The sequence below is a fragment of the Thalassotalea hakodatensis genome (genome assembly GCF_030295995.1).
Taxonomy (GTDB): Bacteria; Pseudomonadota; Gammaproteobacteria; order Enterobacterales; family Alteromonadaceae; genus Thalassotalea_C; species Thalassotalea_C hakodatensis.
The window spans coordinates 3,114,262-3,171,932 of sequence record NZ_AP027365.1; the positions used below are offsets into that span (position 1 = coordinate 3,114,262).

Genomic DNA, 57,671 nt, shown 5'->3' on the forward strand with positions numbered 1-57,671 from the left:
ACGACGTGGAGAAGCTAAGCTGTATATGATCAAATCTACTTGGCCAAGTTCTTCTTTGATAACATCAATCGCTTTCGCTTTCAGCTCATGGGAAAAGGCATCGCCATTAATATTTTTTGACCACAATCCTGCTGCATCAGCAGCTTTTTGAAACGCTGAAGTATTATACCAACCCGCTGAGGCTGTTTTTCTATCTGTAGGTGCTTTCTCAAAGAAAATACCTAAGGTTTTTGCGCCACAGCCGAAAGCAGCCGTGATACGAGATGCCAATCCATAACCGGTGGATGCCCCAATCACTAACACATTTTTAGGTTTGTTTTCCGGTTGAGGTTGGCTTTTTACATATGCTATTTGTTCATTAACATGAGCTTCACACCCTGCTGGGTGTGCATTTGTACAGATGAAGCCACGGATTTTAGGTTTGATGACCATATAAACGCCTTTCGTGTTGTTCTTACTAAATTGCCGCATAGTGTACCCTTGTTATTAAAATAAGAGGTACGAGCAGTTGAAAAAAACGCTTGCAACGCAAGCGTCATGATTAAAATTATGATTTAACGATTTTCATAATAGGCTTTCATTGTTAAATCGTTATATTGGCGCGCATTGGCTAAAAACTCACTATACGACGCCCATACCTTTGCAAATGTTTCATCAGCATTGGCTTTTTCTTCGATCACTTCTTTGGTGTAACTTTTTAACGCTAACATAACATCAGCAGGAAATTGTTTTACTTGCACATTATGTTTATTAATGAGTGTTTGTAACGCATTATTATTACGGGCGTTGTATTCATCAAGCATGTTTTGATTGACGGCACGTGCGGCGACTTCAACAATTTTCTGTAGGTCCTCTGGTAATGAGTTTAGCGCCTTTTCATTGACTAAAAACTCTAAATTTGTGCCCGTTTCATGCCATACAGATGAATAGTAATACTCCGCCGCTTGGTGAAAACCAAACGCTAAATCGTTATATGGGCCAACCCATTCTGACGCATCAATCGCACCACTTTGTAAAGAAGAAAATATTTCGCCACCCGTCAAATTAACAGGAATAGCACCTGCGCGTTTTAAAACTTCGCCACCTAGACCAGGGATACGCATTTTTAAGCCTTTAAGATCTTCAACGCTGTTGATTTCTTTTTTAAACCAACCCGCAAATTGCGCCCCTGAATTTCCACCCGCCATAGGTACTACACCGAATGGTTTGTATAATGCTTGCCACATTTCAAGGCCACCACCAAAGTGTAGCCAAGCATTAAACTCTGTGGCGGTCATACCAAAGGGGATAGCACTAAAAATAGGTGCCGCTGACATTTTACCTTTCCAATAATATGCACCACTGTGCCCCATTTCGGCTGTACCTTGAGAAACCGCATCAAAGACTTCAAAACCAGGTACAAGCTCTCCAGCACCATACACTTTTACCGTCAATCGACCTGCACTCATTTCATTGACATACTTAGCAAATGTTTCAGGGCCTAATCCTAAACCGGGAAAGTTTTTCGGCCAAGAAGTTACCAATTTCCATTGATATTGCTTTTGCGGTTGTGCATTCGCATTGGTATCTTGCTTTTGTTCGCTGTTACAACCCACTAAGGCTGCGAATGCTAAACATCCTACAAGCCACTTTTTAATCATGTTTATTGTCATTGGTTTTCCTTTCCTTTTTATTATTAACCATAAATTTTTTCCGGTAACCATGTTACTAATTCAGGCCACTGCGCCAACACCATCAATAGTATCAACTGTATAATGATAAAGGGAATAACACCTTTGTATATTGAAGCAGTTTTCACCGCAGATGATGCTACGCCCCTTAAATAAAATAAAGCAAAACCAAACGGGGGCGTCAAAAAAGAGGTTTGTAAGTTGATGGCAATCATGATCCCTAACCAAAGCGGATCTACCCCCATCGATAGTAAAATGGGTGCAACAATGGGCACAACAACAAACGTGATCTCAATGAAATCAAGAATAAAGCCGAGCAAGAAGATAATCGCCATCACAATGATAATTGCGCCAACTACGCCACCTGGCATCTGTTGAAAAAAACTATGAACGAGATCTTCACCACCAAAACCACGAAACACTAAGGAAAATAAACTAGCACCGATAAAAATTAAAAATACCATTGAGGTAATTTTTAAGCTGCTATCCATCACCGCTTTTAAATTAATCAATGTTAATTGTCTCTGCCATAGCGCTAACAAAATTGAGCCTGTTGCACCAACTCCTGCTGCTTCAGTTGGCGTGGCAAAACCTAATAAAATAGAGCCTAGCACTGCAACAATCAGCAATAAAGGTGGGATCAATGCTGAAAACATTAACTCAATAATTGAGCGTTCCTGTTTAATATCTTTGATATCTTGCACGGTTAAACTCGGCACTTGTTCAGGTTTAATCACTGAATATATGACACAGTAAAGTAAGTACATGCTAACTAATATCAGTCCTGGTATTACTGCACCAGCAAATAAATCCCCTACTGAAACGGTTTCTGGGCTAAATATGCCCATATTCAACTGTGCCTGTTGATAGGCGCTTGATAACACATCACCTAATAACACTAAGGCAATTGAAGGTGGAATAATCTGTCCTAATGTACCCGTTGCACAAATAATTCCCGTTGAAAATTGTGGGCTATAACCACGTTTAAGCATGGTAGGTAATGATAATAACCCCATAGTTACTACTGTTGCACCGACAATACCGGTGCTTGCAGCAAGTAACATTCCCACTAGTGTTACTGAAATCCCTAAACCACCTTTAAAACGCCCTAATAAAATCGACATGGCATTCAGTAGATTTTCAGCAATTTTTGCCCGTTCAAGCATGGCTCCCATAAAAACAAAGAGTGGAACCGCTAATAACGTTTGATTATTGATCACCCCAAAAATACGGTTTGGCAATGCGTTCAAGAAACCCGCTTCAAAAACCCCAACGCTCCAACCAATACCTGCAAAAATTAACGAGGTACCAGCCAAGGTTAACGCCACCGGGTAACCAAATAACAACACAATACAAACAACAAGAAACATCACTAAAGACAAATATTCCATTATTTGTGCTCCTGACTTTCTTGTATTTGCTTAAGGCTTCTGAGTAACTCGGCAATACCTTGAATACCTAATGTTAAGGCAAGCAATATTAATAATGATTTACTTAAAAAGACAAATGGCAAGCCGCCGGCTTCGCCTGAAGCTTCTAATATTCGCCAAGACGTTGCTACGTAATCCCAACTGATCACTGCAATGGTAATACACACAGGCAACAACAATAACAGGCTGCCAAAAAAGTTGACGTGGGCTTTATTTCTCGGCGAAAATTTTTGATAAAAAATATCAACACGAACATGTCCATCATGTTTTAACGTATAAGCTGCTCCCAGCATAAAGGCAAAACCATGAAAATACAGCACGGATTCTTGCATGGCTATCCAGCCAATATTGAAACCATACCGCAATATAACAATGGTAAACGTGAGTAACACCATGATTAAGGAAAACCAGGAAATAATACGGCCAGTATATTCAGTAAAAGTATCGAGATGTTTAACAAAAGATTCTAGTTTAGACACAGACATATTAGTCAATAATTTTTCTTATTTTTGTACGTTACAGCTTAGCAAGCTTTTTCATCGCAGGAAACAAAAAAGCCATAAGATAACATCACCTTATGGCTCTATTGGAATAACAGCTACATAAATTAGATACGCTGCTCTTTTTTACTGCCGCCTAAACACTTTGGTGATAGCGGCGTGTTATCGGCATAATATTCTAGCCATTCTTTTTCAGTATATGTATGCAATGCTAATGCGTGAATGTGCTCAGATAACTCTTCTGATAGCGTCGCGTTCACTGCTCTATGACGTTTAATTAACCGCTCTCCTTCAAAAGATTTAGAAACGATAATAACTTTAAAGTGTGATTCACTGCCGGGTGCTACATTATGTTGGTGACTTTCATTAACAACATCTAAGTGAATGGGAGAAAATGCCGACAAGAGTTTTTCTTCAATGACAACTTCGATACTCATAAAATTCCCTTGTTATTTTTCATCATGCTCAGGCTTAAGTTTAGTTAGCCATGATAATTTAGCCATCTATCTAGATGGCTAAATTATCGCTTAAAACACTAACTCTTTGCTAGTAAAACTAAAATTTATTTAATTATTTTTCGAAAGGTTAAATTAATCCGCATTGGTGCATAAATACGTGATTTAAGTACAGCATGTTGCCAATACTTCTGAGTATTTCCTTTCATAATCAACAAACTACCAGATGGTAATTTAAACTTATGTGATAAAGGCTTGAACTTATGTTTTAAGTGAAAAAAGCGCTCTGCACCCAACGACAACGACGCTATCACAGGCATTTCACCTAATTCTGGCTCGTCATCACTATGCCAACTCACTGAGTCTTGATGATTCCGATAGCAATTGACTAAAACAGAATTAAACTCTGCATTTGTCGCTTCACTTATTTGCTGTTTCAACGTAAGTAATTGATTAGTCCAAGGCAACGGCGCCATTGTTAATTGTGAATAGGTATAATCCGTACCTTGATCACCATACCATGCCTGTAACCGAGGTACTTTAACAGGCTTTCCGTACATCATTAATTCATCATGCCGCCAAGGTATGTCGGCGTATAGTTGTTGAGCCAATACCTTACTTTCAGACAATGCAATAAAATTAGGTAAAAAGGTAACATCAGCATCAGTTAGTGGAATTTTAATAACAAGCTCTTAATTTTATATAGAGTCGATACACGAATTTTGGCACAATGTACTTTCTGCTTCCAGCCAATCCGCACTGTATAAACATCATGATTAGCCCTTTTATTGTAAATGATCGAAACCTATTTTTAGAAAGATATCCCGCAAGCCAAGTAACACGTAGTTTACAAGCATGGGATTCTGCAGACGAATATATCATTAACCATGTTCAAGAATCGGGGTTACTGACCCACGAAAGTCATATTTTAGTGATGAACGATAACTTTGGTGCTATCTCGTTAAATTTTCCTTTGCAAAAAGTAACCACCGTTTCAGATTCATATATCAGTGAATGTGGCTTAAAGAATAATGCTGAACATAACCATCTATCGCTGGAAAATCTTACGCAAATAACCAGTGTAAGCGAGTTGCCCGCTGATGTTGACATTGTGTTGTATAAAATACCAAAAAGTAACAACTTACTGAAAGAACAACTGCAAAAGATTAGGCAAACTTTTAATAGTAAGCTGATATTTATCGCGGTAGATAAAGCGAAAAACATACACAGCAATACCTTAAAATATTTCGAGCGTTATTTAGGCACTACCACAACGTCATTAGCGGTAAAAAAGTCACGTTTAGTTTTTTCAGAACTTAACGCAGAAGTTACTGATACTACTTTTCCAATCGTAAAACGCTGGAAAACAGAAGTCCATCAATTTGAAATAGTCAATCATGCAAATGTCTTTGCCAGAGACAAATTAGATATTGGCGCTCAGTTGTTATTAGCACATTTACCCAATGTTGCTGAACATGAACATCTAATTGATTTAGGTTGTGGTAATGGCGTATTGGGATTACATATTCTAGCACAACAACCAAACGCGAAACTCACCTTTAGTGATGAATCATATATGGCAGTAGCATCAGCTCGAGACACTGTTGCGCATAACTTGCCACAGCTTCTAGATCAATGTCGTTTTATGATTAATGATTGTTTAACAGACGAGCAAGCATCAAGTGCAAATAAAATTTTATGTAACCCACCGTTTCATCAACAAAATGCCACTACTGATCATATTGCTTGGCAGATGTTCAACGACTGCTACCGTGTGTTGAAAAAAGGCGGAACATTAACCATTGTAGGTAACAGACAACTTGGCTATCACATCAAATTAAAGCGTATTTTTGGTAACGCAACGTTAATCGCCAGTAATAAGAAATTCGTGATCTTCTCTGCGAAAAAATAAAATGCTCGAAACTAAGTGTCGAGCATTTTATATACCCACGTTAAATAGGTTAACGCGGTAAACCGTTACTTGTGGTTTAATTAAAAGCTATAACGTGCTTCAAAGCTAACGTAACGAGCGCCTAAACGCCCTGTAGTCATGCCCCAATTTGGGTTTTCTTCAATACCATTATCACCATCACGAGAAAATGCTTGTTGTATAGACGTTTGCGTATCAAAATTAAAGACATTATAGATTGTCGCTTTCAACATTAAGTCGCCTTCACCGATGTTAGTGTTGTACGCTAAACTCATATCGAATTCTTTCAGCCAGTCAGTTTCACCGTAAACACCTCGAGGAGCTGGATTACCCTCTGCGTCATAAAACGATACATGTCCATACCCTGCACCAGAACAAGCTTCCCAAACAGAACCGGCAGCACAACTGTCAACACCCAATGGATGACGAGAGAACTTACTGAACGGTGCACCTGAAGCAATGCGCGTGTTAAAGCCAAGTGTTAATTCATCATTAATTTGATAGTAACCATTTAACTTAAATGAATGACGGCGATCATTAGGTAAATTACCATTTGAATGATCCATCAACTCAGCGTAGTCATATGAAGTAGTCCAACCTGGATCAGCCTGGCCATTATCAGTACGCACTAAGCCTTCTGTATTACCCCAGCTATGTGACCATGTATAAGAAGCGTTATAGTTAAACTTCTCACCTATTTTACCCGATAAGGTGTTTTCAATGGCAGCGTACTTACGTTCAGGTTCAGGTAAGCCAATATAACTCGCAGGAATATTAACTCTTTCTGCCACGCCATCACCGTCAAAGTCATAGCTGATGTCTAAGCCAGAACCTGGGTTATTAAGCACGTATGCGCTATTAGGAGCCCCTGACATACCGTTTTCTGCAAACCATTTTTGTAAAACAGGTGCATAGTCAGTATCTTCAATGGAACGTTTTAGCTCACGATAAATACCGCGAATACCGTACACTAAATCACCCTCCATAAATTCACTTTCATAACCGATAGTAAATTCATCTGAATACATAGATTCCATATCTTGGCTAGCAATTAAGGTAGGTTCACTAATACCTTCTTGCACAACATTTTCACCTAAATAATCCCCAACATTCGGTGCACCGTCGGCATCAAGAACAACCTCTCCGTTCGCATCAACTTGACCAAGTTCATAAAAACGTCTTACATCACGACGTTGGCCGCCTTGTGTAATGTTCATATTTGCAGATACAGGTTGAAAGTAGCGACCGAAAGTTGCATATACTTTTGAAGTTCCATCGCCCTCTAAATCATAAATAGCTTGTACACGCGGCGCAAACTGGCCTTTTACATCAACATATTTACGGCCGTCAGAAACGGTGTTGTATACATTTGAGTAACGTAAGCCCAGATTTAACACGAGTTGATCAGTCACAGCCCAAGTATCTTGAATATATAATGCGCTAGAGCTTACTTCTGAGTCTGTAAAGTCAGTACGTATACGCTGGCGAATATATGGGTCACCTACTGGATAATCTACAGGGTTGTTCGCCCATGCATAATAAACATCCCACCAACCAACTCGATCACCTACCCCGTTAGGGCTGTTTTCATACTCAATTGCAATATTGGTGTAATCAAAGCCAATTTTAATATCGTGATTTTCTAGCATCCAACTAAAATCTGCACGAAACTGATCACGTACAAACTCACTTTCAGTAATTGATGAAGCTGTTTCTCGAGAAACTTTAACCCAACCCCCTGTCAATTGTGACCATACAAGTGGGTCACTACTTGTTGCAGTATTATAAGTTTTGTCTTTGGTTCTACCTGCAACAACCTCGATTGACATGTCGTCATTTAAGATACCAGAATACGTTAAACCAAATATATCGCCGCCACTGCGTGATTTATAATGACTTAATTCTTCGCCAACATCTTGTGTTTCCCAATCATTGGCATACGTTTTACCTTTGCCTTTATTAGTAAAGCCAATCGCGGTTGCTGTAATTGAATGGTCATCATTAATAAACCAATCAAGTGTTGCTAAGTAACGATCTGCCGTGTTTTCACCAATATCAATGGTATTTCTACCCGCTGCATCGTACTCATTTTTTTGTGGCGCATAAATACCGTAGAAGAACAGTGAATCTTCAATTAATGCGCCACTTGCCCAAATTGAGGCACGAGTGAAAGTGCTTTCGTCTTGCTCCGTATTCGAAAAGTAATCCCCTTCAGTGGTTAACAAGTTATTATGCTGTGATTGTGTCGCAGCTGGATCGATACGGCCATATGCACCAAATTCCCATTCATTTGACCCTGACTTAGATACTGCATTAACAATCCCACCTAATGCACCACCAAACTCTGGTGCTACTCCACCCGTAATCACTTCAGTTTGTGCTACTGCTTCCCATGGAAGACCGATAGAACCAATACCTGTTTTTATTGATGTAATGTTAATACCATTTAGGTAATACGCATTTTCTGCTGAGGAGCTTCCCCCGACACTTGAAGCGCCAAAGCTGTTACTGCCAACTACACCTGGCGCAAGTAACGCGATAGATTCAAAACCAGTTTCAACGGGTAAGCGTTCAAGTTCTTCTGCAGTGATTACAATACCACCTGCTGAGGACTCCATATTAACAGGCGCAATTCGACTACCAGTAACTTGAATGGTTTCCATATCAGTACCGCTTGAATATAGCACCCCATTGTAAACAATGGCACTACCCACTTTAACGAGTAAATCTTGCGCTTGTATTTGTTCAAAACCTGACTTTTCAATGGTCATTGTATATAAGCCAATAGGTAACTTCCGAAGCGTATAATTACCATTCTCATCAGTAATTATCGTACGAGTAATACCTTTGGTTTTATGCTTCAAGGTGATAGTTGCACCTGCAAGTTGTTGATTACTTGCCGAAGAAACAACCCCTTTAACCGTACCGTTAAAAGCATCATTTGCAATAGTTGGTGTTGTAATCGCAACAGCTGACGCAACGGCTAATGCACAAGCTGAACGTTTTAATATTGTTTTTGTATTCATCATTATTGTGTTTCCTGAATTGTAACAGAGAACATAATGCACACTTATTTTTAATATATTGTATACATTATGCTCAACCGATACTACACCCCATTAACGCCACTGTAAAGATTGTATACATTATATTTACAATTAATATAATGTATTAAAAATTTATAACTAATAATAAATAGTACTATTAATATACATAAATAGAATTTGCCTATTGGCGGGGGAAATGAGAAGGATAAGAATTGAGTTTAACTAAGGTCTGTCGAACTTTTGAGATTGGACTTTGTTTGAACTAAACGCGAAGTGCAACAAACCTTAACCTGTTACATTTACCCTTTGATGTTTGATATTGATGCATGAATACACCTATTTTTTATGGTATTTCTTTAAAAAAGATCAACGTAAAAAGGTAAGAATCAACTAAGCTACCATATTCATCACACACGAATGTGTGATAATGTTAATCAAGGAATATTACAAACTATCAGAAGATTTACGGCTATTAACTCATGATAAAAACCTCATATTTTCGTCGCTTTTTCGCGATCGGTACGGTAATCGCTACGAGTGCTATAACCACAGCATGTAACACTACACCAAATGCTTTCATTGTTACTCCGCAATTACATTTGCAAACAAATACTCATTATTCTGGACAACATGCTTCTGTGTCAGTAGAAGATATGCGTACTGCACATCATGTATTAGAAATAATAAAAGACGACAGTGCAGCACATATCGTAACGTCTCGTACTCCTTTACAAACAGATATTGCTACTGCATTTTCTGCGGGCTTAAAAAAAAGTGGCTTAGATGTTTCACCAACGTCAGAAAATCAACTGCGCTTAGTGATAAATCAGGCAAAAATTACCGTTAAACAATCACTTTCCAAATATGCTAGTCGCTCTGTTATTCGTTTGACGGCTCAGTTTTCAGGGGGTGAAAAAACATTAACGAAAACCTTCAACAGCACTACCACTAGCAATGGTATTTTGAAAGCCGATATGGCAGTGCTTGAGCGAGATTTTAATCAACAACTTAGCTCTTTGCTAACACAAGTGGTGCAAGATCCAGAGTTACAACAATTTGTGCAAAAAAATTCAGTACGATAGGAAAATAATGAAATACTTACTTTTAATATTAACGTGCTTTATCCAACAAACGTTTGCGCAAAATATGGAGTTAGATCCTTACAATTTGTATCCAAAAGTAAAACTTGAAACCAATAAAGGTATGATAGTTGTTGAACTTGATCGTGTTAAAGCGCCTTTAACCGTTGATAATTTTTTAACCTATGTAGTGAGTGGCGAATATAACAATACTATCTTCCACCGTATTGTTGAAGACTATGTTGTACAAGGCGGTGGGTATGATACCGAGCTTAAAATAAAGAAAACTAATGGTGATATTGTCAACGAATCTGGAAATGGATTGAAAAACATTACCGGTACCATCGCCATGGCTAGAGCGCGCGAACCCCATAGCGCTAACCGACAGTTTTTTTTTAATGTTGGCGAAAACACAAATTTAGACCCAGGCAAGAGTTGGGGTTATACCGTATTCGGGTTAATCGTTGAAGGTGAAGAAATTGTCACTGAAATGGCAAAAGTAAAAACAGACTTTAACGAAGAACTTGGTTGGGAAGATGTCCCCATTGAACAAGTAATATTAGTAGAAGCAACCTTATTACTTGAAGAACAATAAACCAGTTAGACAAGCTACCTGTATTGCGGGCTACTCTTTGTGCTCGCATTCTTCTATTTGTCCCAACAGTAATACGCGTTAAATTTTGACAGAATTCGATTTATCAACGATAACTAAATAGTACGTGTAGCAGCCTCCCAATAAAAATAACAATCAGACTTGCACACCATCTCAGCTAGTTCATATTACGGTAGCTCAAGCATACGCGAGAACTCAATTGGGGAAAGTCATGATCATTGAGCAGTTCATCAATGAAAAAATTTTACAAACAACAGCATACGTTAAAGCCGTCATAGACAACACATTACACTACACCGAACTTGACCGCTTCGTAAACGACACCATGGAAGAGTGGACACTCATCAACGTTACTGATGAAACCCCCGGTAGCGCAAAAGAGCGAGTGTTTTGGCATGTGATACATCAATTTTCACTACATGGCAGCCAATCGCTGCTCACTAATTTATATTTTCAAAGTGAAATAAAAACCTGTATTGAGTTTTTTGAAGGTATTGGCAGCTACCCTATTGATTGCATAGGTTGGCGCCCGTTAGCGTAAAAACTATATTTGTGTACATATTTTACTTCTGTCCCTTTTTAGAACCTGTTACCCTGCTAGCAGCTTTACTTACCGTAAAATAAATTTCAGTGCAAAGTATTAAACAAACGCTTCTCTACTTTAAAAATAAACGCTTATTAACAGTTTTCTTCTTTGGCGTGGCCAGCGGCTTCCCTTGGGTAATGATAGGCTCAGCAATGACCGGCTGGTTAAAAGATGAAGGCCTAAGCCGTTCAAGTATCGGATTATTTGGTTTAATATTTGCTGCTTATAGTATTAACTTTTTATGGTCTCCCTTAGCCGACAGAATAAAGCTACCCTGGCTAACCGCTAGCTTTGGACAACGACGTAGTTGGATTATCGCGACCCAAGCCATTATAGTATTGGCTGCACTACAGCTTAGTGCCTTTGATGTAAAACATCAGTTGCACTTAATGGCATTTTTCGGCTTGGTTATCGCTATTGCCGGAGCCACACAAGATATCGCAATTGATGCTTATCGTATTGATATTCTACAAGCAAAAGATAACAATTTAATGGCTGCGGGTTCGGCTATGGCTACCGCCGGCTGGTGGACTGGTTACGCAGGTCTAGGCAGCATTCCGTTTATTTTAGCCAGTGACCCTCAATGGCAGTGGTCAGAAGTATTTTTAGTGCTAGCCTTAATAATGTTACTACTAATGTTAACTGCTTTTATCGTAAAAGAACCAAATGAAAACAACCGTGAAGCAGTGCTGAATAAAATACAAACCGATTACGTAAAGGTATTACCCCATTACACGCGTGAAGCTTGGCTTATTTTACTCATTATCCCGCTGATTTTCTCTGCGATTATTTACGCTAATATTGGCTATCCAAGCTGGCCAGACAATGTGATCAGCACAACCTATCGATTTCATGCCTTATCAATAACCGTTGTCGGTTTAATCGCATTATTTTATCGCCAATTAACCAGGCTTAATCGCAGTATTTCCCATCATGAATTGATTGATAATAGTAACCCAAGTATTCAACGAGTACATAAGCTTACTGCTTGGTTATTAGCTACATTAGTTTCCCCCATACAAGAATTTTTTACCCGAAATGGCACCAAATTAGCGTTTTCAATTTTGATGTTTATTTTTCTCTTTAAGATTGGCGAAGCGTACTTAGGGCGTATGTCGATCGTGTTCTATCGTGAGGTAGGTTTTTCCAACGAAGATATTGCTTATTATTCGAAACTCATTAACTGGGGCACTACAATCGTGTTCTCTTTATTAGGGAGTATATTCACTATACGTTTTGGTATTTTAAAAGGGTTATTTATTGGCGGTATTGCGATGTCTGCGAGCAACTTGCTCTTCTCTGCGATGGCGGTAGTAGGCCCAGATAAAGCACTATTCGCCCTAACGGTCTTTGTTGATGGCTTTACTTCGGCTTGGGGATCGGTCGCCTTTGTTGCATTGCTTTCAGTGCTTTGTAATAAAAGCTTTACTGCGAGCCAATATGCATTAATGGCATCATTAGGTACCTTTGGAAGAGTTATGGTCGGTTCGTATTCTGGCATTATTGTAGATTGGCTTGATGGCAATTGGGCATTATTTTTCATATTGACTTCCGCTATGGTGATCCCTAGTTTGCTGTTTTTATACAGTATTAGAAAACCATTAACAGCACTTATTGAGCAACAAAACAAAGTAAACGGGTAGTTAGATAAACATTTATTCAGAGCTTTCGTGAGGCTCTGAGTTCTCCTTTTCCTTTTTTATTTGTTGCTGCTTTATTTTTTCTAATTTTTTTATTTCTTGTGGCGGAATAGGAAATATAGAAATTAACGGGAAAAGTGCCAGAAAAATAAATGCGCCTTTTGGCATCTTTTTACTCCACTTCACCAAGCGAAACATCACAAAACCGAGCAAGCAACAACTGATAATAATCAACAAGACTGTAATAAGTCTAACACTCAAAAAATCCATATTTTCACCAAGTTCCCCATTTCTTTCAATGATATATGGGTAACTAGGTATTAATACAACACATAAATAAAGGTAGACTTTTAAGCGTTACGCCCAGCCGATAATTAATGTTTTACGCTTTTTATCAACTTTCAGTGCAAATAGCGCTAAAATAAACTACCATACTGTTATTAATCAATCACTTGATGTTTAAATATGATCCGTCTTTTTTTCTTATTACCCATAATCATGTGCGGCGTTTGGTGGTGGTACCTCAACGCTAAAGGATACACAGTTAAAGAGGGTATTAAAGGGTTTGCTTATATTATTACCTTTAATGCGGTAATCATCGCTTTTTTTGTTCTCATGCTTTTTGTCACCCACCCTTAACACAAGCCTGTTTCCATTCACATCTGTAGGCTTGGCTTACTCAAAATAAATAACCACACTTACTAAAGTCTGTAGTAATCAACTAAGCATTTAATGTACCTGACCCCATTTTCCAGCTTAAAATATGCAGCCTGAACCCTTGTGTTAGATACAAAATTTCTATTGCACTGCGAAAGTTAAGGTTATTAAGTCTTGTCATCAAGCGTAAATATTTCCTCTACTTTGGTATCAAATAATTCCGCCAGTTTTAAGGCCAAACCCACAGAGGGCATGTAAACACCTCTTTCTAAAGTACTAATTGTTTTGCGTGAGACCAATACTTTTTGTGCCAACTCTTGCTGGGTAATATCCAACTTGGCGCGCCAGACTTTGATGCAGTTGTTTACTTTATAACTCATGCGTCTTTTTCCAACAATAAATAGCTAATTAAGGTGGACGCAACCGCGACCAAAAGAACAGACCTCGCCACTAAGGTGCCACTTAAGGCAAAGTTTTGGGCGAACTCATCAAACAATATTGATGCCCCAAAAAGCAAGGCGGTTGTACCAAGTGTAATGACTAGTCCGTAAGACATTGCCCGAAGTCTGATCAGTTTTGTACGCTCATCGTTAATTTGATGATTTAAAGCCAGATTATTTTTTAGAAACCGACCTATTTTAATGAAATAAAGAATAAAGCCAACCCAAGCAAGTGCCCCCAGCAAGTTGATTAATTGAAATACAAATAGAACATAAGGGTGAAGAATGTCAGTGAAATGATCGCCCATTATTTGCCCTAGTTGCCAGCCAATAAAACTGAAAATGAGTCCTTTCAGTGCAAAAAATTTTTTCTTTTCATATTGTTCAAGCTGCTCTATCGAGTGTGCTGTTTGCTCAGTATTTTTCATATTCGACACCTTTTTCGACCCTTATGACACCCTAAGGTTACATTGAGGTAACTTTAGGTGTCAAACATTAATTTATATTTGATGCAGCTTAACTAATTTATCGGCTTGTCCGATATTGGATAATCAATCAAGGGTAAAGTCTTTGGCAGTGGTGAGCAAATAGCGAGGTAAGCGAGTCGGTGCGATGTCGCGGTTATTTCCTTTCTTACTGGGTGATGGACGTACTGTCTCATTTATAGTTCAAGCATATATCACCTGATGAAAAAACCTTTGCTCAAACACAAAAACTGACTTTATCTGACCCACGTATTGTGAGCAGCCAGTAATGATAATAGTGATCATACATAGGCACGTGGAAGGCGAGTGTAAAAATTGATTATTTCTTATTAAGGATATAGGAAGTATAAACCACCTTTTTGCTCCTCTGGTTAAGTATCATACCTGAAACTCCCTCACTCATTTACCGTCAAGTCCCCATTTCACCGCTGGACCAGCTCAAATCACTCTTATTATGTTCGGTTTAGAATAAAGTCTCTGACTGGTAGTTCGCTGGATGTAAGTTTCTCTCTGGCCGCTGTGAATACTGGCAAAATAGGCTTTGATGTCGTTAATCAAAGAACTTTGCGCGTTTAGCTAATACCATATTTCCCACCTAAAAATGATGATTTACCATGAAAAATAATTATATAAAGCACCACTTCATGAATTATGATTACAAACTATATTGTGCGTGAAAAACAATTACGGAGCGTGAAATGTGATTATATTTAACGCACTAGTGTGAATTATGGTTATTTGTTAGTGGATACCAAAGCAATTTATTACTAATTCAAATTATAAAAAGGGGAATGCAAATGCAACCTCCTTGGCTGGGTTAGAATATGCTGTCATCACTTAACGCAGATGGATGAGATTTACCATAGACCTCAATCGACTTTGACCGTTACATCCAACTTTACTTTCAAAAAATTGAAAATTAACTAGAGCTATGTGACGATCGTGTAATTTTTGATAGGCTAAAGAAAAACTCGAATAAAGAATATTCATGAATTATAAAGCCCTATGTACTGTTTTTTGTTTTCTGTACTTTCCAAGCATTTTTGCTAAAGAATTAGCGATTACTTTTGATGACTCACCAAGACATGCAAATGGTTATTTAGATGGTAAAACCAGATCGCAATTATTGATTAAACAATTGGCCAAGCACAATGTACCGCAAGTCGCTTTTTTTTCAGTGTCTAACAGGTTAGATGCAGAAGGAACTGCACGATTAAGACGTTATGCGAGTGCTGGACATATCATAGCAAACCATACGGATAGTCACCCTAACATCAACCAATCAAATCTAAATGATTACGGTGATGACTTTTTACAAGCTCACACCAAACTCCACTCATATGATAACTTCCGTTCTTGGTTCAGGTTTCCATATCTGAGAGAAGGAGACAACTTAGAAAAACGCAATGGAATGCGACAATTATTAACTAAATACCGTTACAAAAATGCTTATGTTTCGTTGAACAATTACGATTGGTATATTGAAAGCTTATTTCAGCAGGCGGTCAAACAAGGTATAAAGATTGATATGCAACGCATGGAAAAATTTTATGTGGAGCAACTAATAGAAAGCATAACCTACTATGATGACATGGCAATTAAGCACTTAGGCCGCTGCCAAAGCACGTATTATTACTGCATGAAATGGATATCTCTGCCCTTTTTATCGGCGGACTAGTAGATGAACTTAGAAGGCAGGGATGGAAAATTATATCTGTGGATGAAGCGTATACTGACGAAATTGCTAACTATAAAACAGAAAATATATTCAAGTTCAACCCAGGTCGAATCGGTGAAATCGCAAAAGATAACGGGCAAAATAAAAATTTATGGCATCATAGCCTGAATGAGAACTACCTTGAAGAAAAGTTCAAACAACAGGTACTTTTACATTGAAAGCTTCATATGCAGTTGCATTATTATTGCTAGGAGGTTTACTTCTTAATAGCCTATTTGTTGTCGCTAATAGTGAAGCTTCCCAACATGTTATTACTTACCACAAAGGTGCAAGAGCTTTTATCAATGTGCAGCTAATAGATGGTACAGGTGAGAAGGTAAAGTACGATCAAACTATTCTCGTTGTGAATGATCGCATAGTAAAAATAGGCGACACTAGCAAATTAAACATTCCCTCTGGCTACGAAATCGTTAACGTAAAAAATCACACCGTGATACCTGGATTTATTGGCGTTCATAACCACTTGCATATTTCTGGTCATAAATATAATGGCGATAATATAGCTAAGCTATATTTAGCCGCAGGTGTCACAAGTATTCAAACAGTAGGCTCCGCGTTTCCAGAGAAAGAAATTGCTCTAGCGAGTGACATAGCCTTAGGTCAAAAACTTGGACCCGAAATTATTGCTAGTGGCCCTTATTTTACCGGCTCTGATGGTAACAATAATATGCAACAAGTAAATAAAGCTAAAGATATTGCTAAAACTTTAAAATACTGGAAAGACAAAGGCGTAAAATGGATTAAAGTCTATAGACATATAGAGCCTACTCAGTTACAAACGATAATCACTGAAGCACATAAATTAAAACTCTTCGTGACTGGTCATCTTTGCTCGATAACCTTTGCAGAAGCTATCAACATGGGCATTGATGGGATACAGCACGGCCTCAACAGCGCGAGTGATTTTAGAACGAATAAAACATTTGGACAATGTAATGGCGGCCGTGAATACATAGATATTATTGATGTTGCTAGTCCCAAAGTTAAAGCTCTACAACAGTTAATGATCTCTAATAATGTATTTTTAACGTCCACCTTGTCTATTTTCGAATCATCTATTTCGCACCGTTCGCAAGCTGACCAACGGAGTATTCTACTCATGTCAGAACAAATGAAACAACGCTATCAAAGTTCACAGCAACATAAAGGCAAAAGCGACCATCAACGAGAGCAAAGACTTAAACGAATTATGGCATTTGATTACCAATTCTACAACATGGGTGGACTGCTTGGTGCTGGAGTAGATGCTGGACGATTCTTATTACCAGGTTATGGCGATCAACGTAACTTTAAACTTTTTCTGGAAGCCGGATTCAGCACAGAACAAGCGATACAAGTGATGACATACAATGGTGCTAGGATCCTAAAAAGGAATGATATCGGTTTAATTAAAGAGGGAAAACGTGCAGACTTCTTAATTTTAACAGGAAGCTTAAAGAAAAACCCAAATGTGATCAATAATATTAAAACTGTATTTAAACAAGGTGTTGGATACAGCACAGATAGCATTGAAGCATCCCTACAGCATAAAATAGGGCAATAAGAAGCTATCAGAGGTTACTAGATAACGCCTGTTCGCTTTAGCTTTTAGAGAACTTCATCTAAGTATTTTTCATACAGTATCAGACCAATCTAACGAAATATATTTGAATAATTATCGTTTTTTCATTAAAAAGCACTAACGGGAATACGATTAGTGCTTTTGTTTATTTTGTTAACTGGTGTCGATTAGAAAATCGAACGGAATGATGAGCGGCCACCTCGGCGTGTAGACCTACGGTTACGCATACGGCTATGAAGTTCACGTCGTTTTGCATCTAACCAATCTTCGGTAGTAATTGGTGCGTCACCAGAGCGTGCTTGCTCTCTTTCACGATAAGCACAGAACTCTTCAAACGCTTCAATATCATCTTTAAGTTCTTCGGCCACGAGTTCAATCATGATGGCATCATCTAAAAAGCCTAATGCTGGAATATGATCAGGCACGAGATCTTCAGGATCACTAAAATAAGCAAGTGCTGTAAGTACGTCGTTTTTTTCTTCTTCTGGTATTTGCCATTCACTATCTTCAATCATCGCGACTAGCGTTTCTAATTTTTTAATACGCTCACTAACAAAAGCAGGAACACCACCTTTTACATCTTCGCTTAATTTACGCGCATTATCTAAAATACTTGCTTGTGATAATACTTTTGCTCCTTGTTGAGCTTTCTTCATTACATCACGAAAATGGTCTAGATCTGAATCTGATAATTCAAAGGTCACTTCAAACGCCATTATAATTCTCCTACTGTTGGCTTTTTTGTGAGAAATTCTCAATAGACTAAATTTAACAGAACATTTTGCATTCATCACGTAAAAGATACGAATTCATGACAATATCTTTAAAAAATTGCTACTGCCGCTAACAATGAACTGATAATATTAACTTTTTTAATGTGTTTTTATTATTATGGATCACGAACAGCAGCTTCAAAGAAGTCCTCCTGAGGCATCCGCTCAACCACACATCAAAGAATGTGATAACTGTCATGCGCCAATAAACGGGCCTTATTGTTCGCAATGTGGGCAAGAGGCTGAATCAACATTGACATATTTTTGGACGGTCATTCTACATATTCTAGACGATATATTTAGCTTTGATTCACGCGCTAATCGAACATTATTGCCCTTGTTATTTCGCCCTGGCTTTTTAACTAATCAATACTTTGCAGGTCATAGGGTACATTATATTCCCCCGCTTAGACTTTATTTGTTTATCAGTATTATCTTTTTTATCTCTTTAAAGTTTTTTGCTTCCGCAGATTTACAATCAGAACATACTAAGGAAATTGAAAGTTTATCAAAGGAAATTAGTAAAATTGAGGCAATTTATAAAGCACAAGAAGCCACAGTAAACATTTCTGATAAGCTAACGTTATTAGCCTCTTTAGAAAGTAAACTTGCTGATATAAAAGGAAAGGACACCATTAATAATCGTAATTTTTACCTATTAATACAAAAACTAGTTGAAGCGGAAAAAAAACAAACCACAGCAAAGAAATTAACCGTTGAGGAGCAAGAACAATATCAAAAGCTTGTCGCTAAATGGCAGAATGTTCTCGCAGGAAAGGCTGAGCCAAACAACACAGGTGGTGTGCAATTTAGCAATAATCCCGATGGTACTTTTACGTTTAATTGGTTAACCCCGAGTGCAAATAAAAAACTTGAACAAGCAACCAACACCATTGAGAAAAAGGTACAAAACTCATCTTTAGAGCAACTATTTGAGCAAGCGTTAGATAAATTGCCGCAACTAATGTTTGTGTTACTACCTATTTTTGCCGTGTTATTGAAAATAATGTATATGTTTTCAAAAAGACTTTATTTAGAACACCTGACCGTTGCTTTACACAGCCACAGTTTTATCTTTTTAGCCGTGTTATTAATTGAATTAATATCTTTGCTTCAAGATATGCTGCCACCTTCAAGCGGCATTATGGTTGATGGCTTACAATTTATTATTACCCTCGGCATCATTTGGATACCAGTTTACTTATACCTCATGCAAGTGCGTGTGTATCAACAAGGTCATTTTTTCACGCTGCTCAAGTATGGAGTCATAGGAATAATTTATATACTGTTATTAACTATCGCCTTTTTAATCGCTTTTATTTGGGGGGTGACAGACCTTCCTAGTTAGCGGACACATCCTGTTGATATCCACAAAAAAAGGCAATCAATCGATTGCCTTTTTCAATATGAACGTTATTTTTACTCAGCAACTGGTCTCATATGCGGAAATAAAATAACGTCTTTAATCGTTGGAGAATCTGTAAATAACATCACTAATCGATCGATGCCAATACCTTCACCGGCTGTTGGCGGCATACCATGCTCTAAAGCACGAATATAGTCATCGTCAAAATGCATTGCTTCGTCATCGCCAGCGTCTTTTTCTTCTACTTGCTTACGAAAACGCTCTGCTTGATCTTCTGCATCATTTAATTCTGAAAAGCCATTAGCAAGTTCTCGACCACCAACGAAAAACTCGAAGCGATCAGTAATGAAGGAATTCTCGTCATTGCGACGTGCTAACGGTGACACTTCCCAAGGGTATTCTGTGATAAACGTAGGTTGATCAAGCTGATGTTCAGCTAATTCTTCGAAGATCTCACAGATATATTTACCTGGCCCCCACACTTTTGCCGCATCACCTTCTTTCACATGTGCTTTCTTCGCTAAAGCCTTAATGGTATCAACGTTATTTTCAGGATCACGCAATGCCGCTTCATCTTCTGAAGTTATTATTCCTTCTGGCGCATATTTTAGAATGGCGTCAACCATTGATAAACGAGCGAATGGTTTACCAAAGTCATAAAATTTTTCTTCAACCACTTCACCATCAGCGTTCTTCACCGTATTACGGATCATGCTTGTGCCTAATACCTCTTCGGCAACTGTGCGAAGCATTTCTTCGGTTAAATCCATCAAGTCATTATAATCAGCATACGCTTGATAGAATTCAATCATGGTAAATTCTGGGTTATGACGCGTTGATAAGCCTTCATTTCTAAAGTTACGGTTAATTTCGAAGACACGCTCAAAACCACCGACAACTAAACGTTTTAAGTATAGCTCTGGCGCGATACGCATAAACATTTCAACGTCTAAGGCATTATGATGAGTTACAAATGGTTTTGCCGTTGCACCACCTGGAATGGTTTGTAGCATTGGCGTTTCAACTTCCATAAAGTCACGTTCGGCTAAAAAGCGACGTATACCTTCAACAACTTTCGAACGAACTTTGAAAGTATCACGTGTGTCTTCATTGATGATCAAATCAACATAACGTTGACGGTATTTTGTTTCTGTATCTTGTAAGCCATGAAATTTTTCAGGTAACGGGCGCAATGATTTCGTTAATAACTGGTATTCATCCATATTAACGTACAAGTCACCTTTGCCTGATTTATGCAAAGTACCCGTTACACCAATAATGTCACCAATATCTAACAAGCCCCAACGCGCTTTAATATCTTTTTGTACATTTTTATCTGCATAAGCTTGCACGCGACCTGTCATATCTTGAAGCACCATGAATGGGCCACGCTTCGCCATTACGCGGCCAGCAATGCTATAAACGTCAGTTTCAGATTCAAGCGTTTCTTTATCTTTCTCGCCGTGTGCAGCTTGTAAATCAGCTGCATAGTGTTTTCGATCAAACTTGTTTGGGTGGCCATTGGCCGAACAGTTTTCTCGAATTTGCGCTAATTTGCCGCGACGCTCGGCAATCAATTTATTTTCGTCTTGAATTTGCTCTGTCATTTGAATTCTCAAGTGTTACTTATGCTTCCCCAATAAAACATTGGGCATGTTTTTATGTACTACAAACCCGATTTAAGGCTTGCCTCAATAAATTTATCTAAATCGCCATCGAGTACAGCTTGTGTATTGCGGTTCTCAACACCGGTTCGTAAATCTTTAATTCTACTGTCATCAAGTACGTAAGAACGTATTTGGCTTCCCCAGCCAATATCAGACTTACCATCTTCTAGTTCTTGCTTACTTTCGTTTTGTTTTTGAATTTCCATTTCATACAATTTTGCTTTTAATAGCTTCATGGCTGTTGCACGGTTTTTATGTTGCGAGCGATCACTTTGACATGCCACAACTGCACCAGTAGGAATATGCGTAATACGAATAGCAGAGTCTGTTTTGTTTACATGTTGCCCACCAGCACCAGATGCTCTGAAGGTATCAACACGTAGATCAGCAGGGTTAATATCAATGTCGATATTGTCATCAATTTCTGGATAAATAAACGCTGAGGCAAATGAGGTATGTCTTCGACCGCTAGAGTCAAAAGGTGATTTTCTCACTAAACGGTGAACACCAGTTTCAGTGCGCAACCATCCGTAAGCATAATCACCCGTATATTTAATCGTACAGCCTTTTATACCAGCCACATCACCATCGGTTACTTCGATAACTTCGGTTTTGAATCCGTGAGCTTCACCCCAACGTAAGTACATACGCATCAGCATTTCAGCCCAGTCTTGTGCCTCGGTGCCGCCAGATCCTGATTGTATATCTAAGTAACAATCAGCGGCGTCTTGTTCGCCATAAAACATGCGGCGAAATTCTAGTTTTTCAAGGTTTTCGACTAAAACAGCAACTTCTTGTTGCGCATCTTCAAAGGTTTCTTCGTCGTCTTCTTCTACGGCTAGCTCAATTAATCCTTCAATATCTTCACAACCTGCTTCTAGCGTAGCAATGGTTTCTACCACGGCTTCTAGGTTAGCACGTTCTTTACCCAGCGCTTGCGCGCGTTCGGGCTCGTTCCAAACATCGGGTAATTCTAATTCCCTTACAACTTCAACAAGTCGCTCTGCTTTAAGATCATAGTCAAAGGTACCCCCGAAGCATCTGTGTGCGTTCGCGAATTTCTTTTATTTGATTTACTACTGGATTTACTTCAAACATAGCCATTTTCTGAAATTATTAGGGTTCTTTAGATAACGAAAAAACAATCGCGCATTGTAGCGTAAAACATTAGGCAAATAAACGCTTTCCGACCGTTTTATCTGTTTATTTTTTAACGAGGTTCCGCCAGTATTTGTTCAACTAAAAGTTGAACATTTCGTTGTCCTCTAAATTCATTTATATCTAGCTTATATGCTACACGAACGTAGGTAGCAGCATGATTTGGCCATAGATTAACATCAACGTTAAACGCGATGGCATCAAACACTTGCTTATCTTTTGCTAACACCAGTTTTAAATGTTTTTCACCAACAATTCGTTGCTGCTCTAGGGTAAAAACACCTTCAAATACAGGCTCTGGAAACGCCTGCCCCCAAGGCCCACTTTGTCTGAGTAATTCCGCAAAAGGTAACGTCATGTCTTTAATGGCAAGCTCTCCGTCGGTAAGCAATTGCCCTTGTAATTTATCGGCAGCAATCCACTGTTGTGCGTATTGATTTAGCAGTTTTTGAAAACGTGAAAAATCCGCTTTTACAATACTAAGCCCTGCAGCCATCGCGTGACCACCAAATTTTAAAATAAGCCCAGGATGCTGACTGTCAATATGTTCGAGTAAATCACGAATATGTAAACCGGCAATAGACCGTGCAGAGCCTTTAAGTTCATCACCAGCTTCATTGGCTGCAAACACAATGGTAGGTCGGTAATACTTTTCTTTTATTCGCCCTGCAACAATACCGATTACACCTTGATGCCATTGCGGGTGAAATAGTGATATTGCATACGGTAAGGCGTTAATATCAACATCTAAGCGTTGTAATATAGTTTCCGCTTCTTGTTGCATGCCTTGTTCGATTTCTCGTCGAGACTTATTTAATGCATCAAGCTCTATTGCCATTGTTCTTGCTGACATCATGTCAGGTGCTAATAAACAATGAATGCCAAACGACATATCATCAAGTCGACCAGCAGCATTGATGCGCGGACCAAGCGCGAAGCCAAAATCACTAGCGACTAATTGTCGTTGATCTTTATTCGCTACTTCGATCAATGCTTGAATACCTGGCCTTGTATGCCCTGCTCTGATCCTTTTTAACCCTTGTTCCACTAAAATGCGATTGTTATTGTCTAACGAAACAACATCAGCCACGGTACCAAGCGCCACTAAATCTAAAAGTCGCGCTAAATTAGGTTCTGCCAACGCTTGCTCGGTAAACCAATTAATATCTCTAAGATACTTTCGCATTGCCAACATAAAGTAAAAAGCAACACCTACGCCGGCTAAAGACTTACTTGGAAACTGGCACTTAGGTTGATTAGGGTTAATAATCGCGTCTGCATTCGGTAAGGTTTGACCGGGTAAATGATGATCTGTGACAATCACTTTCATGCCTAACGATTTGGCGTGCGCAACGCCACGAAGGCAACTAATACCGCTATCTACCGTGATTAATAACTTTGCTTTTTGCTGGTGGGCGATATCGACAATTTCAGGTGTTAACCCATAACCATATTCAAAACGATTTGGCACAATAAAATGATGATGTTTGCTACCAAGCCAAGTTAATGCTTGCATCATTAATGCAGTGCTTGTTGCACCATCGGCGTCAAAGTCACCAACAATCACAATAATATCTTGCGCAATAATCGCTTGATGTAATACCGAACAGGCAGCATCAAGCCCCATCAATTGCTTTACATCAATGAGCTTATTTACATTGAGGGTTAATTCATCGGCATGATTAACTCCTCTACTGGCATAAATTTGCTTGATTGTTGGGTGTAAGTCATTAGGAAGGAAGCTATCGTCAACGATAGTTCGACGTGTAATCGTCATTGATTGTGTCATTATTGTTACTTATTAACCATCAGTCGGCATACTTTCTAATATTTCAATTAAAGATGAAGGCGTTTTATAACCTGGGATCATCATGCCATTATCAAAAACAATTGCTGGTGTTGCGTTAACACCTACTTGGCGGGCAAACTCAAACTCTTCTTCAAGCGGTTTATCACAAATACGTTGTGCAACAGAAGAGCCAGCTTTAGCTTTTGTCAGCGCGTTAGCTGGCTTTTCATGACACCAAATAGAACGTAAATCTTTAAAACCTTGCGTTAAATTACCATAACGGTCTACGACACCAGAACGCGGATAAGGTAAGTAGCGAATCGTTATACCAAGGTCGTTATAGTCACTCATTTGCTGATGTAGCTGACGACAGTAGCCGCAAGTAATATCAGTAAAGATAGTAACGACATGTTTTTCATCTTTAGCGGGATAAACGATCATCTCCTTTTCAAACTCAGAGAGCCCTGTCATGCGTAATTTAGCAAGCGATCTCTCGGTGTAATTTATCACGTTATCCCCAATACCATATAGCTTACCTTGGATCAGGAACTTTCCGTCTGCACTGGCATAAAAAATCCCTTGATCTGTTGTCACTTCAATAATGTTATCAACCGGCGTTGGTGTAATAGATTGAACGTCCAAACCAATTAATTGGTTCAGTCGTTGTGATAATTTTTTACTCTCTGCGGATATACTCTCAGCTGCGCTTACCGCAGCTATTGAAGAAAACAATAGTGCTGCGTTAAATATCGCAGCGGAAAAAACACGTGTTGAAAACATAAAACTACCTAAATATCGAATTATTAACCACAGTGTATCATTAGCAAAATAAACAAATAAACCGATTATCGCTAAATCCTTCACCGATAAATGAAGATTAAAGATGATGTGAAAAAAGCTCAACTGTTAATCTGTAAAAATAAGACCTGAAAACAGACAATAAAATTACGTCATGCTAAGTACTTGTGATGACAAACTAGCAAGATACTATCAGCATCTGATAAACTGCGCGCGTATTCTACTACTCACTTAAATATGGCGTTCAATAACTCAATGAATATTGGTCTTTTTTACGGTTCAACAACCTGCTACACCGAAATAGCAGCTGAGAAAATACAGGCAGAATTTCCAGAACACAGCATCACGTTGTTTAATTTAAAAGAAACAAGCCTAAGTGAATGTTTAACATTCGACATCCTGATTTTTGGAATATCTACATGGGATTACGGTGAAATTCAAGAAGACTGGGAAAGCCAATGGCAAGACATTGCGCAATTAGATCTGAATGGGAAAATTATCGCCCTTTATGGCATGGGTGATCAAATTGGTTACACAGACTGGTTTCAAGATGCGCTTGGTTTATTACATGATCAAGTTATCGCCCAAGGCGGTTATGTTATTGGTCAGTGGCCTAATAGCGGTTATGAATTTGCCGCATCTAAAGCACTAACTGAAAATGGTGAACATTTTGTTGGTCTTGCACTTGATGAAGACAACCAATATGACTTATCAGATGAGCGTATTGCCACTTGGTGCCAACAGATTACAAATGAAATATCAGAAATTCTGCAACATTAATCTGATTGTTCAACGTTACTTGTAATTGTTTTTTATTTTCTATGTTGTTTTCACTTATTTATAAATGAACACCCTTTCATATAAGTTCAGGCTTGTACAAACAGCAAGTATGAAGCGTAAAAAATGGATAGCAAAGATCAACAAACCCGAGTAATAATCTTAGCTAATTTTGTTTAAACCCATTATAATTAGCGCCAATTTTTGTTAACAACCCAAAGCAGTATATATGTTTGAACCTTTTGAACTTGATTCAGCCCTATTAGCCGGTATTAAAGAGGCGGGTTATAAGAAGCCGACTTCAATTCAATCTTTAGTTATTCCAGAAGCAATGACAGGAAAAGATATTCTTGCATCAGCTCCTACAGGTACTGGAAAAACCGCAGCATTTTTATTACCCGCTGCTCAGCATTTGCTTGATTATCCAAGAACAAAACCCGGCTTTCCTAGAGTATTAGTGCTAACACCAACACGTGAACTTGCTCTGCAAATCAGCGAACATAGCGAACAGTTAACCGCGCAAACCAATATAAAAACGGGCGTGATCACGGGTGGTGTAAATTACGGTAGCCATAAAGAAATACTCACCTCAACTACAGACATGCTGATTGCCACTCCTGGTAGGCTATTAGAGTACATAGAAACAGAGCAATTTGATGCACGTGAAATTGAAATATTGATCCTTGATGAAGCTGATCGAATGTTAGATATGGGCTTTTCAGAAACCATTAATCGAATTATCGGAGAAGCTCGCTGGCGAAAACAAACCATGTTGTTTTCAGCCACATTAGAGGGGTCAGGGGTTGTAAAATTTTCAAAAGATATTCTTAATGAACCAGTATACCTTGAAGCTACGCCATCTAGAAAAGAAAAAGGCAAAATTCATCAGTGGATCCACCTAGCTGATGATAAAGATCATAAATTAGATCTATTAATTAACACATTAAAACAAGAAGAAGTTACTAGGGCCGTAGTTTTCGCCAATAAAAGAGAAACAGTACAAACATTATCTGGCAAGTTATATGCTGCACAAATTCCCTGTGCATGGCTTGAGGGGAAAATGCCACAAGACAAAAGAAACAGTGCCGTTGAGCGTGTACGAAATGGAAAAGTACGCGTTCTAATTGCCACTGATGTAGCAGCGCGAGGCTTAGATATAGACGATATATCTCACGTTATAAATTTTGATATGCCACGTAAAGCTGATATTTACCTGCATCGTATTGGTCGAACAGGTCGAGCAGGCAACAAAGGCACCGCGATTTCATTAACAGAAGCGCATGACATGGCGAACGTTGCTAAAATAGAGCGTTATATGGGCGAGCGTCTAACTAGAAGAGTCATTGAATCATTAAGGCCCAAACATAAAGAAGCACGCGTTGCAGTAAAAAAACCTAAAGTAAAAAAATCTGCCGCACAAAAAAAAGCCAAAGCAAAAAAAATTAGTAAGCGTGTAAAGAAGTAGTCGTTCATCGTTTTAAATTGAACATTTGAACAAATTTGGTTGCCAAGTAATATAAATTAAGTAAAAATACCATCTCGCTAGATTGTATACTATATTAAGTATTATCTGCTGTTGGTATTTTATTAGCTATTTTTAACGCTTTTTACTCAAAATAGACAACGAGCTACATTTAAGGAAAAATAAGCGCGATGGCAAATCATTCTGTTCATGACCCTATACGTTTACAAGCGAGTGCTTGGATAAGCCGTTTAAATCGTGGGCTAACAGATGAAGAAAAGCCGCAATTAATCGCATGGATTAATCAAAACCCTAAACATCATAAAGCCATTTATAAATGTGCTTCCTTTTTTGATAATATTGCCCACCTTGAAGAGCTCAATGGTGTATTTCCTTTAGAAGAAAATCCCCGTATCTGGACAACTAACGTCATCATTTCTACCGCCATCCTACTGGCAATTGCCATTTCTTTAACGGTTGCTTCTTTCTATTGGATTAAAAAACTCAACAACACACCATCTACACGTTTTTATGCCACGAACATTGGTGAATCACACCAATACACTTTACCTGATGGCAGCAAAGTATTACTAAACTCTAACAGCAAAGTCAGCGTAAATTATACGGAAACCTCAAGAGTCGTTAATTTAATTTATGGTGAAGGTCAATTTAATGTCGAAAAAAATGCTGATAAACCCTTTATTGTTATTGTTGGGCGCAAGTCCTTTACCGCATTAGGCACCATTTTTAATGTTGAAAAAAGCAACGAAATGGACATGGAACTCATTGTCACCGAAGGTGTGGTTTTAATTAGTGATTCAACCCTAGATCATGCTCAATTAAAACAACGTATCAACCACGAGCAACAAAAAACTCACTCAAGAGACATTATTACTGCGCATGAGAAAGCAAGCATTGAAAACTCACGAAATCAACACGTAGCTACGCTATCTATGCCGCAATTATCAAAAGCACTGGCTTGGCAGCAAGGTATGTTAATTTTCGACAGCCAACCTCTAATGGAAGTGTTGCAAGAAGTGAGTCGTTATACAGACATTCAATTTGAAATATTGTCGAGCGATATAGCTAACATTGAAATATCAGGCACCTATAACACTGGTGATGTAAAAAAATTATTAGCATCTTTAGCACATAATTTTAATATTCAATACAAGTACAACGCGACAAACACCGTACAATTATCATTAAAATAGGCGATTATGTAATGATTGCCTTTGCCCTTTAATCTCATCGTAATATACTAACGCATAATTACATTCACTTATGAGTAAGTGCCACAGACTTTTATGTTGTTTTCTCAACTAACCACAAGAGAAAAAAAGCGTGTCTATTGGGCAAAATTCTTCAGCTTTAAGCTATTGATATTTTGTACCATTATACTCGTTACTGTTGCCAGCAGAGCTAATACTAATGATCTGTATTTGTTCGAGATACATGCGCAAAGTGTCGATAAAGCACTAAGCTTATTTGGCCAGCAAACACAACAAACGTTAATTTACTCATACGAATTAACCCACCCCTTTACATCAAACGCGGTACATGGATATTACACGCAGCAACAGGCGTTACGTATTTTATTACGTAACACTAGTCTGCACGCAAAAATAAGTAAAACGGGTGAAATAAAGATTGTTAAACAACATGAAAACTCGAACAACGCTATTGCAAAAACGAATGATAAAATAGTAGAAAATACTGACAACAATACTAAAGGGCTCATTGAAAAGATTGCCATTATTGGCAATCGGGGATTTTCGAGAAGCATTACCGAACTAACAATACCGGTTGATATTCTAACCAACAAGGCATTATTAGCAACCGGAGAAACAGAATTAGGTCGAATGATTCAAAAGCTCGCCCCTTCGTTTAATTTTTCAAGCTCTTCAATCAGTGATGGCACTGATGTTTTAAAACCCGCCACACTCAGAGGCTTAGGCCCGGACCAAACACTAATATTGATTAATGGTAAACGTAGACACCATGCAAGTTTAATTCATATTAATACCTCAGTAGGCCGTGGTACTGCTGGTGCTGATATTAATGCTATCCCTGCTAACGCTATAGATCGAGTAGAAATTCTTCGAGACGGTGCGGCTGCACAATATGGCTCAGATGCAATAGCTGGAGTCATCAATATCGTCTTAAAGTCCGGTCGTCAAAAAAATAATATAAGTACTTCTATCGGTCAATATCATAAAGGCGACGGGGAAACGGTAAACACCAGCATAAATTATCATCACGCTATTGGCACCAAGGGCTTCATAAATACGACATTGTCATTAATACACCACAACAGTACAGATCGTTCAAGCTTACATGGCACTTGCCAATACACAAAATGTAAAGAACTGGAAGAAGGAAAGTACCTATCAGATGATCCTAGAGAAGCTGCCGCCAATCGTAAAACATTTCGCATCGGTGACCCTCATTCTAAACAATTTAACCTAGCCTATCATTCAGAATTTACCTTAGCTCAGGGAAAACTCTATAGCTTCGCTGTGTATTCAGAGCGTCACAATAACACTGCTGCTTTTTTCAGACACGCGAATAGCCAAGAGGCAAACCCAGTATTAGCAGACGGTCTTGCAACGGTGAAAGATGGTTATCTACCCTTCATTGATTCAGACATCACTGATAAATCGTTCACACTGGGCTATAAAGGAACAATGGCTAAAGATTTATTTTATGATCTTTCATATTCCTATGGAAAAAACAGCATTGATTATGAAACCCAGAACGCCATAAATGCTTCTTACGCGAATTCATTACAAACACAATTTTCTCCGGAGGATATAAGAAACAAAACACCTACTAACGCAAGTGCATACGGTTTATCGTTATCATTACAAACAGTAAACCTTGATTTAAAACGCCAATTCAGTGAATTTGATTTAGCCTTTGGCCTAGAAGTCAGAAAAGATCATTATCAAGTCATTGCAGGGGAACAATACAGTTACTTTGATTATGACCAACACCTACAACTCCCCGTTAATGCACTTCCGGGGATCCAAGGATTTCCTGGTATTTCACCAGACGAAGCCGTAGATGAACAACGTGATGTTTTATCATTCTACCTCGAGCTAAACACTAGTATCACGCCAAATATTGACTTTACGGGGGCATTGCGTTTTGACGACTATGATGGCGTTAACGATATTTCTAATTTTAAATTAGCCGCTAATTGGCAAGTAAACAAAGCTCTTGCCCTAAGAAGCTCTGTTAGCACAGGATTTAGAGCCCCATCGATGCAGCAGCTATATTTTAACAACACCAGTACTCAATTCGTAGTTGAAGATAGTCAACATCTTGTAGCAGAACAAATAGGCACGTTTAGAAATGATAGCCAACTCGCAAAATCAATCGGCATTCCCACGTTAAAAGAAGAGAAATCGACAAACTTTTCGTTAGGCGGCGTGTTAGATTTTGATGACTTAAAAATGACGCTTGATTATTACGCGATCAACATTAAAGACCGCATCGTGATCAGTAATCAGTTATGTGCTGATTATTCAACAGTTCTTACCGAGGCACTGGCACAGGAACATGTTGATAAAGCACAAGTGTTTCTCAATGCTGCTGATACAAAAACACGAGGCCTCGATTTTATTGCGACTATAGATAGACAACTACCATACGGTGAATTAGCGTTTACTCTTGCAGCCAACATCACTAAGACCGAAGTCACTCAATTATACTCACCTAAAAACAGTGAGCTACATGTGCTTAATGTCGATGATGTTTTTTCCTCGCAAGACATTTCTATCATTGAAACATGGCAACCTCAAGACAGAGTAAGCTTCATTGCTGATTTCCAACGTCATACTTGGCGCGTTAATTTTGCATTAAACCGTTACGGAGCTTATACCATCCAAGATGGCGGTAAACAGCGATTCGAAGCTGAATGGTTAACAGATATCAGTATTGAGCAAAAACTGACACCTGCCCTGTCTTTATATGCTGGTATCAACAATCTTTTTGATATAATGCCCGATAAAAATAACATTGGTAATGCGCATAGCGGCACTATTATCAATTCAAATAATGAAGTAATTGTGGAAAGCGACGGAGTCTTTAAATACTCAAGACGCTCAGCCCCCTTTGGCTTTAACGGGCAATATTATTATGTTGGCTTACGGTATCATTTTTAACAATAACCGCAGCCAACATTAACTCACATGATCACTCTTTACGGGTAAAGACCCAGTCGTTGCCTTTAGATAAATCAGTATTGTATTGATATCCTGCAGCATTAAAGGCTTTTAAAGATGACAAACTATCTACTTTGTTCTCAATGATATATCGCGCCATTAAGCCACGTGCTTTTTTCGCAAAAAAGCTGATCATTTTATATTGGCCATTTTTCCAATCTTTGAACGCAGGTGTGATCACATTAGCCTTTAATTGCTTTTTCTTTACCGATTTAAAATATTCGTTTGATGCCAAGTTAATTAAAGTGTCATCACCCTGCGCTGAAATAGCATCGTTTAACTTGTCTGTGATGATATCTCCCCAAAACTGATAGAGGTTTGTGCCACGTTCATTATCAAGCTTAATACCCATTTCAAGACGATAAGCTTGCATTAAATCAAGTGGTTTTAAAATACCATAAAGACCTGACAATATACGCATATGACGTTGAGCAAAATCAAAATCGTCATCTGATAAACTTGCTGCATCTAAGCCAGTATAAACGTCACCATTAAATGCTAACACTGCAGGCCTTGCATTATCAGTGGTAAATGGTTGCTGCCAATCACCAAAACGTGCAGCATTTAATCCAGCTAATTTATCACTAATTTTCATCAAACTTGCGATATCAGCAGGTGATAATTTTTTACAACGATCCACCAAAATTTGACTATGTGATAAAAGCTCCGGTTGCGAGTATTTATCTGTAGCTAACGGCGACTCAAAGTCTAAGTTTTTTGCGGGAGAAACAACGAATAACATAGAATACCTAACAGAAAAAGACGATAATTAACTACTATATCACAGCGATATACAATTAAAATAATTTGCACTAAGAAGTCTCTTGCATTCAAGCTGTTTGTTAGGGCATATTAGAGCTGAAACTCAAATTAACAATATCGTTAACAAAGGTTAATCAGCACCATGATCAACCTCTCTTTTAGGAATTTATTAAGGCAACAAGTATGGCGACGCAATTAGAACAATTGAAACAAATGACGACAGTAGTAGCAGATACCGGTGATATTGAAGCTATTGCAAAGTTTCAACCGCAAGATGCAACCACTAACCCATCGCTACTACTAAAAGCAGCTTCATTACCTTCTTACCAGCATTTATTAACGCAAGCGGTAACATGGGCTAAAGAGCAATCATCAGACAGAAAGCAACAAATTATTGATGCCAGTGACAAGCTGTCAGTGTTAATTGGTTTAGAAATTTTAAACATTATACCTGGCCGTATTTCAACAGAAGTAGATGCACGTCTTTCTTATGATACTGCGGCATCTATTGAAAAAGCCCACAAGTTAATAGCAATGTATAACGAAGCAGGTATTAGTAACGATAGAATATTAATTAAACTTGCTTCAACATGGGAAGGGATCAAAGCAGCTGAAAAGCTCGAACAAGACGGTATTAATTGTAATCTAACCTTACTGTTTAGTTTTGCTCAAGCGCAAGCGTGTGCAGAAGCAGGAACATTTTTAATTTCTCCTTTTGTGGGTCGCATTTTAGATTGGTACAAAAAAGATACGGGTAAAACTGAATACTTATCTCATGAAGATCCTGGTGTGATCTCAGTGACCAAAATATACAACTATTATAAAGCTAAAGGCTATAAGACAGTTGTCATGGGGGCAAGTTTTAGAAACAGTGGTGAAATTCTCGAATTAGCTGGTTGTGATAGATTGACCATCAGTCCACAATTACTTGATGAGCTAGCGTCAACCGATGCTCCTTTAACCCAAAAACTTGCTGCAAATCAAGCTCCGTTAGAGCCAGAAGCTGCATTAACAGAAGCTCAATTTCGTTGGGCATTAAACCAAGATGCAATGGCAACAGAAAAGCTTGCAGAAGGCATCCGTAATTTTGCCGCTGATCAAGTAAAACTAGAGCAACAGTTAAACGACTTATTTTAATATCAATATACGTTTTATTGTTATTCAATTGGCTTTTGGAAATAAAAAACACGTAAAATTCATTTTTTATTAAAATTTAGTTAAAAAATGTTTCATTTATATAACAGAGTATGGTATTAAAAACATGCTGTTGTAGAAAAAAGGAGCATTCCATGAATAACGTAGAACAAATATTGGACTCACTAAGTAAGCAACCTAAGGCGTCAACATCAAGCAATAAAAAGCGAAAATGGCGAGAAATAGAACAAATAAAAGAACGGTTCCAACTCGAAAAAGAACTCAAGGAATACGAAGATTCACTTGAGTATATGTTGGATGAGTTTTAACGAACACAAGCCATTACACAAAACCCAGTTTCGACTGGGTTTTTTATTAATTATTAATTGTTAACGGAGTTAGTTATTAAAGGCCTTGGCAATAAAAACGCCGCAATAAATGTTTATGTAGAATCAACACCTAATATTGATAAATATCTTGAGCAAACTACTTGCCGCTTTATGGACATGAATGAGATTAACGCCATTGGCCAACAAGCCGGCAATGGCTGGCGAAAAGTGTTTAACGTGTATGCAAAGTTTATCTATGAATTATCGACTGATGAAGCTCGCTCTTTTGAAAATTGGCAACAATTCCGTGATAAACAATTATTACAAGTGGGATCATCGTTATGTCTTTGGCTTTCATGCTCAGCTGAGCAGTTAAAACGCAACATTAACAAAAGTGACGCTATTCATATTGTAATGGGCAAAGGATATGCAAAGAAACTATCACTAACTGAACGATGTTTTTGGTTAAGTGAAGACTTTGCTATAAAAAGTGAGCAACAGTTAATCATTTGCCCTTATTTCGACTATCGGCAACTGACTAATGAAAAAATCACTTATTTATGCCAGCTGCTGAAACAATCGTTTCCTGATTTTTATAAGGCACTCAGTTGATATAAATTACCACTAAGTAACCATGGGGGATAGACTTGACTAGGCTCACTAGCAGGCATAGCAAGGTAGTATCCTTGAGCAAAACGCATGCCTAAGCTACGTAAAAGAGTGAACTCTTGATGGTTTTCAATTCCTTCTACAATAACTTCTGCGTTAGCAGACTTTGCTAGCTCAAAAATAGCAGTTAGAAACTTTCGTTTAAAGCTATCTTGATGGCAATTTTCAACAAAATAACGATCAACTTTTACAATGTTAGGTCGCAATAAGCTCCACATTTTTAAACCAGAATAGCCAGCACCTAGATCATCAATGGCCACATCAAAGCCAAATTGACGGTATTTTTCTAATGCTTGTTTCAACATCGTTGCATTCGGGTAGGGATACTTCTCACTTAACTCAATAACAATTTGATGACAATTTAACCCTGCTAATTCAACTAACTTTATTGTTTCTCCTTGAGGGTGAGCCTTATCAAGGAGTACTAATGGACTGATATTAAGAAATAGCTTTCCTTTAAGCCCTAGCTGAACAAACCTTTTGATAGCAATATCACGGCAAATAATTTCAAGTTCAGATAACAACCCTAAATCAGTTGCGCATTGGAATAAACGATCTGGAGAATGCAATGCGCTATCTTTAGGGCCTCGCGTTAACGCTTCGTATCCTAGGATGGATTTATTTTGAACATCAAAGATCGGCTGAAAAACAGTACTTACCGCTTTGTTATTAATTATTTTTTCAATTTCTCTATACACTAGAATCTCCTTACCAGTGCATAGTAGGTGCTATGTGTGACATTTTTATGACAAAAACAGCACCTTTATTCTTGTTTTACGAAAATCTCTCTTATGAGCCTTCAATATCTATATGCTCTGATCCTTCAATTTCTGATCCCACATGAACCGATTCAATATCGATGCGATCAACACGTTGTAAACCTCTTGGCAGTTTATTGCCTCGACGACCTCTTTCTCCACGGTAATGGGTAATATCGGTGGCTTTTAAGGTTAATTTACGCTTACCAGCGTGAAGCGTTACAGCGTCGCCTTCTGCAATAATTTCAATGAGGGTGACAAACTCTTCTCTTGCTTTAGCACGCGCTGAAGCAATATTTATAATTTTATTGCCTTTACCTTTACTTAATACCGGTAAATCTTTCACTGGAAAAACCAACATACGGCCTTCAGATGTAATGGTTAGCACTAAAGAAGACTCGAAGTTATTAATAGGCTTAGGTGTTAAAACCTTGGCATTACTTGGTAAACTTAACAGGGCTTTACCATTTTTATTCCGGCTTACCATGTCAGAAAATTTACCGACAAAGCCATAACCAGCATCGCTACTTAGCAAATAACTACTCTCGTCATCAGCCATAACAGTTTGTTCAAAATTTTCACCTGTTGGCAGGTTAAAACGACCTGTTAACGGCTCTCCTTGACTTCGTGCTGTAGGCAAAGAATGGGCATCTGTTGCATATGCACGCCCTGTTGAATCTATGAAGACCACTGGACGGTTACTTCTACCGCGGGCAGAACACAAGAAGGTATCACCAGCTTTATAACTCATCGCCTGAGGGTCAATATCATGACCTTTTGCACATCTCGCCCAGCCCTTTTCTGAAATCACAACAGTGACAGGTTCACTTGGGACTAAATCTTTTTCTGACAGGGCTTTAGCTTCTGTACGCTCAACTATTGTTGAACGTCGTTCATCCCCATATTTTTCAGCAGCAGCAAGAATTTCTTTTTTCAATAACGTATTCATTCTCGCTTTAGAATTAAGCGTTTTCTCTAAATATTCTCGTTCTTTGTTGAGTTCGTCTTGTTCTGCTTTTATTTTAACTTCTTCTAATTTAGCAAGTTGACGTAGTTTAATCTCCAAAATCGCTTCTGCTTGACGCTCAGATAGCGAAAAACGGGAAATCAACTCAGCTTTTGGATCATCAAAGTTTCTAATGATCTCAATAACTTCATCGATATTTAAATACGCTATTAATAAACCTTCAAGCAAGTGTAACCTTGCTAATACTTTGTCTAAACGGTACTGTAATCTTCTGGTGACGGTATCACGCCTATACACTAGCCACTCTGACAAAATATCACGTAAGTTTTTAACCGCAGGCTTACCGTCTAAGCCAATCATGTTGAGGTTAACACGGTAATTTTTTTCTAGATCAGTCGTCGCAAATAAATGTTGCATTAATTGTTCAATATCAACACGATTAGAGCGCGGCACCACAACGAGGCGTACTGGATTTTCATGATCTGATTCATCACGTAGATCAACAACCATCGGTAGTTTTTTTGCTGTCATTTGAGCTGCTATTTGCTCTAATACTTTTCCGCCAGAAGCTTGATGAGGCAATGCGGTGATCACAACTTCACCGTGTTCAATATCATAAACAGCCCGCATTTTTATACTTCCGCGACCTGTCTGATAAATTTTTTCAATGTCAGATTTAGGCGTTATAATTTCTGCGTCAGTTGGATAATCAGGACCTTTTACATGTTCAAGTAATTCATGTAACTCTGTTTTAGGGGCTTCAAGAAGTTGCACACAAGCACTAGATATTTCACGAACATTATGAGGAGGAATATCGGTCGCCATACCTACCGCAATCCCTGTAATACCATTTAACAAGATATGAGGTAAACGCGCAGGTAAAGTTTTAGGCTCTTTCATTGTACCGTCAAAGTTAGGCACCCAATCTACCGTACCCTGTCCCAACTCAGCTAATAGTACCTCACTAAATCGTGAAAGCCGTGCTTCGGTATATCGCATAGCAGCAAATGACTTAGGATCATCTGGAGCCCCCCAGTTACCTTGACCATCCACTAATGGATAACGGTATGAGAATGGTTGAGCCATTAACACCATGGCTTCATAACACGCAGAGTCACCATGAGGGTGAAACTTACCTAACACATCACCGACGGTTCTCGCCGATTTTTTGTATTTAGCAACGGCTGACAAACCTAGCTCTGACATTGCGTATACGATTCTACGCTGTACTGGTTTCAGGCCATCGCCAATATGTGGCAATGCACGATCCATGATGACATACATGGAATAATTTAAGTAAGCTTCTTCAGTAAACTGTCTTAACGGACGTTGTTCTATTCCGTCTAAACTATAATCAAGCGCATCAGACATTCATCTTTCCCAAAATTTGCTAACGATTTTATGTATCAATAGCAATAATTACTCGTATATTGTTTTTTTCTTCTTAAAAAAGTTAAGTTGCTACATAACTTCAACTCTCCTTTGTAGCTTAGCGAATTATTGCACTGGAAAAAACTGTTTGTTGTATATATTTTGAAATACAGCAAACTGTTTATTCGCTATCGGTCTACGGATTATCTTGGTTCATTAATCATTGACAAACTTGATTACGGCCTGAGGTTTTAGCTCGATACATTGCTTCATCTGCTGCATGCAATAGCTGATCAAAGTCTGTATTCTCAGAAGATAGAGTTGCTACACCGATACTGATAGTTACGTTAAAATTTTCAGTCGCTTTATCTTCTAATTCAAAGACGTGTTGCTGTACCTTTTCTCTCAATCGTTCAGCTATTGCTTTGGCTTCTTTTAATTCGGTATGTGGTAAGATAATGGCATACTCTTCGCCACCAATTCGTGAAAAAATATCTTTGGCTCTCAATGTTTCTTTTCCCAAATTAGCCACAGCAATAATCACTTTATCTCCGACATCATGTCCATAGGTATCATTTATATATTTGAAATGATCAATATCAAGCATCATTACACTGAGCGGGATTTGCCTTTGTTGGTGCTCTTGTAAAAGTAATACACCTTGTGTAAACAATACACGGCGATTATATAATCCAGTCAAACTATCCGTTTTTGCAAGGTACTTTAGGGTTGCCCTTATTTTTAGCTGTCTAATAAGTAACACTAAAATAATTAAAGCGGTTACCATTAAAATTGCTAAGTTACGTTGTTGTGATTCGCGCCGCTTTGTTGCTTCAGCCAATTGAAGTGACTTTAGCTTTTGTTCGTTTTCGAGTAACTCATTTTCTTTGATTTTCAAATCAGTCGCGTATTTTTCATTCAAGCTCGCTAAACGTATTTTTTGTAATACTGATCGGTTCTTTTTTCTTTTTTCTAAGTAATGTTTTTTTTCATCATACGCAAGTTTATATTGCCCTTGAATTTGATAAATTTCAGCTAGCAATAAATGAATATGTGAAAAATTTTCAGTATTGAGTTGAGCGGTATCCATTCTCTCCTCAAATGAAAGTGCTTGTGTTAATTCTGTGACACTGAGCGCTAATGCACCTTCTTGCTTATGAATATAAGCACTGATCATTAGCATCAAATACTTTTCTGCAATATTGAAGGTGCTTTCTTGTGACTGTAATCGTTGAAAAATTGTCGTTATATCACCCTCTTTTTTCCGCACTTTTTCAACTAAATCGATAATTCGATCATCAACAGGCAATGTTTGCTGCTGAGTAAGCAGCTTGCTTTCGCTAGGTTCTTGTTGAGATGCTTCAATGTTAGTACTGAAAAAAAATAACAAGAGAAGATAATAACTATGCAGGTTATTCATCGCAAAACACCTTATCCTTCCCTTGATGTTTTGCTTTATAAAGCAACTGATCAGCTTTTTTCAGTAATGCTTGGCTACTAGTATAATTGCCTTGGTTTAAACTTACCACGCCAATACTTAAAGTAACGGTAGCTGAGCTGTTGTGTTTCCATCTACTTTCTGCCACTTGTTTTCGTAAACGTTCAGCAATAGTATTTACTTGTGTAGAGGCTACACCAGGTAACACAGCAATAAACTCTTCACCACCATAACGGCCAAAAGTATCGGTTTCACGCATTAACGCTTGACCAATTAATGCGATTCTTGTTAGTACTTGATCACCAACTTTATGCCCGCATTGATCATTGATTTTTTTAAAGTCATCAACATCCACCATAAACAGACTAAGTGGCGTACCTTGTTGTGTAGCGGCAAGAAACGCTTTCTCTACTTGCTCAATAATATGGCGACGATTAGCTACGCCTGTTAAAGAATCTGTTCGAGTGGCATGTAACAGTTTACGCTGACCTGATGCTATTTTAATTAATATCCAGCCTAACATTAATGCCACGATACCAAAAAACACAATGAACCATTGACGGCTTTCTACTGTTCGTTGAGTTTCACTCAACATCAATGCCTGCACACTTTCTTTTTGTTGTAACAGTTGCTTTTCTATATCAGCTTGTTGGCTTTCATAGCGCATACGTAAATCTTCTACTTCATCAACATTACTTTTTTTAAGTAAGTGTGTCACAAATTCAATCAATGCATTTTGAGCATCGCTTGCTTTTTTATACTGCTTTAACTGGTAATGTAATTCACCTTTTAGATATAACAAATCAAGTTTGGCGTTATTAGCTACTGCCCTATGATTACTGTTTTGGTAAGGCTCCATGTATTCACTTGCCTTATCCAAGGCTAAGAGTGCATCTTCAAACCGTGCAAGTTCAAAAAATAAATACGCTTGGTTTAAAGCATGATTAATTGGAATATCTGCTTGTTCTGCATCTTCTATATAATTACTTGCCATGCGCATATATTGATACGATGCTTCTGGGTTTTTATTTTTCTTTCTGGCGTGTGCCCATGCTAAACCTACATAAACTGAAGCAATTAGTTCGTTATTACTAATTTTATCAATGTCAGCTAATACTTCTTTATATGCTTCTATAGCTTTTTCATATTGTTCAATAGATGAATAATGTTGTGCAATATTGCGCATGGTATTATATGCATATTGGTTTTTACCGGCGTCAAGGTAATGCTGTTTTGCTTTCTGATAAAAAGTTAATGATTTTTCTTTTTGATTGAGATAATCATAAAGAATACCTAATTCAGTATTAATAAAGCCTAATAATTCACTATCTTGAATTTTGTTAGCAATGGCTAAAGCATCATTAAACATAATTAATGCACGATCAAACTTTTCCATAAGATAATCTAGTGCGCCAAGATTAATTAACCCTGTGGCGACAAACTTTTGATTTTTTAGTGAGTTGGCAATTTCAAAACCATTTAAATAATCTTCCCTTGCACTGGTGTAATCTCCTAAACTTTCATGAGAAAAACCTCGGGCATATAAAAGTTCAGTTGTAACAATACTAGGGGTTGATAATTCTCTGGCAAGCTTTAATGCTTCATCAGCAATCTCTTGTGCTTGTTGATAACGCGCCTGCTCTACAAAAAGTTCAGTTTGTAACTTATAAAAAACTAATTGTTGTTCTATAGAAAGCAAATGTATATGTATAATTTGCTTTTCAAGTTCATGATATGCTTTGCTAGGGTTGTTATCTTTTAATTGTTCAATCTCTGCAACGAACTGGTCGAATCGAGCCTTATTTAACACTTCACTTGCAACTACTTCACAAATATTTAACAAAAACAAAAAGAAAACTAAGTAGCTAATTTTGACATAGTTAAATGTAAATTTATTAGACAACTAAATTTCCTTACACAGATAACACGGTGGAAAAATATTAACCTGAAATAACATCGGTTGTTAATGTTTAAATCGATATATCTTACATATTCATTTAACAGGCAAACTTGTTAACTAAGTCGCCAATAACTTGCTTCTATTTTATTACCATCATGGTCAATGATGAAACAACCATAATATGGTTCACCATATTCAGTTCTACCGCCCGGTTTACCGTTACACTTACCACCTAAGGACAACGCTAAATCGTAAAATTGATCAACTTGTTCCATTGATGTTGCTACAAAGCCAAAGTGAACACCATTACCAGGTGACGCCAGTTTTTTATCAAAGGGTTGTTGCACCCAAAACTCTGGGTACCCTTTACCAAAGGCGATAGCATGTTCATATGAACTCACTAACTTTATACCTAAAACAGCTAATATCGGTTGATAAAACGTTTTCGCTCGCTGTAAATCATTTGTGCCGATAGAGGCGTGGCAAATACTTCGGTTAACTCTTTGTTCAATCATCTCGAATGTTTACAATTATTAAAAGATTAGGTTACCACGATAAAAAATGAAACGTTATGGCTTTAAAAGTATTTAAATTACTAACAATAATGTAAATAACAGGTTAGTAAAAGGCTTTTTGTGAGAAAATAATCGCTTCAGCATTTTAAGTTTTTGATAGCTAACGCATCAATAAGGCCATTATTTAATACGCCTGAATAACTATGGAAGCTAACACGTGCGCTATCAGGGAAAAGCGAGCTAGTAATTGCTGATATGTTCTTGGCCGAGACGCCTCCACCTATCACCACTTCAATGTGTTCATCCGCCAGTGTAAGGTACCGGTTGATATTATCAATTCCGTCCAGTGCATTACCTTCTGTTTTCCAGGCAACACCAGACGTTAACACACGATCAAACGCTAAATCCTTTAATTGTACTAGTGCGGTTTCTCGTTCCAATATCGCATCAAAAGCACGATGAAAGGTTGTTTTTAATGATAACTTCTTTGTTGTGTAGAGTAACATTTGGCAAGCATTTAGGTTAATTTGCTGCTGTTGATCAACCACGCCAAAAACTACACCATCTGCTCCACACTCTTTAGCTTGTATGATTTGCTCGTTCATTGTAATCAGCTCATCGACAACATAATTAAAATCCCCCGCTCTAGGGCGTATCATTACCAAAAGTTCGCCCTTTGGAAAATGTTGCCGAGTGACTCTGATAGCGTCAACACTAGGGGTCAAACCATCTACATGCATATCAGCACATAATTCGATTCTATCGACACCTGCTTTGTTACATGTCTTCGCATTTTGTGCCAAGATGGCTACATTGTCAGCATCTAGGCAAACTTCAATGCTATTCATCTTGATATTGCTGCTTAATTGCGAGTACTTTATCAAGTTCTTGATCCAGTAAATCAACGAGCTTAGGCTCAAAGTGTTTACCTCTTTGTTCTCTAATAAAGCTCATGGTTTTGTCGATGCTCCAAGCATCTTTATAAGGCCGTTTACTCGTTAGTGCATCAAATACATCAGCTAATGCAACTATACGCCCTTCTATAGGAATATCTTCACCTTTTAATCCGTTAGGATAACCACTACCATCCCATTTTTCATGATGGGTTAAAGCAACCACTTTTGCTAGGCTGATTAACTCAGAATCATCTTCACCTAAAATTTCAACGCCTATTTGAGGATGAGTTTTCATAATGGTAAATTCTTCATCGGTTAATTTACCCGGTTTGAGCATGATATGATCTGGTATACCTATTTTGCCAACATCATGCATAGGTGCAGTATGTAAAAGCATGTCAGCGTTAGCTTCACTGAACCCATACGCTAAAGCAATTATTTTTGAGTAATGGCTCATACGAACCACATGCATACCTGTTTCGTTATCTTTAAATTCAGACGCTCTTCCCAAGCGTTGAATAATTTGTAAACGCGTTTCCTTTAATTCTTCAGCATTCACTAATGATAAATGGGTAGCAACCCTTGCTCTAACAACTGCAGATGAGACTGGTTTTGTAATGTAATCAACAGCGCCAATCTCAAAACCTTGTGTTTCATCTGTTTCATGATTTAACGCCGTGACAAATATAACGGGAATTTTTCTCGTAAGCTCTGCTTCTTTTAGTTGCTTACAAACATCAAAACCCGTCAAGTCTGGCATCATAATATCAAGTAAAATCAAATTTGGTTGTTTACTTACTGCTAATCTAAGTGCTTCTTCACCACTTTTAGCAAATACCAAACGATAATCTTGATGTAAGATTTGTTTCAGTACCCGTAAATTGGCAGGTTCATCATCAACAACTAAAATTAATGGTCTATTATCTTGCATGTCTCTATACCTTAACGATTAGCCATTTGATTTAATACATCTTCAATCAATGCGACAGCTTGTGTAAATTCAAAATCGTTAATCGATTGATTAATTGCATTAAGCTCAGACTGAAAACACTGTTGTCCTTGAATGTCCGTAATTTTAAGTAGCGCCTGTTCATCTATTTCATTTTGCTGCGCTGCAGCTTTTAATGTTTGCAATGTATCAATAAGTTCATCTGCATTGCCAAGGTTTCCTTCTGTTGAAGCTACCGTATTCCCTTCTTGCTCTACTTCAGCTTTTACTGCATCGAACATCGCTTGAATAGCATCAATAACAGGAGCGCTTTGCATCGGATGACTAGTAATGATTGCTTCTAATTTTTCTAAATGACGCATTAAACTAATTAACGATAAGTTACCACAAACGCCTTTTAGCTTATGTGCGAGTGATTTTAATTCTTGCCAATTTTGTGCTTCGCATAATGGCGTTAACAACGTAAAATTTTCTGGGTATTGCTGGGTAAACTTCACCAGTTCTTGATAATATCCTTCTTTTGATCCCCACAGGGCAACCCCTTTTTTCTCATCAATGAGTTTACCTAATGCTTCTTCTGGTTCTGTTATATCTGATTGATAAGTCTCAACACCTAACACGCGAGCGGCCTCATTGAACAATGCAAAAATATCAACAGGTTTATTAGCAAAGCCATCCATACCAGCATTTTTTGCAGCAACCCGATCATCATCCAATACACTCGCAGTAAAGGCAATAATAGGAATATGTTCAAGCCCTTCTTCTTGCTCTATTTTTCGCCGCTCTTTGGCTGCAGTTAAACCATCCATGATAGGCATTTGAACATCCATAATCACCAGGTCTAAGTTGTCTTCTGCGGCCATGCGAATTAACGCTTGTTGACCATCACGAGCTGTTAACACCGTATGCCCCTCTCGCTCTAATAAAACAGAAAGTAAATCAATATTTTGCTGAATATCATCAACAACTAAAACCGTCATTGGTGGTAACTTGATACGTTCTTGTTTTTGTTCTACAACAAGGTTTTTACGCGCTTGGAGTGGAAGAGTAAATCTGAAGGTACTGCCTTTATTTTCTTCACTTGTCGCACTAATTTTACCCCCCATTAATTCGACAAGTTGTTTACTAATCGTTGTTCCTAGCCCTGTGCCACCAAAGCGGCGACTCATTGAAGCATCTGCCTGAGTAAAAGGGTCAAATACAGCAGAAAGTTGTGACCTACTCATGCCTATTCCACTGTCTTCAATCACAAATTCAATGTTGTTATCTTGGGTTGGTGATACGGTTATTTTCACATAACCTTGTTGCGTGAATTTGACGGCATTACTCACTAAGTTGGTGAGTACTTGACGAACTCTTTCTGGAGAACCTGCATATGTTTTCTTTAATTTAGGCGATACATCAACGGTTAATTCAAGCCCTTTATTTCTTGCTTGTAACCATAAGGTAGAGACAACTTCGTCGACTTCTTGAATTAATGAAAAATCACGAATTTCAAGATCCAGTTTTCCTTTATCTAATTTCGCACTATCTAAGATATCATTCAATAAATGTAACAAAGACTTAGCAGAATTATTGATGGTTTTTAAATGTCGCTGTGGTTCAGCGGCTAAGCCACTTTCTAGTAAAATATCACTGAAGCCAATAATCGCGTTCATTGGTGTACGAATTTCATGGCTCATATTTGCCATAAAGCTTGCTCTTGCAGACGCGGCTTGCTCTGCTGACTCTTTAGCCGTTCTAAGCTCTTCTTCCATGACACGACGTTCAGTGATATCCATAATGAAACCATCAATCCAAGTTTCATTTTTTTCTTCACCTTGCACATGACGTCCCTGCCCTATCATCCAACGAATATCACCGCTTCGAGTAACGATACGGTATTCAATATTAAATGCGCCACCAAGAGCAATTTCTGCTGTTACATTGTCAATATCGTCAGGGTGAACCAGCTCTGAAAAACTTCGCTTAGGTGATGGTAATAAAAAATCTTCCGGTGGAAACCCTGTGATAGCTTCAACAGCATCACTAATAAAAATCATTGGCCGGCCAGGCACATTTTTACATCGATAAGCAATGCCAGAAATATTGGTAATTAATGAACGATACTTTTCTTCATTTTCACGTAACGCTCTTTCCATGCGTATACGAGGTCTAATATCTGAAATAAACGCAACAAAAAAATCATTAGTGCTTAATTTAACGTGTCCTATGCCAAGACGAATTGCAACACTGCTACCATCCTTATGTACAGCTTCTACTTCTCGGCCTTTACCAATAATATTGGCTTCGCCAGTCGCTAAATACCGCTCAATATAGTTGTCATGTTGTTCATGATACGGTGAAGGTACGATAATTTTTACGTTTTGCCCTATTAGCTCAGCCGACGACCAACCCAATAACTGTTCTGTCGCTTGGTTGATACTTAAAATAGTGCCTGTATTATCAATGCTAATAATGCCATCGACCGCGGTGTTCATCATGGCACGCATGCGATGTTCACTTTCGGCTGCCTTTCTTGAAATATCTTTATAACGATAAATCATGTTTAGTCCTAACACTAAACAGATAATCACAATAGTGGTAATTGAAATACCTAACGCTAAGTAAATAGATATTTCGGACGTTTGCTTGCTTAACTCAAGCCCAGGAGGTCTAACAAATCGTGCTGCCGCCATGCCAGTGTAATGCATTCCTGTTATCGCGCATCCCATCACGATGCTTGCCCATAAATGAGGGGACCACCACTTAAACTCTTTCTTGCTCAACAACGTTAGACCAAAATAAATCCATAAAGACAGCATTGCCAACGTAACAGCAACAACTATCGACAAAGCAAACATCCAAGGCTCATATCGCAATAAAGGCGCCATCTCCATCGCTGCCATTCCAGAGTAATGCATGGTGCCGATTCCAGCTCCTACCAAAACGCCACCGATTAATAACGATAAAAAGCCTTTTTTGTGACTATTAATATAATTTAACGCAACCCACGAAGCGAAAATGCCTGGTAGCATAGAAAGAAAGGTAATTAATCCGTTATATTCAACGGTTGTGCATAAATCAAAAGCGAGCATACCGATAAAATGCATACTCCATATGCCGCCACCTAACGCAACGCTACCTATGCCAAGCATACTGTGTCGACGTAATGCTGATACTCTCCCCTTTGCTTGGGCTGCAACCTGCAGTCCCATAAAAGAGGCGAATATTGCAATAAAAATGGAAAGTGCTACAAGCCAGGGGTTATAGTTACCATAGATAAGAATACTGTCGGCTGAGATTGTAAATTGTGTAATCACCCAATCTAACATACATCAAAACTCCAAAATCAAACGACTCTACAAGCCGTAAAATACTTCACGATGTATTTCTACAAAGCAAATTATATAACTTCTACTCGATCGCCGTGTTCTTGCAACCATTCTTTTCTGTCGCCACTGCGCTTTTTCGACAAGAGCATGTCCATAATTTCCATTGTCGCGTCAAACTCATCAACCGTGAGCTGCACTAACCGTCTAGTATTTGGATCCATAGTTGTTTCACGTAATTGTAACGGGTTCATTTCACCTAACCCTTTAAAGCGTTGAACGTTAACTTTACCGCGTTTTTTCTCAGCTTCAATACGATCTAAAATACCATTTTTTTCATCTTCATCGAGTGCATAATACACTTCTTTACCCACATCAACGCGATATAAAGGTGGCATAGCAACATACACATGACCTGCTTGCACTAATGGCAGAAAATGTTGAGTAAACAGCGCGCACAATAGCGTGGCAATATGTAACCCATCTGAGTCAGCATCGGCTAGAATACAAATTTTTCCATAACGCAACCCTGATAAATCGTCGCTATCAGGGTCAATACCTAATGCCACAGATATATCGTGTACTTCTTGAGAAGCTAAAATTTGACCAGAATCAACTTCCCAGGTATTTAATATTTTCCCACGCAATGGCATGATTGCTTGAAATTCTCGATCGCGTGCTTGCTTTGCACTACCCCCGGCAGAGTCACCTTCAACTAAAAATAATTCGCTTCGTGTAGAGTCTTGGCTACCGCAATCAGTTAACTTGCCGGGTAAAGCTGGTCCTTGTGTTACCTTCTTACGCACTATTTTTTTAGCGGCTTTTAATCGTCTCTGCGCATTTGAAATACAAAACTCAGCTAATGCTTCGGCAATTTCGGTATGTTCATTAAGCCAAAGGCTAAACGCATCTTTAACAACACCGGTAACAAACGCCGCGCATTGTCTGGAAGATAAACGCTCTTTCGTTTGACCAGCAAATTGTGGATCTTCCATTTTAACTGACAAAATAAAAGCACATTTATCCCAAATATCATCAGGCGTTAGTTTTACACCTCGAGGAATAAGGTTTCTAAATTCACAAAACTCCCGCATAGATTCCAACAAGCCTTGGCGCAATCCATTCACATGTGTACCGCCTTGAACGGTTGGAATTAAATTAACATAGCTTTCCGCAATACCGTCACCACCTTCGGGTAGCCAAGTAACAGCCCAGTCAGCAGCTTCATTTTGAGAAGAGAAAGTGCCGATAAAAGGCTCTTCTGGCAAACTTTCGTAATTTTTTACTGACTCTTTTAGGTAATCACACAGGCCATCTTCATAGCACCACTGATATTTTTGGTTTTCATTTTTATCGTGGAATTTTATCGTCAAACCAGGGCATAAAACAGCTTTCGCTTTTAACAAATGCATCAATCTGCGTACTGAAAATTTAGCCGAATCAAAGTACTTTTCATCTGGCCAAAACTTTACTCTGGTACCCGTATTACGTCGGCCAACAGTCCCAGTTTCATGCAATTCTTCTACTTTATCACCGTTTTCAAACGCCATTTCAAAAACTTTTCCTTCACGGCGAACAGCGACATCAACACGTTTTGATAACGCGTTAACCACAGAGATACCTACACCGTGTAAACCACCGGAAAATTGATAATTTTTATTGGAAAACTTTCCCCCAGCATGTAGCTTACAAAAAATTAACTCTACGCCACTAACACCTTCTTCTCGGTGAATATCTGTAGGCATTCCGCGACCATCGTCAATAATTTCTAACGATTGATCTTTATCCAAGATCACGGAAATATTTTGGGCATAACCAGCTAGTGCTTCATCAACAGAATTATCGATAACCTCTTGGCCTAAATGGTTAGGCCGATTAGTATCGGTATACATACCTGGACGGTGACGGACAGGGTCTAAGCCACTGAGGACTTCTATTGATTCAGAATTATATTGTTCGCTCATAATGGGTTCTAATAATTATTATGACTGTGAATTGATGTTATTGCAGAGACAAGAATACCATTATTTCAGGTAACATTTTTTGATAATCAACAAAACTGTGATCGCCGTTTGCTTGCACAATTAAACGATTACCCTGATATTTTTCTACTGCTTGACGATAATCTAACACTTCATCACCTGTTTGTACCATCATCATATAACGATTTATTGATATTTTTTTGTGATAAAGATCGCGTAATTCATGCATATGTTGTTCAGTCACATCATAAGTCTCACCTGTATATGGGTTCTTTTGCTCACCAATATAATCATGAAGCAACTCATAAGGCTTCACCGCAGGATTAATTAATACGGCAGAATAACCGTACTTTTCCGCTAAGTAAGTAGCAAAATAACCACCTAATGATGACCCCATCAATACCCATTGTTCATTCGGTTCACTCGCTAATATTGCTTCACATTGCGCAATAGCGGCTAAAGGTGAGCTCGAAATTTGTGGACAATGAAAAATAACATCAATGTTTTTATCATGAATATATTGTTTCGTTAATATTGCTTTTTCTGATTGAGACGACGAATTAAAGCCATGTAAATATAAAAGGTGTTTAGTCATATTTTTAAGATAAGAATACCGCTTGAGTCGTTAGCACATTGTTTTGATCGATTGTAAATAGCCGAAATCCAGCCGGTAAGTGACTGTTTACTACCGTATCAGCTGTTTTATCGAATTGAATTGATGTCGCAGGACAGGTAAATAAGGGCATGTCATTAACGTCTAGCGATAATGTCATGGCATTGTGCACATGACCACATGCAACCGCCTGAATATTATCATATTTAGCCAGAAATTGATTAAAAAACGCATCATTTATTAATGGGTGTTTGTCAATAAAGTAACCCACGTGCTTTGGGTGATGATGCATTAAAATACATTGATACTTTTCAGGGGTAATACTCTTGGCTAACCGAGCTGCTTCTTCAGCACTAAATACCCCAGCAGGCGTAGCACTTTTAGTGTTTATCAATTGTATTTGCCAGTGCGGCAAATCAATCGTTTTTTCATGACTAAATACGTCATCAGTAAAAAATTGGCAGAACTTATCTGGTTCATCATGATTACCCGCTAAATAATAGATAGGTTTATCCGGCCCATATCGTTTAATTGCTTCAGTGAAAAGTTGATAGGCGCCATCGGAATGATCTTGGGTTAAATCACCAGTAAACACAATAAAATCAATATTTTGATTGTTTTTTATATCGGTTAACACCTTCACTAAATTGTCATAAACATTCGCGCCATGATGACAAGTTTGACGGTCAGCGAACAAATGACAATCTGAAATTTGCGCGAACGATACAGTCAATTTTCTGCCTTAAACTTATAACAAAGCAACATGACTTTGACCCAATTGTAAACTTAATTGCAACCATTCAGTCAAAAACTGATTTATTTGCTCTTTCTCATCAGGCAAGTGCATACGCTTATTTGGGTAGTCATATCGTGGCTTAATTTGTCGCACATCTTGATTAGACACTACTTCAGCCATGCGGGCATCATGGTATAAGCGAATGACCATTTTAGGACGTAAAAATGCTGATAAATCAACACCGTTGATTGTTGCTTCTTGTTTTATTGTCACTAAGGAAGTGTAGCGAGTCACTTCATTTACCGTTAACGCAAATGAGAGAAAATCAGAAATAAAAAAATGCCGAAACTCACCTTGCTGCTCTTTACCAGCAAGCAACCTTAAAAGCAGCATATAATTAACCTCACATATTGTCATCAATGTAGACAATTTAGGGCGATATGGTGTATTTACAGTACTCATTAGTTAAATAAAAATCCGGTAGCGATTACAAAGTTTGATAGTTTAAGGCTAGCCATTGTAACCCAATTATCGTTGCAGCATTAGTGATTTTTCCTTCCGAAAGTAAAGCCATTGCTTGCTCCCTTTTTATCACATGCACGAGTATATCTTCGTGTTCTTCATCTAAGCCAAAAACCCCTCCAATATTTTCACTGCTTACTTTAGCCAAATAGACATGCATCGCCTCACTCATGCCGCCAGGACTCGAAAGATACGTCATCACTTTTTGCATGTTTTCTGGTGCAATATCAATATTTGCCTCTTCTTTGGCCTCACGTATTGCAACATCAATCGGAGATTCATGCTTTTCAAACATACCAGCAACAAATTCTAGCAACCAAGGGTTACCACCGTATCGAATAGCCCCTGCTCTAAATTGTTCAATCAAAATAACCTGGTCTAATGCTGGATCATAAGGAATGACAACCACAGCATCTTCACGTTCAAATACCTCTCTACTAATTACTTCGCTGACACTACCATCATATTTTTTATGGCTAACGTGATAACCATCAACCTTAAAAAAACCTTGATATAATGTTTCTTTGTTATGTAATGTATAATCGTTTTGCGTATAACCTAATATCGGTGGTGATGTAAATTTTTGTTTCATTGTGTAAAATTCACCCTTTCAAATGTAACGAAATAAATTTTTAGAAATAGTAATAAATATTTTGTTACACTAGAATGCCCTTGAAAACATTTATTCTATTTAGGTTAATCCTATGTCCATGTAGGATAACGACATATTAATAATAAGCACTAATAGCATATCTAAGGAATTGCTTCGACATGAAAAAATCAGTTACCTCGATAATTATCGGCATTGTATGTGCTACAAGTAGCGCTTTTACTTATGCGCAAGATCTATTATCGACTTATGAACTAGCAAAAGCGAATGACCCAGTTGTTCTTAAAGCGCAAGCACAATTTAACGCCTCTCAGGAAGGAATAGTACAAGCTCGCTCTTTATTATTACCACAACTGTCAGCAAACGCGAGCATAACAGCCAGTGAGCGTGATAGCCAAAACTACAACAGTGACTTAGGTGGCTTTGGTAGCAACATAACCACAAAAACAGACTCTACTAGTTATGGTGCTAATTTAAACATGCAGTTATACCATCATGATACTTGGTTAAGACTCGACAACGCGAAAAAAATAGCGCACAGAAGTGATATCTCGTATCAGGTTGCTAAGCAAGATTTGATCATCCGTGTTACAGAAGCATATTTTGCCGTGTTAAGTGCGAAAGATGATTTAGAGTTTGCTAAAGCTGAGAAAAAAGCCATTGAACGACAGTTAGAACAAACTAAACAACGTCACGCAGTTGGACTAACAGCAGTAACAGCTGTGCATGAAGCACAAGCGCAATTTGATAATGCGGTAACAGCAGAGATTCGCGCAGAAAATAGTGTGTATAACGCCGAAGAAGCATTACGCGTTATCACAAATGTATACCCGCGCGATCTAAACATTCTCAATACTGAGCGTTTTAGTGTTTCACGCCCATCACCAGACAGTGCGAATGAGTGGCAACAAACAGCAGAAGCAAAAAACCTCGATCTAATTATTGAGAAAATCTCAGTGGATATTGCCAAAGAAAGTATTAACATTGCTCGTGCTGGTCATTATCCCACACTCGATTTAAACGGTTCTTATGGTCAAGCTAAATCACAATCAGATTTTACTACCGGAGGCGTGACTCAGAGCTTTCCTGAATCGCCTTATAATGACAGCCAATCTGTTAGTATTACTTTAAGAGTACCAATCTATTCTGGCGGTGCTACCACAAGTGCGGTAAGACAAGCTCAAGCAAACTATGTTGCAGCAAGTCAAGACCTTCAACAGAGTCATCGAAATGTCGTTCGTAATGCAAGAAACTCTTACAATACAGTCATTGCTAATGTTTCAAGCATTAAAGCATTACAACAGTCTGTAATTTCTGCTGAAAGCGCATTAAAAGCTACTGAAGCCGGGTTTGAAGTGGGAACTCGTACCATTGTGGATGTACTAGACAGTACACGTAATTTATATAACGCTAAGCGTAATTTATCATCAACTCGATATAATTATATTCAAGCAATTTTAAATTTAAAACGTGCTGGTGGCACCATTAGTGAAAAAGATATTGTCGCAATTAACCAAGGATTAAAAACCGCAAGTTAATTATCTATGATGCGATAAAAAGCCGATAAACAGTGTTTATCGGCTTTTTATCAGTTAGAAACGACCACCATTAAATGCAATAGAAATGTGAGATCTTTAGAGCGTGTTGATCTTTGCTGTTTAAGTTTTGTTCAAATTAAACGCCTTCTGATCGCGGCACTTGGATTATTGCATAGTCATTCTATGGTTAATTCAAGTAACAAAGAGCAGGAGGCGTTTAGTTGAACCCTTCGGGCTGTATCTGTTTGGCATTTCTACTGTGTTAACGCTTGACTGGAGTAGAATAACTACACGGCGCAAGTGTTGCCTTGTATAAATACCAAACAAATTGCGGCAAAAGTAAACATGAAAGATCAACACGCTCTAGTCTTCTAAACGGATAGTATTTATTATTTCAGTAGTAGAAATACCTTGTTCGAAATTGAGCACTTTTACCTGCCCCCCTGCGGCAATAACGTCTTCACCTCCGGCTATTTCTTCTACCTTATAATCTCCACCTTTCACCAATATATTAGGTAAAATATTTGCAATAAGCCTTTGTGGTGTATCTTCAGAAAATGGTACAACCCAATCAACTGACGCTAAACCTGACAATACCGCCATTCTTCGATCAACAGGATTTACAGGGCGACCTTCACCTTTTAAACGTTTTACCGAGCTGTCATCATTCACTGCAACAATGAGTCTTTCGCCTAATTCAGCTGCATGGGTTAAATATGAAACATGGCCAGCGTGCAGTAAATCAAAACAGCCATTGGTCATCACAATTTTTTCACCACGGGCTTTAGCCAACTCTACTGCTATTTTTAACTGACCTTCAGTTACAACACCAAAACCGCTTTCTTGACCAGATAAAACTGCATTTAATAATTCAGCTTCACTTACGGTGGAAGTTCCCAACTTGCCAACAACAATACCTGCAGCAATATTAGCTAGTGCACTCGCTTGGGGTAAATCAGCATCAGCAGCTAGTGCCAGCGCTAACGTTGCTATTACAGTATCACCTGCGCCAGTTACGTCATAAACCTCTTTCGCCTGAGTAGGTAAATGAAATTCTTCATGGTTTTGACGGAGTAATGTCATGCCGTGTTCACTGCGTGTGACTAACATAGCATCTAGATTTAACGATTGTAGTAAGGTTTGTCCTTTAGCAACAATGTCAGCTTCATCTTTACAAGTACCTACAATCGCTTCAAATTCAGCCATGTTAGGTGTAAGCATGGTTGCACCTTGGTATTTGGTAAAATCACTACCTTTAGGGTCAACCACAACAGGAACATTGTATTTTTTTGCCACAGCAATAAGGTGTTCAACATCACTTAATGTACCTTTGGCATAATCGGAAAGTAGTAATACATCATGCTCTGCAACAACTGCTTCTACTTGTTGTAATAATTCTATTTTATTAACCGCGGCCAATGACTGTTCAAAATCTAATCGCATTAATTGCTGATTTCGACTCATCACACGCAGTTTAGTGATAGTAGGGATGCTGGCATCTTTAGCAAAAAAACAGTCTATATTCATTGCCGATAAGCGCGTTTCAATAGATTGCGCTGCTTCATCTTGCCCTGTAATTCCCATAAGAGAGACTTTACCGCCCATTGATGCAATATTCAGTGCCACATTAGCGGCACCACCAGGTCTGTCTTCATCTTGATTGATATTAACAACAGGAACTGGAGCTTCAGGCGAAATACGCTGTGTAGGCCCATACCAATAGCGATCAAGCATAACATCGCCAACAACTAAAACACGTGCTTTGTTAAAAGCGGGAATATCTACTTTCATCCTGCATTCCATAACAGATATAATATCGATAGTGTATCATATCAAATTAAATGAGTTGACCTCTTACCGTGAGTAAAAACAAAGTTTTACAACCCAATTTTAAGTTAGCGTTTTTCCTGCCGAAGTATTGGCTCACTTGGCTTGGCGTGATTATTCTATATAGCATCTCTTGGCTTCCTTACCGAGTACAATTAGTACTAGGGCGCGGTATCGGCAAACTGTTATTTAAAATTGGTGGTAAGCGACGCAATGTTGCTAAACGCAATATACAATTGTGCTTTCCTGACATGTCTGAAGAGAAAGTCAACTCACTTTTACGTAAGAACTTTGAAAATACGGGTATTGCTTTGCTTGAAACAGGCATGGGTTGGTGGTGGCCTGACTGGCGAGTAAAGCGAAAAGTACAAGTGAAAGGGCTTGAGCATCTTGCACAAGCACACCAACAAGGTAAAGGTGTATTGTTATTGGCTATGCACTATTTAAGCGCAGAGATAAATTGTCGAGGTATTGGCACTGGGCACCCTATGGTGGTGTTTTATCGCCCGCATAACAATCAACTCATGGAGTTTTTTCAATACCGTGGTCGAGGTCGTTCAAACAAGTATATGTTGGGAAAACGCGATGTTAAAGGGTTACTCAAAGCGCTTAACGATGGTGAAACATGTGTTTACTTACCCGATCAAGATTATGGAAGAAAACGTAGTTTATTTGTACCTCTTTTCGCCGTACCTGATGCAGCCACAACAACGGGGACACTTATTTTTGCGCGCAATAAAAACACGCAATCTCATATGCTAATACCCACACGTAATGAGGATGGCAGCGGTTATACCATTGAAATTACACCACAGCTTGAAAATTTCCCAACAAGCGATGATAGGGCCGACGTGATTCGCATAAACCAGGAGCTTGAAAAAGCAATATTGCAAAAGCCGGAGCAGTACATGTGGTTACATCGTAGGTTTAAAACCCGTCCTGATGAAAACGCTCCGTCATTGTATAAGTAGCAGATTTTTATTATGTTATTATACTTAAGACGTATTTATTAAAAAGTTGATGGCACGTTTATGATGTTTTGGCTAAAGAATATTGTGTTTGCACTACTGCTAATCGGGTTGGCATATTACTTAATTGCCAATCAGGAAGCACTGTTTTCACAAAATGATGAGCAAGAAATCACTTCAAACGACAATGCTATTACAGAAAAGCCTAAAGTTTCAAAAAAAGAAACAAACCCTGCTGCCGAAGGTTTATCGCGTTTTTACGCCAACTTGAGGGGGTCAGAAGATGAAGATCAACCTCGTGTAAGAAATAACATTGTGTATTTGCCTGCCCATAAAGGCGATATTGTTGACATTTTGGAAGCAAAACGTTTAGTGACTCGGCCATTAAGAAAAAACTGGAAAAGCACCAAGTTAAACAGACCATTTCGCCCTGAACACACGCTACATCAGAAGTTAAGTGAATATGCTAAAGAAGAAGGCCTAGAGGTTATTTGGTGGCTCGATAAAGATTTCATCATAAAAGACCCTTTTCGTATTGATAAAGATATTGTAGATACCGCATACCAAGTGGGCTTAGCAATCAATGGCCATTTTCAAGACGGTTTATCTACTTATTTTTGTTATCAACACCGAACATTAGTACTGATTGAAAAACATAAATCTTACTTAGATGAAGAGTGTGTTAAGTTACCGAGAAAAAGCCGAACTCGTAGTTATTAAGTACATATAAATTCACACATTTTTTATTAACTACCTGAAGATGGCTCTCGAAAAAACTGGTTAATGATGGTAATAATCGGCTGTGTTAATGCATCAAATTTTTGCTTTGGTAATTTATTATCTTCTTGTTGTAAGCTAGTTTTATGACCAAAATCTCGTAATTGACAATAACATTCTGCTAATGCTTGTTGTTGTACCTTCTCAATCACTTTATATTTTGATAACGCTTTAAATATACGTAAATTATCAGAAAAGTAACAAATCTCAGGAAATTGACTGCCATGACTTAGTACAAGATATTGTGCTAAAAACTCGATATCAACTAACCCTCCTTTTCCTTGCTTAATATCGACAACTGCGTCATCAGACTTATCAAGATGGTTTCGCATTTTTTCGCGCATGTTAATAACATCTTGTTTTAATGTTGTTAACTCACGATCTTTCGCTAACACTGCACAACGTATTTTATTGAATTGTGAGGCAATTTGTTCATCTCCATAAACAACCCTTGCTCTGACCAACGCTTGATGTTCCCATGTCCATGCTTCATCCTTTTGATATTGTGCAAAGGTAGGCAAACTAACCACCAAGACACCTGAATTTCCAGAAGGTCGCAAGCGCATATCTAATTCATATAATATGCCTGATGCTGTACGGGTATTAAAAATATGCATCATTCGTTGCGCAACTTTCGCATAAAACTGGCCAGCTGCTACTTGCTTTACACCGTTAGTCATATCATTAATGTCATGATTGTGCACAAAAACCAGATCTAGATCTGAGCTATAACTAAGTTCAATTCCTCCGACTTTACCATAACCGATAACAGCAAAGCCTTTGTTATTATCAGGCAAAGCTGTAGGCACACCATATTTTTCTTCGGTTTGTTGCCACGCCATATTAATCACTTCGGCAATGACCGCTTCAGCCAATGCCGTCAAATGACCACTTACTTTAGTTACGGGTAATACATCAGCTATATCTGCTGCGGCAATTCGCAATTGTTGTGCTTGCTTAAATTGGCGTAATGATTCCATTTGTGCTTCTAAATCATCTTCAGGAATACGTAAAAATTGCTGCCGTAGTTCATTTGCATAACTGTCGAGTGTGGGTGGATTATGCAATAATTTAGGGTCGATCAGCTCATCTAATATAATAGGGTATTTAGCAATGTGCTCTGCCATCCAATGACTAGCATGGCAAAGTTTTACCAGATGTTTAAGCGCGCCAACATTTTCAAAAAGCAATTCTAAATACGCAGTTCGTGTGACAATTTTTGCTAATATCCACAATACACGTTCAATAC

General features: G+C 38.3%; 50 protein-coding genes (2 of these 50 only partly in view). 19 read left to right on the forward strand and 31 right to left on the reverse strand.

Annotation, left to right across the window (positions count from 1 at the left end; translation table 11 throughout):
- The 6 genes from fabV to QUE72_RS13825 form a co-directional block, all read right to left on the reverse strand.
- Positions 1-432: the 5' end (the start) of an enoyl-ACP reductase FabV gene (gene fabV, locus QUE72_RS13800; RefSeq protein ID WP_286272988.1), read on the reverse strand. It extends 759 nt beyond the left edge of the window; only the first 432 of its 1,191 coding nucleotides appear in the window; the start codon lies at positions 430-432; its stop codon lies beyond the left edge, outside the window.
- Between the two features lie 122 nt (positions 433-554).
- Positions 555-1,652 (reverse strand): TRAP transporter substrate-binding protein, encoded by a 1,098-nt coding sequence (locus QUE72_RS13805; protein WP_254849537.1) that lies wholly within the window; start codon positions 1,650-1,652, stop codon positions 555-557.
- 23 nt (positions 1,653-1,675) lie between these two features.
- Entirely contained in the window at positions 1,676-3,061 is a 1,386-nt protein-coding gene (locus tag QUE72_RS13810; protein ID WP_286269602.1) for a TRAP transporter large permease, read from the reverse strand.
- A complete protein-coding gene (locus QUE72_RS13815) occupies positions 3,061-3,585 on the reverse strand; it encodes a TRAP transporter small permease subunit (RefSeq protein ID WP_074497177.1) in 525 nt (174 codons plus the stop codon). The genes QUE72_RS13810 and QUE72_RS13815 overlap by 1 nt, the downstream gene beginning before the upstream one ends.
- A gap of 122 nt (positions 3,586-3,707) precedes the next feature.
- Positions 3,708-4,037 (reverse strand): BolA/IbaG family iron-sulfur metabolism protein, encoded by a 330-nt coding sequence (locus QUE72_RS13820; protein WP_074497174.1) that lies wholly within the window; start codon positions 4,035-4,037, stop codon positions 3,708-3,710.
- 125 nt (positions 4,038-4,162) lie between these two features.
- On the reverse strand, positions 4,163-4,738 hold the full coding sequence (locus tag QUE72_RS13825; RefSeq protein WP_074497172.1) for an alpha-ketoglutarate-dependent dioxygenase AlkB family protein: 576 nt from the start codon (positions 4,736-4,738) through the stop codon (positions 4,163-4,165).
- An 89-nt stretch (positions 4,739-4,827) separates the two neighbouring features.
- Here QUE72_RS13825 and QUE72_RS13830 point away from each other — a divergent pair, with 89 nt between their 5' ends.
- Positions 4,828-5,967, forward strand: coding sequence for a methyltransferase (locus QUE72_RS13830; protein WP_286269604.1), 1,140 nt, complete (start codon positions 4,828-4,830; stop codon positions 5,965-5,967).
- An 80-nt stretch (positions 5,968-6,047) separates the two neighbouring features.
- Here the strand turns inward: QUE72_RS13830 and QUE72_RS13835 are convergent, their stop codons facing one another.
- Positions 6,048-9,014 (reverse strand): TonB-dependent receptor, encoded by a 2,967-nt coding sequence (locus tag QUE72_RS13835; RefSeq protein ID WP_286269605.1) that lies wholly within the window; start codon positions 9,012-9,014, stop codon positions 6,048-6,050.
- 497 nt (positions 9,015-9,511) lie between these two features.
- On the opposite strand from QUE72_RS13835, the gene QUE72_RS13840 reads away from it, so the two are divergent.
- From QUE72_RS13840 to QUE72_RS13855, 4 genes are all read left to right on the forward strand, one after another.
- Positions 9,512-10,114 carry a YajG family lipoprotein gene (locus QUE72_RS13840; RefSeq protein ID WP_286269606.1) on the forward strand — a complete coding sequence of 201 codons (603 nt, stop codon included), beginning with the start codon at positions 9,512-9,514 and terminating at the stop codon, positions 10,112-10,114.
- A 7-nt stretch (positions 10,115-10,121) separates the two neighbouring features.
- Entirely contained in the window at positions 10,122-10,706 is a 585-nt protein-coding gene (locus tag QUE72_RS13845) for a peptidylprolyl isomerase (protein ID WP_286269607.1), read from the forward strand.
- Between the two features lie 229 nt (positions 10,707-10,935).
- Positions 10,936-11,265, forward strand: coding sequence for a hypothetical protein (locus tag QUE72_RS13850; protein WP_074497159.1), 330 nt, complete (start codon positions 10,936-10,938; stop codon positions 11,263-11,265).
- Between the two features lie 89 nt (positions 11,266-11,354).
- Positions 11,355-12,953: an AmpG family muropeptide MFS transporter gene (locus QUE72_RS13855; protein WP_286269608.1), complete on the forward strand. Its 1,599-nt coding sequence runs from the start codon at positions 11,355-11,357 to the stop codon at positions 12,951-12,953.
- Between the two features lie 12 nt (positions 12,954-12,965).
- Here the strand turns inward: QUE72_RS13855 and QUE72_RS13860 are convergent, their stop codons facing one another.
- From QUE72_RS13860 to QUE72_RS13870, 3 genes are all read right to left on the reverse strand, one after another.
- Entirely contained in the window at positions 12,966-13,220 is a 255-nt protein-coding gene (locus QUE72_RS13860) for a hypothetical protein (protein ID WP_083601926.1), read from the reverse strand.
- Positions 13,221-13,774: 554 nt separating this feature from the next.
- Positions 13,775-13,987, reverse strand: coding sequence for a helix-turn-helix transcriptional regulator (locus QUE72_RS13865; protein ID WP_074497155.1), 213 nt, complete (start codon positions 13,985-13,987; stop codon positions 13,775-13,777).
- Positions 13,984-14,475 (reverse strand): hypothetical protein, encoded by a 492-nt coding sequence (locus QUE72_RS13870; RefSeq protein ID WP_286269611.1) that lies wholly within the window; start codon positions 14,473-14,475, stop codon positions 13,984-13,986. Before QUE72_RS13870 ends, QUE72_RS13865 begins: the two co-directional genes overlap by 4 nt.
- Before the next feature lie 1,045 nt (positions 14,476-15,520).
- On the opposite strand from QUE72_RS13870, the gene QUE72_RS13875 reads away from it, so the two are divergent.
- The 3 genes from QUE72_RS13875 to QUE72_RS13885 are packed head-to-tail and all read left to right on the forward strand — an operon-like array spanning position 15,521 to position 17,813.
- The gene (locus QUE72_RS13875) at positions 15,521-16,210 is read left to right on the forward strand and encodes a polysaccharide deacetylase family protein (RefSeq protein ID WP_286269613.1); all 690 of its coding nucleotides are present in this window, start codon (positions 15,521-15,523) and stop codon (positions 16,208-16,210) included.
- Positions 16,211-16,248: 38 nt separating this feature from the next.
- Complete coding sequence (locus tag QUE72_RS13880; RefSeq protein WP_286269614.1) at positions 16,249-16,428, forward strand: hypothetical protein; 180 nt, start codon at positions 16,249-16,251, stop codon at positions 16,426-16,428.
- The gene (locus tag QUE72_RS13885) at positions 16,425-17,813 is read left to right on the forward strand and encodes an amidohydrolase family protein (protein WP_286269617.1); all 1,389 of its coding nucleotides are present in this window, start codon (positions 16,425-16,427) and stop codon (positions 17,811-17,813) included. The genes QUE72_RS13880 and QUE72_RS13885 overlap by 4 nt, the downstream gene beginning before the upstream one ends.
- A gap of 185 nt (positions 17,814-17,998) precedes the next feature.
- On the opposite strand, the gene QUE72_RS13890 is transcribed toward QUE72_RS13885, so the two are convergent.
- A complete protein-coding gene (locus tag QUE72_RS13890; protein WP_286269618.1) occupies positions 17,999-18,547 on the reverse strand; it encodes a YkvA family protein in 549 nt (182 codons plus the stop codon).
- Positions 18,548-18,722: 175 nt separating this feature from the next.
- On the opposite strand from QUE72_RS13890, the gene QUE72_RS13895 reads away from it, so the two are divergent.
- Complete coding sequence (locus QUE72_RS13895) at positions 18,723-19,952, forward strand: DUF3667 domain-containing protein (protein WP_286269619.1); 1,230 nt, start codon at positions 18,723-18,725, stop codon at positions 19,950-19,952.
- Positions 19,953-20,023: 71 nt separating this feature from the next.
- On the opposite strand, the gene lysS is transcribed toward QUE72_RS13895, so the two are convergent.
- The 4 genes from lysS to dsbC form a co-directional block, all read right to left on the reverse strand.
- Positions 20,024-21,577, reverse strand: a complete 1,554-nt coding sequence (lysS, locus tag QUE72_RS13900; protein WP_286269621.1) for a lysine--tRNA ligase — start codon at positions 21,575-21,577, stop codon at positions 20,024-20,026.
- Positions 21,578-21,636: 59 nt separating this feature from the next.
- A protein-coding gene (gene prfB / locus QUE72_RS13905) for a peptide chain release factor 2 (protein WP_286269622.1) occupies positions 21,637-22,735 on the reverse strand; the annotation gives its coding sequence in 2 pieces (ribosomal slippage) (positions 21,637-22,659 and positions 22,661-22,735; 1,098 coding nt in all).
- 112 nt (positions 22,736-22,847) lie between these two features.
- Positions 22,848-24,584, reverse strand: a complete 1,737-nt coding sequence (gene recJ / locus QUE72_RS13910; protein ID WP_286269624.1) for a single-stranded-DNA-specific exonuclease RecJ — start codon at positions 24,582-24,584, stop codon at positions 22,848-22,850.
- A gap of 12 nt (positions 24,585-24,596) precedes the next feature.
- Entirely contained in the window at positions 24,597-25,364 is a 768-nt protein-coding gene (gene dsbC / locus QUE72_RS13915) for a bifunctional protein-disulfide isomerase/oxidoreductase DsbC (RefSeq protein WP_286269625.1), read from the reverse strand.
- A gap of 273 nt (positions 25,365-25,637) precedes the next feature.
- On the opposite strand from dsbC, the gene fldB reads away from it, so the two are divergent.
- The 4 genes from fldB to QUE72_RS13935 all read left to right on the forward strand — a co-directional run bounded on the left by fldB (position 25,638) and on the right by QUE72_RS13935 (position 31,790).
- The gene (fldB, locus tag QUE72_RS13920) at positions 25,638-26,162 is read left to right on the forward strand and encodes a flavodoxin FldB (protein WP_286269627.1); all 525 of its coding nucleotides are present in this window, start codon (positions 25,638-25,640) and stop codon (positions 26,160-26,162) included.
- A gap of 226 nt (positions 26,163-26,388) precedes the next feature.
- Positions 26,389-27,624, forward strand: a complete 1,236-nt coding sequence (srmB, locus tag QUE72_RS13925; protein ID WP_286269629.1) for an ATP-dependent RNA helicase SrmB — start codon at positions 26,389-26,391, stop codon at positions 27,622-27,624.
- Positions 27,625-27,812: 188 nt separating this feature from the next.
- Entirely contained in the window at positions 27,813-28,835 is a 1,023-nt protein-coding gene (locus QUE72_RS13930) for a FecR family protein (RefSeq protein ID WP_286269630.1), read from the forward strand.
- A gap of 93 nt (positions 28,836-28,928) precedes the next feature.
- Entirely contained in the window at positions 28,929-31,790 is a 2,862-nt protein-coding gene (locus QUE72_RS13935; RefSeq protein WP_286269632.1) for a TonB-dependent receptor, read from the forward strand.
- A 31-nt stretch (positions 31,791-31,821) separates the two neighbouring features.
- Here QUE72_RS13935 and yaaA read toward each other — a convergent pair whose 3' ends face one another.
- A complete protein-coding gene (yaaA, locus tag QUE72_RS13940; RefSeq protein WP_074497125.1) occupies positions 31,822-32,592 on the reverse strand; it encodes a peroxide stress protein YaaA in 771 nt (256 codons plus the stop codon).
- 203 nt (positions 32,593-32,795) lie between these two features.
- On the opposite strand from yaaA, the gene tal reads away from it, so the two are divergent.
- The 3 genes from tal (at position 32,796) to QUE72_RS13955 (ending at position 34,687) form a co-directional block, all read left to right on the forward strand.
- Complete coding sequence (gene tal / locus QUE72_RS13945; protein ID WP_074497122.1) at positions 32,796-33,749, forward strand: transaldolase; 954 nt, start codon at positions 32,796-32,798, stop codon at positions 33,747-33,749.
- Between the two features lie 152 nt (positions 33,750-33,901).
- Positions 33,902-34,075 carry a DUF3545 family protein gene (locus QUE72_RS13950; protein ID WP_074497120.1) on the forward strand — a complete coding sequence of 58 codons (174 nt, stop codon included), beginning with the start codon at positions 33,902-33,904 and terminating at the stop codon, positions 34,073-34,075.
- A 57-nt stretch (positions 34,076-34,132) separates the two neighbouring features.
- Positions 34,133-34,687 (forward strand): DUF6942 family protein, encoded by a 555-nt coding sequence (locus QUE72_RS13955; RefSeq protein ID WP_083601924.1) that lies wholly within the window; start codon positions 34,133-34,135, stop codon positions 34,685-34,687.
- On the opposite strand, the gene QUE72_RS13960 is transcribed toward QUE72_RS13955, so the two are convergent.
- The 13 genes from QUE72_RS13960 to QUE72_RS14020 all read right to left on the reverse strand — a co-directional run bounded on the left by QUE72_RS13960 (position 34,669) and on the right by QUE72_RS14020 (position 51,294).
- A complete protein-coding gene (locus tag QUE72_RS13960) occupies positions 34,669-35,442 on the reverse strand; it encodes an EAL domain-containing protein (RefSeq protein WP_286269635.1) in 774 nt (257 codons plus the stop codon). The genes QUE72_RS13955 and QUE72_RS13960 overlap by 19 nt on opposite strands.
- A 91-nt stretch (positions 35,443-35,533) precedes the next feature.
- A complete protein-coding gene (gene parC / locus QUE72_RS13965; RefSeq protein ID WP_286269636.1) occupies positions 35,534-37,840 on the reverse strand; it encodes a DNA topoisomerase IV subunit A in 2,307 nt (768 codons plus the stop codon).
- Between the two features lie 220 nt (positions 37,841-38,060).
- On the reverse strand, positions 38,061-39,260 hold the full coding sequence (locus QUE72_RS13970; protein ID WP_286269637.1) for a GGDEF domain-containing protein: 1,200 nt from the start codon (positions 39,258-39,260) through the stop codon (positions 38,061-38,063).
- Positions 39,253-41,181 carry a GGDEF domain-containing protein gene (locus QUE72_RS13975; RefSeq protein WP_286269638.1) on the reverse strand — a complete coding sequence of 643 codons (1,929 nt, stop codon included), beginning with the start codon at positions 41,179-41,181 and terminating at the stop codon, positions 39,253-39,255. Before QUE72_RS13975 ends, QUE72_RS13970 begins: the two co-directional genes overlap by 8 nt.
- 110 nt (positions 41,182-41,291) lie before the next feature.
- On the reverse strand, positions 41,292-41,693 hold the full coding sequence (locus QUE72_RS13980) for a VOC family protein (protein ID WP_286269641.1): 402 nt from the start codon (positions 41,691-41,693) through the stop codon (positions 41,292-41,294).
- 137 nt (positions 41,694-41,830) lie between these two features.
- On the reverse strand, positions 41,831-42,541 hold the full coding sequence (locus tag QUE72_RS13985; protein WP_286269644.1) for a copper homeostasis protein CutC: 711 nt from the start codon (positions 42,539-42,541) through the stop codon (positions 41,831-41,833).
- Complete coding sequence (locus QUE72_RS13990; RefSeq protein ID WP_074497102.1) at positions 42,534-43,520, reverse strand: HD-GYP domain-containing protein; 987 nt, start codon at positions 43,518-43,520, stop codon at positions 42,534-42,536. The genes QUE72_RS13985 and QUE72_RS13990 overlap by 8 nt, the downstream gene beginning before the upstream one ends.
- Before the next feature lie 11 nt (positions 43,521-43,531).
- Positions 43,532-46,852 (reverse strand): MHYT domain-containing protein, encoded by a 3,321-nt coding sequence (locus QUE72_RS13995; protein ID WP_286269645.1) that lies wholly within the window; start codon positions 46,850-46,852, stop codon positions 43,532-43,534.
- 71 nt (positions 46,853-46,923) lie between these two features.
- A complete protein-coding gene (parE, locus tag QUE72_RS14000) occupies positions 46,924-48,813 on the reverse strand; it encodes a DNA topoisomerase IV subunit B (protein ID WP_286269647.1) in 1,890 nt (629 codons plus the stop codon).
- 37 nt (positions 48,814-48,850) lie between these two features.
- Positions 48,851-49,426 carry a YqiA/YcfP family alpha/beta fold hydrolase gene (locus tag QUE72_RS14005; protein WP_286269648.1) on the reverse strand — a complete coding sequence of 192 codons (576 nt, stop codon included), beginning with the start codon at positions 49,424-49,426 and terminating at the stop codon, positions 48,851-48,853.
- A 4-nt stretch (positions 49,427-49,430) separates the two neighbouring features.
- The gene (locus QUE72_RS14010) at positions 49,431-50,177 is read right to left on the reverse strand and encodes a metallophosphoesterase (RefSeq protein WP_286269650.1); all 747 of its coding nucleotides are present in this window, start codon (positions 50,175-50,177) and stop codon (positions 49,431-49,433) included.
- 15 nt (positions 50,178-50,192) lie between these two features.
- Complete coding sequence (locus tag QUE72_RS14015; protein WP_286269652.1) at positions 50,193-50,573, reverse strand: DUF1249 domain-containing protein; 381 nt, start codon at positions 50,571-50,573, stop codon at positions 50,193-50,195.
- Between the two features lie 94 nt (positions 50,574-50,667).
- Positions 50,668-51,294 (reverse strand): NUDIX domain-containing protein, encoded by a 627-nt coding sequence (locus tag QUE72_RS14020; protein WP_286269654.1) that lies wholly within the window; start codon positions 51,292-51,294, stop codon positions 50,668-50,670.
- A gap of 179 nt (positions 51,295-51,473) precedes the next feature.
- On the opposite strand from QUE72_RS14020, the gene tolC reads away from it, so the two are divergent.
- Positions 51,474-52,850 carry an outer membrane channel protein TolC gene (tolC, locus tag QUE72_RS14025; protein ID WP_286269656.1) on the forward strand — a complete coding sequence of 459 codons (1,377 nt, stop codon included), beginning with the start codon at positions 51,474-51,476 and terminating at the stop codon, positions 52,848-52,850.
- Between the two features lie 363 nt (positions 52,851-53,213).
- Here the strand turns inward: tolC and hldE are convergent, their stop codons facing one another.
- Positions 53,214-54,641: a bifunctional D-glycero-beta-D-manno-heptose-7-phosphate kinase/D-glycero-beta-D-manno-heptose 1-phosphate adenylyltransferase HldE gene (gene hldE / locus QUE72_RS14030; protein WP_286269658.1), complete on the reverse strand. Its 1,428-nt coding sequence runs from the start codon at positions 54,639-54,641 to the stop codon at positions 53,214-53,216.
- A gap of 68 nt (positions 54,642-54,709) precedes the next feature.
- On the opposite strand from hldE, the gene lpxL reads away from it, so the two are divergent.
- Both lpxL and QUE72_RS14040 read left to right on the forward strand, forming a co-directional pair.
- The gene (lpxL, locus tag QUE72_RS14035; protein ID WP_286269660.1) at positions 54,710-55,648 is read left to right on the forward strand and encodes an LpxL/LpxP family Kdo(2)-lipid IV(A) lauroyl/palmitoleoyl acyltransferase; all 939 of its coding nucleotides are present in this window, start codon (positions 54,710-54,712) and stop codon (positions 55,646-55,648) included.
- A 60-nt stretch (positions 55,649-55,708) separates the two neighbouring features.
- Positions 55,709-56,365, forward strand: coding sequence for a TcpQ domain-containing protein (locus QUE72_RS14040; protein WP_286269662.1), 657 nt, complete (start codon positions 55,709-55,711; stop codon positions 56,363-56,365).
- A gap of 26 nt (positions 56,366-56,391) precedes the next feature.
- Here QUE72_RS14040 and glnE read toward each other — a convergent pair whose 3' ends face one another.
- On the reverse strand, positions 56,392-57,671 hold the 3' end of the coding sequence (gene glnE / locus QUE72_RS14045) for a bifunctional [glutamate--ammonia ligase]-adenylyl-L-tyrosine phosphorylase/[glutamate--ammonia-ligase] adenylyltransferase (protein ID WP_286269665.1). The gene runs 1,618 nt beyond the window's last position; only the last 1,280 of its 2,898 coding nucleotides appear in the window; its start codon lies beyond the right edge, outside the window; its stop codon occupies positions 56,392-56,394.

Bases quoted from the DNA above. Each gene is read 5' to 3' on its own strand.
- parE (WP_286269647.1), bottom strand. From the start codon at position 48,813: ATGAGCGAACAATATAATTCTGAATCAATAGAAGTCCTCAGTGGCTTA.
- QUE72_RS13845 (WP_286269607.1), top strand. From the start codon at position 10,122: ATGAAATACTTACTTTTAATATTAACGTGCTTTATCCAACAAACGTTT.
- QUE72_RS14005 (WP_286269648.1), bottom strand. From the start codon at position 49,426: ATGACTAAACACCTTTTATATTTACATGGCTTTAATTCGTCGTCTCAA.
- QUE72_RS13950 (WP_074497120.1), top strand. From the start codon at position 33,902: ATGAATAACGTAGAACAAATATTGGACTCACTAAGTAAGCAACCTAAG.
- QUE72_RS13860 (WP_083601926.1), bottom strand. From the start codon at position 13,220: ATGGATTTTTTGAGTGTTAGACTTATTACAGTCTTGTTGATTATTATC.
- tal (WP_074497122.1), top strand. From the start codon at position 32,796: ATGGCGACGCAATTAGAACAATTGAAACAAATGACGACAGTAGTAGCA.
- QUE72_RS13980 (WP_286269641.1), bottom strand. From the start codon at position 41,693: ATGATTGAACAAAGAGTTAACCGAAGTATTTGCCACGCCTCTATCGGC.
- QUE72_RS14020 (WP_286269654.1), bottom strand. From the start codon at position 51,294: ATGAAACAAAAATTTACATCACCACCGATATTAGGTTATACGCAAAAC.
- recJ (WP_286269624.1), bottom strand. From the start codon at position 24,584: ATGACACAATCAATGACGATTACACGTCGAACTATCGTTGACGATAGC.
- QUE72_RS13935 (WP_286269632.1), top strand. From the start codon at position 28,929: ATGTTGTTTTCTCAACTAACCACAAGAGAAAAAAAGCGTGTCTATTGG.
- QUE72_RS13805 (WP_254849537.1), bottom strand. From the start codon at position 1,652: ATGACAATAAACATGATTAAAAAGTGGCTTGTAGGATGTTTAGCATTC.
- lysS (WP_286269621.1), bottom strand. From the start codon at position 21,577: ATGACAGAGCAAATTCAAGACGAAAATAAATTGATTGCCGAGCGTCGC.
- QUE72_RS13850 (WP_074497159.1), top strand. From the start codon at position 10,936: ATGATCATTGAGCAGTTCATCAATGAAAAAATTTTACAAACAACAGCA.
- QUE72_RS14040 (WP_286269662.1), top strand. From the start codon at position 55,709: ATGATGTTTTGGCTAAAGAATATTGTGTTTGCACTACTGCTAATCGGG.
- QUE72_RS13895 (WP_286269619.1), top strand. From the start codon at position 18,723: ATGGATCACGAACAGCAGCTTCAAAGAAGTCCTCCTGAGGCATCCGCT.
- yaaA (WP_074497125.1), bottom strand. From the start codon at position 32,592: ATGTTATTCGTTGTTTCTCCCGCAAAAAACTTAGACTTTGAGTCGCCG.
- QUE72_RS13865 (WP_074497155.1), bottom strand. From the start codon at position 13,987: ATGAGTTATAAAGTAAACAACTGCATCAAAGTCTGGCGCGCCAAGTTG.
- QUE72_RS13990 (WP_074497102.1), bottom strand. From the start codon at position 43,520: ATGCAAGATAATAGACCATTAATTTTAGTTGTTGATGATGAACCTGCC.
- QUE72_RS13820 (WP_074497174.1), bottom strand. From the start codon at position 4,037: ATGAGTATCGAAGTTGTCATTGAAGAAAAACTCTTGTCGGCATTTTCT.
- tolC (WP_286269656.1), top strand. From the start codon at position 51,474: ATGAAAAAATCAGTTACCTCGATAATTATCGGCATTGTATGTGCTACA.
- QUE72_RS13970 (WP_286269637.1), bottom strand. From the start codon at position 39,260: ATGAATAACCTGCATAGTTATTATCTTCTCTTGTTATTTTTTTTCAGT.
- QUE72_RS13985 (WP_286269644.1), bottom strand. From the start codon at position 42,541: ATGAATAGCATTGAAGTTTGCCTAGATGCTGACAATGTAGCCATCTTG.
- QUE72_RS13890 (WP_286269618.1), bottom strand. From the start codon at position 18,547: ATGGCGTTTGAAGTGACCTTTGAATTATCAGATTCAGATCTAGACCAT.
- srmB (WP_286269629.1), top strand. From the start codon at position 26,389: ATGTTTGAACCTTTTGAACTTGATTCAGCCCTATTAGCCGGTATTAAA.
- QUE72_RS13875 (WP_286269613.1), top strand. From the start codon at position 15,521: ATGAATTATAAAGCCCTATGTACTGTTTTTTGTTTTCTGTACTTTCCA.
- QUE72_RS13840 (WP_286269606.1), top strand. From the start codon at position 9,512: ATGATAAAAACCTCATATTTTCGTCGCTTTTTCGCGATCGGTACGGTA.
- QUE72_RS13835 (WP_286269605.1), bottom strand. From the start codon at position 9,014: ATGATGAATACAAAAACAATATTAAAACGTTCAGCTTGTGCATTAGCC.
- QUE72_RS13830 (WP_286269604.1), top strand. From the start codon at position 4,828: ATGATTAGCCCTTTTATTGTAAATGATCGAAACCTATTTTTAGAAAGA.
- QUE72_RS13930 (WP_286269630.1), top strand. From the start codon at position 27,813: ATGGCAAATCATTCTGTTCATGACCCTATACGTTTACAAGCGAGTGCT.
- dsbC (WP_286269625.1), bottom strand. From the start codon at position 25,364: ATGTTTTCAACACGTGTTTTTTCCGCTGCGATATTTAACGCAGCACTA.
- QUE72_RS13995 (WP_286269645.1), bottom strand. From the start codon at position 46,852: ATGTTAGATTGGGTGATTACACAATTTACAATCTCAGCCGACAGTATT.
- QUE72_RS13870 (WP_286269611.1), bottom strand. From the start codon at position 14,475: ATGAAAAATACTGAGCAAACAGCACACTCGATAGAGCAGCTTGAACAA.
- QUE72_RS13810 (WP_286269602.1), bottom strand. From the start codon at position 3,061: ATGGAATATTTGTCTTTAGTGATGTTTCTTGTTGTTTGTATTGTGTTG.
- QUE72_RS14015 (WP_286269652.1), bottom strand. From the start codon at position 50,573: ATGCTGCTTTTAAGGTTGCTTGCTGGTAAAGAGCAGCAAGGTGAGTTT.
- hldE (WP_286269658.1), bottom strand. From the start codon at position 54,641: ATGAAAGTAGATATTCCCGCTTTTAACAAAGCACGTGTTTTAGTTGTT.
- parC (WP_286269636.1), bottom strand. From the start codon at position 37,840: ATGTCTGATGCGCTTGATTATAGTTTAGACGGAATAGAACAACGTCCG.
- QUE72_RS13815 (WP_074497177.1), bottom strand. From the start codon at position 3,585: ATGTCTGTGTCTAAACTAGAATCTTTTGTTAAACATCTCGATACTTTT.
- fldB (WP_286269627.1), top strand. From the start codon at position 25,638: ATGAATATTGGTCTTTTTTACGGTTCAACAACCTGCTACACCGAAATA.